Origin of the sequence: Aeromonas sp. CD (assembly GCF_033349375.1) — a bacterium.
Taxonomy (GTDB): domain Bacteria; phylum Pseudomonadota; class Gammaproteobacteria; order Enterobacterales; family Aeromonadaceae; genus Aeromonas; species Aeromonas hydrophila.
Window position 1 is genome coordinate 1,731,923 of the sequence record NZ_CP137631.1, and the last position, 55,545, is coordinate 1,787,467.

Consider the following 55,545-nt stretch of genomic DNA (forward strand, 5'->3'; position numbering starts at 1 on the left):
CTCGGTGGCGGTCACGCCGCAGATGACGCCATAGGCATGTTCGCCCAGCTGGCCCGGCAGCGGGCCGAGGGCGCTGAAATCGCGCCATTGGCCGCCGAAGTCGGCGTGGGCGAAGGCATGGTGACGACGCAGGCCGCCAAACAGCATGGGGCGGCCGGTTTCAAAACGGATGGGGTCTGTCATGACACCTCCTGTGCAGGATGGGGTGGCAGCGCTGCGCGCTCAGCACTCCTTGCCTTCGTTGAGCTTGCGCTGATAGTCCGCGGAGACGATGGCCAGCGCCGCCAGGGCGAGGGCCGGCTCAATCCGGTTGGTCTCCAGCAGTTCGATGAGATCCACCGCGAGCTGGACCTCGGGCGGGGCAGTTTCCAATGACATGACAGACTCCATAACGGGGAAAACGCCATTATACAGGGCCGCGCCCGGATGGGGACCTGTCTGGTGTTGCGGGCGACCCGGCTAGAGGTGCTGGCGCATCTCCTGCTCGATCTGCTCGCGCAGGGCCATCAATTTGAGGGCGTACTGCTGCAACTGCCGATCGTTCTCGTTTTGCGGTTGCCACTGGGGCACTTGGGTCGGTTTGCCGCTCTCGTCCATGGCCACGAAGATGATGATGCAGTGGGTGGTCTTGTGGCGCTCCCGGCTGGCCGGATGGCGGCTGTAGACATCCACCGCCAGGTGCATGCTGGTGGTGCCGGTGTGGATCACCTGGGCGTGCACCTCCACCAGCTGGCCTATCTGGATGGGGCGCAGAAAGCGGATCCCCCCCACATAGACGGTCACCGCGTAGCCGCCGCACCAGCCGGCAGCGCAGGCGTAGCCCGCCTGATCGATCCACTTCATCACCATGCCGCCGTGTACCTTGCCGCCGAAGTTGACGTCGGCGGGCTCGGCCAGAAACTGCAGGGTCAGCTCGCGGGGTGGGGTCATGGGTGCTCCTTGATTGAGGGTCATTGCCGGTAGCTCTTGCGATAGGCGTCAGCCTGCTGGCAGGGGGGCAGGTTGTTGAGATCGGGCCGCTTGTTGCCCTCGCGCTGACCGAAGCTGGCAAACTCCTGCTGGCATTTGGCAGCCTTGCCGCCCGCCTTGATGCAGGCGTCGATCCGCTGCTGCTTGCCCTGCTCGACCAGCTGCTGCTGGGCCTGCTGGCAGGCGGCATCCAGCTTGGCCTGTCTGGCATCCCTGTCTTCTACCGCGGCCAGCAGGCTGGCCGAGAGGCTGCAACCGAGCAGCAGTATGGCAATTTTCATGGCTTTTCTCCTGAAGGGGGGCGTCCCGCGATGACCAGGGCTATCCCCCCCAGAATGCCCAGTGATGACAATAACAACCGCAGCGACCAGGACTCATCCAACCAGACGAGCCCGGCCAGGGCGGCGAGCAGAGGCACCAGCAACTGCACGCTGGCGGCCAGGGTGCGACCAAGGTGGGGCAGCACCAGATACCAGAGCGCATAGCCAAGGCCGGAGGCCAGTGCACCGGAGGTCAGGGCATAGCCGATGGCGGTGGGGCTGGTCTGCAACTGCCCGAGCAGCAGATAGAGCAGGGAGGCTGGCAGGCTGGCCCGCAGAAAGTGGCCGGCGTTGGCGGCGATTGGATCGGCAAAGCGCGAGGCCCGCAGGGTATAGCTGGCCCAGGAGATGCCGGCCAGGATCATCAGGGCCGCCCCCAGCGGATCCGGTGCGCTGAGGCCGGGCAGCAGCAGCACCAGCAGACCCGTCATGGCGAGCAGCAGGCCGAGCCACTGGCGGCGGGGCAGGGACTCCCCGCGCAGCAAGGGCGGTGCCAGCATGCTGAGCTGGACGGCGGCAAACAACAGCAGGGCGCCGGTGCCCGCCGTCAGGGTGAGGTAGGAGAACGAAAAGGCGGCGCCATAGGTGACCAGGGCCAGGGCGCCTCCCCAGTCTCCCTGACGGGGCGACTGCTTGCGCGCGCCGCACAGCAGCACCAGTACCAGGGCACCGCTGGTCAGACGCAGCAGGGTGAAAAGGGCGGGATCCATCCGTTCTTCGAACAGGGCTAGCCGGCAGAGCACCGAGTTGGCGGCAAACGCCATCAGGGTCAGCAGGGTCAGCAGCAACAGGCGTGGCAGTGGCATCCATTCACCTTGAGTTCAGTGGGCGCAGCCCAGCATGGAAAATCATGCAAAAGAGGAGGTCTTATGAAACAAATGCTGGAGCAATTGATGGGCGCTGGCAAGGGCTGGCTCAACGAAGGCGGCGACAGCCGCAAGGCGCAGATGAAGGGGATGGCGCAAGGAGGCCTCGCGGCCGGTGCCATGGCCCTGCTGCTTGGCAACAAGAAGATGCGCAAATATGGCGGCAAGGTGGCGGCGGTGGGCGGCGCGGCGGCGCTCGGCGGGCTGGCCTACAAGCTCTATCAGGATTGGCAGGCCCAGCAGTCAAGCCCGGCCCAGCCGACCCAGCCCCTCGATACCCTGCAAGGCAACGCGCTGGATACTCGTGCCGCCCTGCTGGTGCGCGCCATGGTGGCGGCAGCCCGGGCCGACGGTCATATCGACGGCGACGAGCGCCAGAAGATCCAGGACTACCTGACCGAGCAGGGGCAACCCGATGCGGCCCGCTGGATCGACGCCGAGCTGGCCCGCCCGCTCGACCCCCACGCCCTGGCACGGGAGGTGACCGACATGGAGCTGGCGACCGAGGTCTATCTCGCCTCCCTGCTCGCCATCGACGTGGATCACTTCATGGAACGCGGCTATCTGGACGAGCTGGCGCGCGCCCTCAAGCTCGATGAGAACCTCAAAGGCAGCATTGAGCGCCAGGTGGCCCAGCTGGATGCCCCCGCCTGACCCCCGCTCAGCACATGGATTGTCGATAAGGCCCCGTGACGGGGCCTTGTTGTTTCCAGATGCCTGCCAAAGGCTGTTGCGCCCCTTCATGTCTGGCCGGGCAGCCACTATGATGGAGCCCAGGCCAAAGGGAGCAGATGAGACCGTCTCATCGCCAGGACACATCATCGCCAGGGCACAGAGGCAAGGAGCATTCATTGGAAATACGCAAGGCACGTGAGCAAGACATAGACGCCATCCTCGAGCTGAACCGGCAGATAGGGGAGATCCACTTCGCGCAGGCGCCGCAGGTGTTCTGCCCGCCATCCCCCGAGGAGCGGGCCTTCTTGCTGGCGGCCATCGCCGCCGAGGGGCGGCTGTTCTGCGTGGCGGTGGCGGCGGGTGAGGTGGTGGGTTTTCTGACCGCCCGCATCGACATCAACGAGACCATCCCGTTTCTGAGCAAAGAGCCCATCTGCCGTATTGGCACCGTGGTGGTCGATGAGGGGCATAGATCCCAAGGCATCGGCAAGGCGCTGATCGCCCATTGCGATGAGTGGGGCAAGGCGCAGGGCGCCAGCCAGCTGCGGCTGGAGGTAATGTCGTTCAACGAGCGGGCCAAGGCGCTCTATGAGACGTTGGGGTTCAAGATGCTGTCACAGACCATGGCCAGATAAGCCCGTTTCAACCAGATAATTTCGCAAGGAAAAGGCCCCGTCATGGGGCCTTTTGGTCTTTAGCGGGAGCTGAGTCCAGCTGTTGGTGAATGAGCTCGGCCAACCGGGTGAGGGCCGCTTCCAGCTGCGGGCTCCAGGGATGGGAGCTGTTGAGGCGCAGACAGTGGTTGTGTTTACCCTGGCTGGAGAAGAGAGCCCCGGGAGCCAGCGAGAAGCCGCTGGCCAGCGCTCGGGCGTTCAGGGCCCGGCTGTCGAGACGGGCATCGAGTTCGAGCCAGAGAAAGTAGCCGCCATCGGGGGAGGAGATGCTCACTTCCCCCGGCAGCAGGCGCAGCAGGGCGGCCCGCATCTGCTGCTGGCGCTGGGCCAGGGTGTGGCGCAGCCGGCGAAAGTGGGCATCCACCCCGCCCTGACGCAGCATCTCGGCCAGCGCCAGCTGGCTTGGCACATTGGTGGAGAGGGTCGACATCAGCTGCAGCCGCTGCACCCGCTCGGCGTGGCGGCCGGCCACTACCCAGCCGACCCGAAAGCCGGGCGCCAGGCACTTGGAAAAGGAGCTGCACAGCAGGCTCTCGCCCCGCGTATCCCAGTACTTGATGGGTCTTGGCCGCTCACGGCCGAAATAGACCTCGGCATAGACATCGTCCTCCACCAGTGCCACCTCATGCCGATTGAGCAGCCCCATCAGCGCCTGCTTGTGCTCGTCCGGCATGGTGTGGCCGAGCGGGTGCTGGACATTGCCCATCAGCCAGCACGCCTTGATGGGGCGCTGATCGAGGACTTCGGCCAGCAGCGCCAGATCGATGCCCACCCCGGGGATCACCGGGATCTCTACCGCCTTGAGCTTGAGCCGCTCGATGGCCTGCAGGGCGCCATAGAAGGTGGGGGACTCCACCACCACCCAGTCACCGGGCTCGGTCAGCACCTGCAGGCTGAGGGAGAGCGCCTCCATGGCGCCGGTGGTGATGATGATCTGCTGGGGGTCGACCGCCAGCCCCTCGCTGGCGTAACGCTGGGCGATGGCCCGGCGCAGCGCCTCGTTGCCGGGGGGCAGGTCGGCCACCGTGCTGAAGGGGTCGAGCTTGCGCATGCAGCTGGCCAGCGCCCGCCCGAGCTGGGGGTGGGGGAACAGGGTGGGATCGGCCACCGACATGCCCAGCGGCACCAGTTCCCGCGACTTGCTCGCCTGCAACACCTCGAACACCAGATCGTTGATGTCCACCGAGCCGCTGTAGTGGGCCTGCTGGGGCTGGCTGGCGACAGGGCGGGAGGGGGCGGCCTTGACGTAGTAGCCGGACTGGGGCCGCGCCAGGATGAGGCCGCGGCTCTCCAGCAGTTGGTAGGCCTGCAGCACCGTCATGGGGCTGAGGCCATGGGTCTTGCAGCTCTGGCGGATGGAGGGGATGCGCTCCCCCGGCTGCCAGAGGCCGCTCGTTATCTGCTGTTGCAGCTGATCTGCCAGCTGGCCGTATAGGGACATGGTGGGCTTAAACTGTTATAGGTGTATTTCACTATAACTGCATCTGTTATAGGTGTCATGGACCGTGATGTACTTAACGGGCGAAAACCTGTCTGTTAAATGCAACATAGAGAGTCATGCATGATAAGCCTGGATGATGTGGTCAGCCTCTCCCGAATGCAGTTCGGGGCGACGGCGATGTTCCACTTTCTGTTTGTGCCCCTCACCCTGGGGCTGTCCTGGATCCTGGTGATCGCCGAGTCGGCCTACGTGATGACCGGCAAGGTGATCTACAAAGACATCACCCGTTTCTGGGGCAAGCTGTTTGGCATCAACTTCGTGATGGGGGTGACCACCGGCATTACCCTGGAGTTCCAGTTCGGTACCAACTGGGCCTACTACTCCCACTATGTCGGCGACATCTTCGGCACGCCGCTGGCGGTGGAGGGGCTGATGGCCTTCTTCCTCGAGTCCACCCTGGTGGGTCTATTCTTCTTCGGCTGGGACAAGCTCTCCCGCGGTCAGCACCTGCTGGTGACCATGCTGGTGGCGCTCGGCTCCAACCTCTCCGCGCTCTGGATCCTCATCGCCAACGGCTGGATGCAGAACCCGGTCGGCGCCGAGTTCAACCCCATGACCATGCGCATGGAGCTGGTGGACGTGGCCGCGGTGATCTTCAACCCGGTAGCCCAGGTCAAGTTCGTGCACACGGTGGCGGCGGGTTATGTGGCGGCTTCCCTGTTCGTGATGGGGGTGAGCAGCTGGTATCTGCTGCGCCGCATGGAGGTGCGCTTCGCCCTGCGCTCCTTTGCCATCGCCTCGGGCTTTGGTCTGGCAGCCATCCTCTCGGTCATCGTGCTGGGCGACGAGTCGGGCTATCGCACCGGCGAGGTGCAGCAGGTGAAGCTGGCCGCCATCGAGGCGGAGTGGCACACCGAGCCGGCGCCGGCCTCCTTCACCCTGTTCGGCTTTCCGGATCAGGCCGCCGAGACCACCCACGCCGCGGTGAAGATCCCCTATCTGATGGGCATCATCGCCACCCGTTCCCTCGATGAGCAGGTGACGGGCCTCAAAGATCTCAAGGCGCGGCACGAGGAGCGCATTCGCAGCGGCATGCTGGCCCACGAGGCGCTGGAGACGATACGGGCCGATGGCAGCAACCAGGCGGCGCGAGCCACCTTCGAGCATCATCGCCAGGATCTGGGCTATGGCCTCTTGCTCACCCCCTATGCCAAGGAGATTGGCAAGGCGGACGAGGCGGCCATCGCCAAGGCGGTGGCGGACTCCATCCCCCAGGTGGCGCCGCTGTTCTGGAGCTTTAGGCTGATGGTGGGCATCGGCGTGGTGCTGCTGGCGCTGTTTGCCGCCGCCTTCCTGCAGCTGTGCCGGGGCAAGCTGGTGCAATCCCCGCGTCTGCTCAAGGCCCTGTTCTGGTCTATTCCGCTGCCCTGGATTGCCATCGAGGCGGGTTGGTTTGTGGCCGAGTTTGGTCGCCAGCCGTGGACCATCAGCGACGTGCTGCCGGTCTCGGCGTCCGTCTCCTTGCTGACCCCGGGCCAGCTCTGGTTCAGCCTGATCTCCATCTGTCTCATCTACACCAGCCTGCTGGTGGTGGAGTTGTTCTTGTTGCGTCATGTGATCCGCAAAGGGCCCGCCAGCCTGCAGACGGGTCGCTATCAAGGTGAAGTGTTGCAAAACGGGAGTCCTGCCTGATGGATTACGAAACCCTGAAATTGATCTGGTGGGGGCTGGTGCTGTTCATGCTGGTCGGCTTCGTGGTGATGGATGGCTTCGATCTCGGCGTGGCCATGCTGCTGCCGGTGGTGGCCAAGAACGACGAGGAGCGGCGGGTGCTGCTCAACAGCGTGGGGCCGGTGTGGGAGGGCAACCAGGTGTGGCTCATCGCCGGGGCCGGTGCCCTGTTCGCCGCCTGGCCGCTGGTCTATGCCGCCGCCTTCTCGGCGCTCTACGTGCCCTTCATGTTCCTGCTGTTCGGCCTCTTCCTGCGGCCGGTGGGCTTTGACTATCGCAGCAAGCTGGCGGACCCGGTCTGGCGCCGCTGGTGGGATCGCGCCCTGGTGGTGGGCGGCCTGCTGCCGACCCTGGTGTTTGGCGCTACCTTGGGCTTTTTGCTGCAGGGGCTGCCGTTTCGTTTCGATGCGGCCCTTCGCATCCACTACGGCGCCTTTGACTTCCACTGGCCGCTGCTGTTGACCTGCATGGGGACGGCGTTGGCGCTGTTGTTGCTGCACGGCGCCAGCTTCCTGCAGTGCAAGACCCAGGGAGAGATCGCCCGGCGCTGCGCCCGCCAGAGCCTCTGGCTCGGCCCGCTGGCGAGCGGCCTGTTTGCCCTGGGCGGCGTCTGGCTCAGCCAGATGGCCGGTTATCGAGTGCTGGAGATTGGTGATATCAACGGGGCGCTCACCCCGCTGATGAAGGAGGTGGGGGTGGTCCAGCAGGGCTGGCTTGCCAACTTCGTCGCCCATCCCTGGCTCTGGTGCGTGCCGGCCCTCGGCCTGGTGCTGCCCATGGTGAGCAGCCTGGCCAGCGCCCGCGAGCTGCCGCGCACGGCCCTGCTCGCCAGTGGCGGCGCCTGCGCCAGCATGATGCTGACCGTCGCCATCGCCCTGTTCCCGTTCGTGCTGCCCTCGTCGCTGGATCCGTCCAGCAGCCTGACCCTGTGGGACAGCACCTCCAGCGAGCGCACCCTCTTCATCATGCTGGGGATTGTCGGGGTGCTGATGCCAATCAACATCGGTTATACCCTCTGGGTCTACCGGGTGGTGCGCGGCAAGATGAGCGCCCAGCAGATCCGCCAGCACGGCCACAGCCTCTACTAACCCTCTTCAACCAAAGGATCATGCGATATGTGGTATTTCACCTGGATTCTGGGATTGGGCTTCGCCCTGTTGTGCGGGCTGGTCAATCTGCTCTGGCTGGAGGCGCGCTGGGCCGCCGATGAGGATCTCAAGGAGTCTTGAGACGCAGCCATGAAAAGGCCGACACAGGTGTCGGCCTTTTTGCATCTTGCTGGAGGGGTCGCTTAGGCGGGGAGGGCAACCCGGGCGGCCTGCCGCTCGCTGACATGGGTGAGGCCGTAGGCCAGCAGCACGATCAGCGCCCCGATCCAGGGGGTGTGCATCAGACCCAGGTGCTCCACCACCAGGCCACCGACGACGGAGCCCAGCGCAATGCCGACGTTGAAGGCGGCGATGTTGAGGCCCGATGCCACGTCCACCGCCCTGGGGGTGTGCTGCTCGGCCTGTTTCACTACCAGCACCTGCAGACCCGGCACGTTGCCAAAGGCAAAGGCGCCCCACACCAGCACGGTCAGCACCGCCAGCACCGGGTGCGGCGCGGTGAAGGTGAGCACCAGCAGCACCAATGCGAGACCGGCAAACAGCAGCTTCAGCGCAGGCAGCGGGCCCATCTTGTCGGCCAGCTTGCCACCCCAGATATTGCCGACGGCGACCGATACCCCGTACACCAGCAGAATGAGGCTCACCGCGCCGGCGCTAAAGCCGCTCACCTGCTGCAGGATGGGGGCGAGGAAGGTGAACGCCGTGAAGGCGCCACCGTAACCGAGCGCGGTCTTGGCGTAGACCAGCAGCAAGGGTTTTTTGGTCAGCACCGAGAGCTGCTCGCGAAGGGTCGAGGCCGCCCCCTTGGGCAGGTTGCTCGGGATCAGCAGCAGGCTGCCCACCATGGCGACGAGGCCCAAGAGGCTCACCACCAGAAAGGTTTCGCGCCAGCCGAAGACCTGACCAATCCAGGTGCCAAGCGGCACGCCGGTCACCAGCGCGATGGTGAGGCCGCTGAACATGATGGCGATGGCGCTGGCCGCTTTTTCCTTGGCCACCAAGCCGGTGGCGATGGTGCTGCCCACCGAGAAGAAGACCCCGTGGGCCAGCCCGGTCAGGATGCGGGCCACGATCAGGCTCTCGTAACCGGGGGCCTGCCAGGCCATCAGGTTGCCGGCGGTGAAGAGTGCCATCAGCCCTACCAGCAGCCACTTGCGCGGCACCTTGCCGGTGAGCGCCGTCAGCACGGGGGCGCCGATGGCCACGCCAAGGGCATAGAGGCTGACCAACAGGCCTGCCGAGGGGAGCGAGACATTCAGCTGTTCGGCGATGGTGGGGATAAGCCCCACGATCACGAATTCGGTGGTGCCGATCGCAAAGGCACTCAGGGTGAGGGCAAATAACGCCAGTGGCATAACAACTCCTTGGTTAGGGACTCCCGACGGGAGAATGGCGCCAGTATGCCGAGGGTGTTTATTGGCAAAAATGACGGTGACATCAAATTACTTTTGCCAAATCAGCAGCAATAGTGTCGTGGAAGGAGGAGTGGCTGAGGCAACGCGGCTAAAACAGGCCGTAGCGCACGAGGTGGGTGCAGAGACAACGTGCACGGCAGCAATCAATACATAGCGAGCCGGGACAAAGAGGAAAGAGGTAAAGGGTTGAGGGAAGGCTCTGGGGGGGGGGGCACAGGCGGCTGTGCCGTGGTGTTGGAGACAAAAGAGCGGGAGGCATGATGCCTCCCGCTGGTGCTGAAGAATGTCATTGAGCGTTAATTGCTCCCTTCTCCCCTTGCGGGAGAAGGGATAGCTCGTGGCTGCAATAGGCTCGTGAGAGTTGCCGGTACCCGCCGCTGAAGCGAGAGGGGCCATGCATCCCCCCGTTTAATCCCAATCTGGCGCAAAATCCGGGTTGGCACAGCGCTCCCCCCGCTCCAGGGTGGCGATAGCGGCCATCTCGTCGGCAGTGAGCGTGACCTTCAGCGCGGCAAGGTTGGCGGCCAGATTCTCCCGCTTGGTGGAACTTGGGATCACCGTCATGCCCTGGGCCAGCAGCCAGGCCAGCGACACCTGGGCCGCCGAGACGCCGTGGCGCTGGCCGATCTCCATCAGCAGCGGCTCGGTGAGCACCTTGCCATAGGCGAGCGGCATATAGGCGGTGATGGCGATGCCGTGGGCCTGACAGAATTCCACCACCTTGCGGTTTTGCAGCAGCGGGTGGATCTCCACCTGCTGATGGGCGATGACGCCCGGCCCCAGAATCTCGATAGCTTTTTTAAGCTGGGCCACGGTGAAGTTGGAGACCCCGATCTCGCGGGTCAGGCCCTGGGCTTTGGCCTCGACCAGCTGCTCCAGATAGACCGCCATTGGCACCTCATCCTTGGGGGAGGGCCAGTGGATCAGTGCCAGATCCAGATAGTCGGTGCCCAGTTTTGCCAGACTCACCTCCAGGCTCGGGATCAGCTTGCCTGGGCCGAACTCGCTGGTCCACACCTTGGTGGTCAGATAGATATCCTGGCGGGACACGCCGCTCTCGCTCATCAGCTGGCCCACTTCGGCCTCGTTGGCGTAGATCTGGGCGGTGTCGATGTGGCGGTAGCCAAGCTCGAGCCCTTGCAGCAGGGAGTCACGCAGGGGTTGGCCGGTCAGGCGAAAGGTACCAAGACCCAGGTTGGGCATCTTCATCATGTTGTTCCTCAAATAGATTGCAAAAGGGCGCTCAGCGGCGCGGAAAATCAGGCGTCCAGCGGCTGATAGCGGCGAATGGTGCTGCCGGCAAACCAGGGCTCGGCCTTGGCGACAAATTCGGTAAAGTGGGGCTGGCCCTGATGGGCTCTGAGGGCGGCCTCGCTCTCCCATACCTCGTAGAGCATCCAGCTGTGGGGATTGTCCAAATCCTGATGCAGCTGGTAGCGCAGGCAGCCAGCCTCCTGCAAGGTGGCCGCGATCAGTGGGCCTAAGGCTGCGCGAAACTGGGTGGCAAATTCGGGTTTGGCTTCAAGCTGGGCAATCACAATCACGGGGGATGACATCTGAACCTCCTTGCTTAATGGAGATTCAGTATGAATGTGAGGCAGGCAGGGAAAAAGAGTCACTATTGCAATAGTGAATTGAGAGGTGAGCAGCAATGTCTTCTATCATAAAAATAAAAGCAACAAGGCATCATAACATAATGCCTTGCTTATTAAGTTATATTCACACGTTCATTTCTGGTACTTTTACTTCATTAACCGGCTCAAATCCTTTTGTTTTTTTGAAGTTTACGTTGTGAATGAAGTTATTCATGGCATCAGATGGGTCGATATACTCCATGTTCAATCTTGAGACTCCATCACGCGTAATGTAAACAGAAAGAAGAGACTGTGGTTCCAAGTGACCAGTACTTTTATTTAATAAGTAATCCTCTGCGTTGATTATTAATTTGTCATCAGGCAATATAGAAAATATCTCATTCGCCACTCTCAATACGACACTGCAAACATAATCCTGATAAATCTCATTAAATCGACTGACCGGCATGGATTTTATAGAGAGCTTTCCGCTTTTCAAAAGAGTCTTTTGTTCTTTAGGGATAATATTGGCGCTATGGACATTTATAGTGACTATCAACAATCCATTATCTTGAATGGTAAAGTTCACTCCAGAGCCAAGATGGTCTATTTCTGAAAATGGATTAAGATCTTTGATAATATCTGTTTTCGCACTTACATCGCCATTTAATAATCTTCTTGCAAGAGAGACTCTTTCTTTCCATTCCTCTACATCAATGTTCCATTGAGAAAGGTTAGTGCTATTTATTTGCGTATCTTTAACTTTTGCTATAGAAACTTCTTTTTCTAATTTTTGTCTTTTGGATGTTACCTTTCCGAATAGTTTATCTATAAAACTTGGTGAGAAACTATTTAGCCTTGCGATAGCTTGGTGTTCATTATCACGTATAATAAGCGGCTTTGCTGGTTCTTGGGATGTTGATATCTTTAACCAGTCTACACTATCGCCACAATCCTTATGTATTGATTGAATGACATCGATGTAGTTTTCAAATACGTCTACTTCGTATGCGGCTTTTTCTAATTCCTGCATCTTTTCGTAGGCTATTTGACTTTTCAATAGTTCTTTTTGCCTACGTTTAGCATGTCTATCAGCTCTTTTTGCTGCGGCATTTATTGAGCGTAACGTCCCCTTCCAACCCACAGTATCTCTCCTGCTTAGTTAAATGTTAATGAGTTAACATAATATTGCCATGCATCTAACATGCTGATATCATAAATTATTTTCTTTGCCTACACAGTTATTCCACTTTCAGTTTCAAGGCTTGGCGAAAAAGAAATATGATATTTTATTTTTTGTCTGTTCTTCTCTCTATGCCCAGTATTAAATTTGCAACGAGATATAAATTATGTACTTATTTGGCTTCCTTTTGTGTGGTTAGTTTTCCGGCCTGTGGTTATCAGGCGCTGGCCGGCTCGGACCAGACCGCAAATTCATTGCCGCTGGGCTCGACAAAGTGAAAACGGCGGCCACCGGGAAAATCGAACAGGGGGCGAACTATGGCGCCTCCGGCGCCGGCTACCTTGCTCTGGGTCGCTTCAATATCGGCGCTGTAGAACACCAGCAGGGCGCCGCCTTGCGCGCTCTGGCTGCAGAGATCGGCGCGATAGAAGCCGCCATCCAGCCCTTCCCCCTCGAAGGCGCAATAATCGGGGCCATAATCGGCAAATTGCCAGCCGAAAGCGACCTGAAAGAAGGCCTTGGTGGCGGCAAGATCCCTGGCCGCAAACTCCACATAGTTCAGTTTTTCATGGGCCCTGGTCATGAGGATCTCCTTGTCGGTGATTATTTCGGTTGCCAGCGTTTTTGCGTGCGGATCGTGGAGTGGGGCAAAGCGTCCCAAGGAGTCAGTTTGAGCTGCTTGCGCCGGAACCAGAGCCAGGTCGCCATCAGCAGACCGAACCCTATGCCAAACAGCAGGCTCTGGCGCAGGGCGAATGCTGGCGTTACCTCATGTTGCCAGCCGAAGAACCACATCAACACCCCCCAGATAGCGCCAGTGGGGATCCCCAGAGCAAGGACATTGACCAGAAAGCGTTCGTAGTGGGGCGGTCTGATGGTGAACCCCGCCTTTCGCAGCAGCCAGGCGATCGGCGGGTTGTAGTTGAGCGTCTGCACACCCTTCTCTGCCAGCTCCCGATGGGCGGCGGCCAGCCTGCGTTCGAACTCCATGATGTTTTTCCTTGAGATGTTTGGTGTCATACGATGCCATCTTGCCGCATTCTACTGGCAAACCATCAACGCGATGTGGGCTCGTGGTCACGTTATTTATCTATACGCTTTCCAATCACTCCAGGGCCGCCATGATGGCTGGATGAAATCTTCTTGCGACCACCATACCAAGGATAATGGAAGCGAATAGAGGAAGAAGGTCACGGCTGCGTTGATAGCTGCGCCAGTTGCCATTGTGGTGGCGGAAAAGCCGGTAGGTGAGAACCAACAAGCCAATGGCCATTGGAATGACGCAGTGAACTGAAAAACTGATCATGAATTTAACGAAATCGGGCAAGGTGGGGGTCCGTGTCTATAGCTTGTATTACATCTGGTGCCAATTTACGGCGGGGTTTCAGCCTTTTCCTGCCGCGTTTTCACGGATGGGTTGGCGTGCTAGCTGTTCCCATGGGGTCAAATCAAGCTGCCTGCGCTTCAGCCAGAGCCTGATCAAGGTAACGAGGCCAAACAGGCCAGCGAATAGAGCGCTGCTGAACAAGGATGATACGAAAGATCTTCCCTCTGGGTGCCAAACGAACGTCCACATAATCAGACCCCAGATCGGCGCGATACTGAGGCTGGCACAAAGAAAATTGACCAGCCAGCCCGCGTAATAAGGGGGCTTGACGGTGCAGCCGAGTTTGCGCAGCAGCTTGAACATCCATGGGTTGTAGTCGCATTCCTTGATGCCTTGGTCAGCCAGAGTCTGATGGGCGATGGTTAGTCGTTCTTCAAATGTCATTGCTTTGTCTTATATCGCAGCGGCGTCATATGGTGCTTTTTTGCGGCATTCTACGGATTAGGCAGGCTGAGGGATAGCAGCCATCTCAGATTATTTCTCTGCTAAATACCAGCACAGCTGCCAAAGCATCCTTGCCAATCCAGGGCCACCGTGTCTATAAAGGCCCATTACTCTTGTCTGGATTGCAGCAATGAAGACCCATTCTGATGAACTGACCCTGTTTGTGGCGGTGGTGGAGGCGGGCAGTTTTCGCCAGGCGGCGGAAAACCTCGGCATGGACAATTCGGTGGTGAGCCGCGGCATCAAGCGGCTGGAAGAGAAGCTCTCGACCGTGCTGCTCAACCGCACCACGAGGCGGGTCAGCCTGACCGAGGAGGGGAGCTGGTTCTATCAGCGGGCGGTGAAGATCCTGACCGAGATGAGCGAGGCGGAGGGGCTGCTGCTGATGCGCCGCGAGCAGCCAGAGGGGGTATTGCGGGTGGATGCCGCCACCCCCTTTATCCTGCACCGGCTGGTGCCCATCATCGGCGAGTTTCGCCGCCGCTACCCCGCCATCGAGTTGCAACTGCACAGCTCCGAGGGCTTTATCAACCTGATGGAGCGGCGGGTGGACATGGCCATTCGTATCGGCGAGCTGACCGACTCCTCCCTGCGGGCGCTGCCGCTGGGCCGCTCGCGGCTGCGGCTGCTGGCATCCCCCGACTATTTGCGCGAGCGAGGCACCCCGCGCCAGCCGGCGGATCTGCTGAGCGGGCACGAGCTGCTCGGTTTTTTGCACCCCGATCACCTCAACCACTGGCCGCTCTTGAGCCAGGAGCAGGGGGACCGCTTTCCCATCACCCCGACCCTGCGCGCCAGCAGCGGTGAGACCTTGCGCCAGCTGGCGCTGCGGGGGCAGGGGATCGTCTGTCTGTCGGATTTCATGACCGGGCAGGATCGGATGAGCGGCGCCCTGATGGAGGTGCTGGCCCGCAGCAACAGCGGTGCCTCGCGCCCCATCAATGCGGTGTTCTACTCCGATGCCCAGCGCGACATCCGGCTGCGGGTCTGGCTCGATTTCCTCAAAGAGCAGCTCGGCAGCGAGATGCTTTAGCATTCGCTCCCTGACAGGGTCGCCCGCCAGAAAGGGCCTGCCGTGCTTGGGGTCTGCCTAGGGACGATAGGGGTCATCATCGGGGCGGCGCTAAAAAAGAGAGGCCGACATTGCTGTCGGCCTCTCATGTTTTTCAGCTCAGAGCTGTGTCGGTTGCCCGATCACTCCTCTTCTGCCCAGCGGCGTGAACGTTCCACCGCCTTCTTCCAGCCGTTGTAACGCTTGGCGCGATCGTCGCGGTCCATCTGCGGGATGAACTCGCGGTCCACGCTGAACTTGTCTTCCAGCTCTTCCGAGCTTTTCCAGAAGCCGACGGCGAGGCCGGCCAGGAAGGCGGCGCCCATGGCGGTGGTCTCGATACGGGTCGGACGCACTACCGGGGTGTGCATCATGTCGGCCTGGAACTGCATCAGGAAGTCGTTGGCTACGGCGCCACCGTCTACCTTGAGGGCCGCCAGCTTGATGCCGGAGTCCTGCTGCATCGCATCCAGCACATCGCGGCTTTGATAGGCGATGGATTCCAGCGCGGCACGGATGATGTGGTTGCGGTTGGCGCCGCGGGTCAGGCCGACCATGGTGCCGCGAGCATACGGATCCCAGTAGGGAGCGCCCAGGCCGACGAAGGCCGGTACCAGGTAGACGCCATTGGTGTCGCCAACCTTGGAGGCGAAGTAGTCGGTGTCGCGGGCATCGTGAATGATCTTGAGCTCGTCACGCAGCCACTGGATGGTGGCGCCGCCCATAAACACCGCACCTTCCAGCGCGTAATTCACTTCCCCTTTCGGGCCGATGGCGACCGTGGTCAGCAGGCCGTTGCTGGAGCGAACCGGCTCGGTGCCGGTGTTCATCAGCATGAAGCAGCCGGTGCCGTAGGTGTTCTTGGCCATCCCTTTCTCGAAGCAGAGCTGGCCGAAGAGGGCAGACTGCTGGTCACCGGCGATACCGGCGATGGGAATGCGGGAGCCGCCGCCACGGGTGGTGTAGCCATAGACCTCGGAGGAGGGCTTCACTTCCGGCAGCATGGACATGGGGATGCCCAGCTCGTCCAGCATCTTCTGATCCCACTTCAGGTCGCGGATGTTGTAGAGCATGGTGCGGGAGGCGTTGGTCGGGTCGGTGACGTGCACTTCGCCGTTGGTCATCTTCCACACCAGCCAGGTGTCGATGGTGCCGAACAGCAGCTCGCCGTTCATCGCCTTCTCGCGGGCCCCTTCGACGTTGTCGAGGATCCACTTCACCTTGGTGCCGGAGAAATAGGCGTCCAGCACCAGACCGGTGTTTTCACGCACGTACTCTTCCAGGCCGCGCGCTTTCAGTTCTTCACAGATGGCCGCGGTGCGGCGGCACTGCCAGACGATGGCGTTGTAGATGGGCTTGCCGGTGGCCTTTTCCCATACCACTGTGGTTTCACGCTGGTTGGTGATGCCGATGGCGGCGATCTCTTCGCTGCGAAGGCCAGTCTTGGCCAGCACTTCGGTGAAGACGGAGGACTGGGTCGCCCAGATCTCCATCGGGTCGTGCTCTACCCAACCCGCTTTTGGGTAGTGCTGGGTGAATTCGCGCTGGGAGGTACCGACTATGTTGGCGTCCTGGTCAAACACGATGGCACGGGAAGAGGTAGTACCCTGGTCCAGAGCGACGACATATTTCTTTTCAGCAGACATGATGTTCTCCACGTTTTTATTTTCCACGTTTTTACACGTTGGGGAGGGCCGCTCTTAGGCGGCGGCCTCTTCTTTGTTAGACAGCTTGGCGGCTTCTTCGGTGGCGACGCGGTTGCCCGGCACACAGGGAGCCAACACTTTTACATAAAGGGCAGTACCGATCTGGGCACCGACGATGGGGCCGAGGATGGGAACCCAGAAGTAGGGGTTGTCACGACCACCGGTCATGGCCACGTCACCCCAGCCGGCCAGGAAGGCGAACAGTTTGGGGCCGAAATCACGGGCCGGGTTCATGGCGAAACCGGTTAACGGGCCAAGGGAGGCACCGATCACCGCGATCAGGATACCGATCAGCAGGGCGGCGGCGAAGCCTTTGGGGGCACCGTTGTTGTTGTCACCCAGTGCCATGATGCCCAGCATCAGCACGGCGGTGATCACCATCTCGACCGCAAAGGCCTGCATATTGGAGAGCAGGGCATTGGGGTAGGTAGAGAAGATGCCGGCGCTGCCGAGGCTCTCGACGCTGCCGCGCACCACGTTGTGGGTCACTTCCCACTGGGTGAAAAGGTTACCATAGAGGAAGTAGACCAGCGCCGCGAAGCAGAAGGCGCCGGCAACCTGGGCGATGATGTAGGGCACCACTTTGCGCTTGTCAAACCCGCAGAAGGTCATCAGCGCCAGGGTCACGGCCGGGTTGAGGTGGGCACCGGAGATACCGCCGGTGACATAGATGGCGATGGCGACGCCCAGACCCCAGGTAATGGAAATTTCCCATTGCCCGAAGTTGGCTCCCGCCAGCACCAGTGCGGCCACGCAGCCGACGCCGAAAAATATCAGCAGGCCGGTTCCGATAAACTCGGCAATGCATTCGCCAAGCAGGGTATTGGGTCTTTGTATGCTCATACCGTTATTCCTTATATCCACCCAGAGTAGGTTTGATGTTCCGTTTTGTTGTTTTTCATTCCCATTATTGCGTCCGAAAACGTTTCTTCTTGTTTTTTGAGCTGACGCAAACGTTATGCTCGTTTGCGCTCGTTCTCGGACGAGAGAGAAAATAAACCTAAATCGCCTATTCACCACTCCCTCCCCGCAGGAAATGTGGACAAGATCCCACTCATTGCTAAGAAAATGTGACGGAAAGCAAGTTGATACAGTGGTTATACCACTTAGTGGGTAGCCAAAAGCCTTGCTACACAAGGGATTGCGGCTGATGAGTGATTGCTCATTTGACACTTTCTTTTGTAATAAAACTGCAATATTTCAGCCTCCATCACAGATTAAATGTTCACATATGAGCACAATAGGCTCGCTTTCGAATCAGGACTCATCTGATTGGTCAGCATGGACAGGGCACCCTCAACCGCCCACAACAACAATAAGGAAGCAGAACATGCTTAGTATCTTCAGGCCTGCACCACACATAGACAGGCTCCCGGCCGACAAGGTCGACCCCTTCTACAAACGCATGCGTTGGCAGGTGTTTTTCGGGATCTTCTTCGGTTATGCCGGTTACTACCTGGTACGGAAAAACTTCAGTCTGGCGATGCCCTATCTGATCGAGCAGGGCTTCTCCCGCGGCGATCTGGGTCTGGCGCTGTCCGGCGTCTCCATCGCCTACGGTCTCTCCAAGTTCCTGATGGGGAACGTGTCGGACCGCTCCAACGCCCGCTACTTCCTCTCCGCCGGTCTGCTGCTGTCGGCCGGCATCATGTTCATGATGGGGACCATGCACTGGGCCACCTCCAGCATCGCCATCATGTTCGTGCTGTTGTTCCTGAACGGCTGGGCACAGGGCATGGGCTGGCCGCCCTGCGGTCGCACCATGGTGCACTGGTGGTCACAGAAAGAGCGCGGCGAAGTGGTCGCGGTCTGGAACGTGGCCCACAACGTGGGTGGCGGCATGATAGGTCCGCTGTTCATTCTGGGGATGGGCTGGTTCAACGACTGGCGCAGTGCCTTCTATGTGCCGGCTGCTGCCGCCGCCGCCATCGCGGTGATCGCCTTCTTCGTGATGCGTGACACCCCGCAATCGGTCGGTCTGCCCCCCATCGAAGAGCACAAGAACGACTATCCGAAGGACTACAACGAAAGCCACGAGCAGGAGTTTTCCGCCAAGGAGATCTTCGTCAAGTACGTGCTGCACAACAAGCTGCTGTGGTACATAGCCATTGCCAACGCCTTCGTTTACCTCATCCGTTACGGTGTGCTGGACTGGGCGCCGACCTACCTGAAAGAGGCTAAAGACTTCAGCGTCGACAACTCCTCCTGGGCGTACTTCCTGTACGAGTGGGCGGGTATTCCGGGCACCCTGCTGTGCGGCTGGATCTCTGACAAGATGTTCCAGGGCCGCCGTGCGCCGGCCGGTATCCTGTTCATGGTGCTGGTGACCGTGGCCGTGCTGGTCTACTGGTTCAACCCGGCCGGCAACCCGACCGTTGACATGATGGCGCTGGTGGCTATCGGCTTCCTCATCTACGGCCCCGTCATGCTGATCGGCCTCTATGCCCTGGAGCTGGCGCCGAAGAAGGCCGCCGGTACTGCGGCAGGCTTCACCGGTCTGTTCGGTTATCTGGGTGGCGCGGTCGCGGCCAACGCCATGCTGGGCTACACCGTTGACCACTTCGGCTGGGATGGCGGCTTCATGGTGCTGACCGCTTCCTGCGTGCTCTCCATCATCCTGCTGGCGATGACCCTCAAGCACGAGAACCAGTCGATTGCCGCCAAAGCGGCTGCCCATAAGGCATAAAACGTGATCCTGCCCTTATCGATTGGAAAAGGGATCAGGTAAACTCCCCAAGGCCCCGCATCTGCTGGGGCCTTTTTTCGTCTCATCATCGGAGTTCAAGCGTGAAGCAAACCCAACGACATCTGGAGATCCTGGACGTCCTGACGCGGCAGGGCTTTGTCTCGACCGAGGATCTGGTGACCCACTTTGACGTCAGCCCCCAGACCATTCGCCGGGATCTCAACGATCTCGCCGAGCAGAACAAGATCCGGCGCCACCATGGCGGGGCCTCCCTGCATTCGAGTACCGTCAACACCGCCTACAGCGCCCGCAAGGTGATGCAGCTCAAGGAGAAAGAGCGTATCGCCCGTGAAGTGGCCGCCAATATTCCCGACGGCTCGTCGCTCTTTATCGACATCGGCACCACCACCGAAGCCATCGCTCGCGCCCTGCTCGATCACCGCGAGCTGCGCATCGTCACCAACAACCTCAACGTGGCCAGCATCCTCACCGCCAAGGATGACTTCACCGTCATCATCGCCGGCGGCGAAATTCGCAACCGGGACGGCGGCATCGTGGGGGAGGCGACCCGCGACTTCATCGGCCAGTTTCGCATGGACTACGGCGTCATCGGCATCTCGGGCATCGACAGCGACGGCTCATTGCTCGATTTCGACTACCACGAGGTGAAGATTGCCCAGGCCATCATCGCCCACTCCCGCCAGGTGTTCCTGGCCGCCGACCACACCAAGTTTGGTCGCAACGCCATGGTCAACCTCGGCAACCTCAGCCAGATCCACGCCCTGTTCACCGATCAGGAGCCGCCGGAGAAGCTGATGCGGCTGATGTCCCAGCACCAGATCGAGTGCCACATCTGCTGAGTTGCCGTTAACCCGTTCCAGCACCAGGCCGCCATCGGGCGGCCGCTTCGTTTTCAGCCTCCCCGCACTTCTGCTCGACTTCATTCCACCGCCAATGTCGTGCTGATGTCCCCAAAAGCGCGATCTCGCTCACAGCCTTGCCCCCGTTTTCCCCAGGTTGCGCCGCTTTATCACCGACCGGCAGCATTTTTAGCATTGCCAAAACAATCGCGATCACATTTTCTCCATAAAATGTTCGTTTATCATTTTTTCATGCTCTAATATGAGCGAAATCAAACATTGCGACGGTTTCGCAAGGTCAAAATAAGAAAGTAGGTGAACATGAGCGAACATTATGATCTGGTCGTCGTCGGCGGCGGCATCAACGGGGTAGGCATTGCGGCTGATGCAGCGGGGCGGGGTCTGAAGGTTGCCCTGTTCGAGGCGCGCGATCTCGCCTCTGCCACCTCTTCCAACTCCAGCAAGCTGATCCACGGCGGCCTGCGCTACCTCGAACACTACGAATTCCGGCTGGTGAAAGAGGCGCTGGCGGAGCGGGAGGTGCTGCTCGGCATGGCCCCCCATATCGCCCGTCCCATGCGTTTTCGGCTGCCCCATCGCCCGCACCTGCGCCCGGCCTGGATGATCCGCGCCGGCCTGTTCCTCTATGACAACCTGGCCAAGCGCGACAAGCTCAAGGGCAGCTGCGGCGTGCGCTTCCTGCCGCAGGACGGCCTCACCGCCGGCATCAGCAAGGGGTTCGAGTATTCGGACGCCTGGGTCGACGACGCCCGGCTGGTGGTGCTCAACGCGATGATGGCGCGCGACAAGGGCGCCGACGTGCAGACCCGCACCCGCTGCGTCAAGGCGGTGCGCGGCTCCAAACACTGGACCCTGACTCTGGAGCGGGAAGGGGGCGAGCAGTTCAACGTCACCTGCCGCGGTCTGGTCAATGCGGCCGGCCCCTGGGTCAAGACCTTCTATGACGAGAGCTTGCACGAGAAATCCCCGCGCGGCATTCGCCTCATCAAGGGCAGCCACATGATAGTGCCGCGCATCCATGAGCGCGAAGAGGCCTATATCCTGCAAAACGAGGACAACCGCATCGTCTTCGTCATCCCTTATCAACAGGACTACTCGCTGATCGGCACTACGGACGTGGAGCACAAGGGCAGCCCGCGTGAAGCGAAGATCAGCGACGCCGAGATCAACTACCTGTGCAAAGTGGTCAACGCCCACTTCACCCGTCAGATCGCCCCTAAAGATGTGATCTGGACCTACGCCGGGGTGCGCCCGCTGTGCGATGACGAGTCCGACTCGCCGCAGGCGGTGACCCGCGACTACACCCTCGAACTGTCCGGTGAATCCGACGGTGCGCCGCTGTTGTCGGTATTTGGCGGCAAGCTCACCACCTACCGCAAGCTGGCGCAGGCCGCCTGCAACAAGCTCAAGCCCTGGTTCAGCCAGATGGGGGATGACTGGACCGCCAACAGCCGGCTGCCCGGTGGCGAGTTCGACTGCTCGGTTCGCGAGCTGGCGCGCGCCTTTGCGCTGGAATTCGACTGGCTCGATGATCGCAGTGCCCTGCGCATTGCCGAGGCCTATGGCGCCCATGCCCGCCTCTGGCTGCACCAGGATCGTGGTCAGCACTTTGGTGCCGGACTATACGAATCTGAGGTGCGCTACCTTATCGAGCGGGAGTGGGCCTGCAGCCTGGAAGACATTCTGTGGCGCCGCAGCAAGCTGGGGCTGCGTCTGTCCGAAGCCGAGCAGCAGCAACTGGCTGCCTGGCTCAGCGAACACCACCACGCCCTGCCCGAAGCCTGCTGATCACCCCCTGCGGGCGGCCCTGGCCGCCCGCCGTAAAAATGCAATAAACCTCTGTTATAACAATAACCTACATCCCATAAACAATAACAAAGAGCACCGCGCATGAAAAAACACACTCTCTCCCTGCTTGCCCTTGGTCTGGGGGCCGCCCTGGCATTGCCCGCACTGGCAGCCGATGAAGGCAAGATAGTGATCGCTCACCGGGGGGCCTCCGGCTACCTGCCCGAGCACACCCTGGAGTCCAAGGCATTGGCCTATGGCATGGGGGCCGACTATCTGGAGCAGGATCTGGTGATGACCAAGGATGACCAGCTGGTGGTGATGCACGATCACTTCCTCGATGGCATCACCGATGTGGCTGAGCGCTTCCCCGGCCGGGCCCGCCCGGATGGTCGCTACTATGTGGTGGATTTCACCCTGGACGAGGTGCGCTCCCTGCGCATGACCGAGCCGTTCCAGCTGGTGGACGGCAAGCAGGTGCCGGTCTACCCGGCCCGCTTCCCGCTGTGGAAGTCGAGCTTCAAGATCCATACCTTCCAGGAAGAGATCGAGATGATCCAGGGGCTCAACAAGAGCACCGGCAAGAACATCGGTATCTACCCGGAGATAAAGGCCCCCTGGCTGTTCCGCCACGAGGGCAAGGACATCTCCAAGGCGGTACTCAAGGTACTGAAGGAGTACGGCTACACCAGCAAGAACGACAAGGTCTATCTGCAGTGTTTCGATACCAACGAGCTCAAGCGCATCAACAGTGAACTGATGCCTGCCATGGGCATGGACTTGAAACTGGTGCAGCTGATGGCCGAGACCGACTGGAACGAGACCATGGTCTATGACGCCAAGGGCAAGGCGACCCCCTACAGCTATGACTGGATGTTCAAGCCGGGCGCCATGAAGGAGATCGCCGGCTATGCCGAGGGGATCGGCCCCTGGAAGCCGATGATAGTGCCGGAGCCGGGTACCTTGGGCAAACCGACCTTCACCGGCATGGTGAAAGAGGCCCATGCGGCCGGCCTCAAGGTGCATCCTTATACCTTCCGTCAGGATGAGGGCCAGATCCCGGCCTATGCGAAAGACTTCACCGACCTGCTCAACATCTTCCTCTATCAGGCCGATGTGGACGGGGTATTCAGCGACTTCCCCGACAAGGCGGTCGAGGTGATCAAGGCTCACGGCAAATAATAAAAGAAGAGCAACACGGGAATGCAAGCGGGGCCAGGTGCCCCGCTTTTTTATGCCTGTTGGCAAGAGAAAATAGAAGGGGTGTAATTATATGTTTACGATTTTGGTGTGTGGAGCATGTGCGGATCGCTACTTTCTGGCCGAAAGGGTCCCTTTTGTGGTCATTTATCCATCTGTCAGCGAATAAATCCACTGGTTTCACTTGATTGTTTGTTTTTAATTGGTAAGGTGAGGGCGGTTGCGTAACAAAGTGCTGACTTGTGTAAATAAAAGTGAACGGTCGGCGCAATTGGCTTGAAACAGTAGAGAGAATGAGAAGATGCAAAGAGATCCCCTGAACAACATCCATATCCAGTCCGAACAAGTGATGATCACGCCTGCCCAGCTCAAGGAGAAACTGCCCATCTCCGATCGCGCGCTGGCATTCGTGCAAGGGGCCCGCAATACCATCGCCGACATCATCCACCGTCGCGATCACCGCCTGCTGGTGATCTGTGGACCCTGTTCCATCCACGACATGGACGCCGCCAAAGAGTACGCAACCAGACTCAAAGCGCTGCATGACGCCTATCAGGACTCTCTCTACATTGTCATGCGGGTCTACTTTGAGAAGCCGCGCACCACGGTCGGCTGGAAGGGCTTTATCAACGATCCGAACCTGGATGGCACCTTCGACGTGGAACTGGGGCTGCACCGCGCCCGCGAGCTGCTCTGCTGGCTGGCCGAGCTGGAGTTGCCGCTGGCCACCGAGGCGCTCGACCCCATCAGCCCGCAATACCTGGCGGAGCTCTTCTCCTGGTCGGCCATCGGTGCCCGCACCACTGAATCCCAGACCCACAGGGAGATGGCCTCCGGCCTCTCCATGCCGGTTGGCTTCAAGAACGGCACCGACGGCAACCTGGGTACCGCCATCAATGCGCTGCAGGCGGCCTCCAGCCCCCACGCCTTCATGGGGATCAACCAGCAGGGCCAGGTCGCGTTGCTGCAGACCCAGGGCAACCCGGATGGTCACGTGATCCTGCGCGGCGGCAAGCACCCGAACTACGACTCGGTCAATGTGTCGTTGGCAGAAGAGGCGCTGGAGAAGGCGGGCCTGCTGCCCAGTTTGGTGGTGGATTGCAGCCACGGTAACTCCAGCAAGGATCACCGCTTGCAGCCCAAGGTGGCTGACAACGTGATCCACCAGATCCAGGAGGGTAACCGCTCCATCATCGGGGTGATGCTCGAATCCAACCTGTTCGAAGGCAATCAGTCCAGCGAGCAGCCCAAGTGTGAGATGCGCTACGGCGTCTCCATCACCGATGCCTGCATCGACTGGGAGACCACGGATGCGCTGCTGGCCCGCTGCCACAGCCAGCTGGCGGCACCACTTTTGGCCAGAACCAAGGCATAAGCCGTGGTATCTTGTCAGCACTGATTGAACAATCGAGGTGTCACCGGCCGAGGCGGTGACACCTCGTTGCCTCTTGAATCACAGGGCGTCGCTGCGGGCGGCGCCGCAGGGACCGGATATGGCTGAAGAGTTGAATGCCCTCAGGGACAAAATCGATGCGGTGGACAAGCAGCTGATTGATCTGCTGGCTGCCCGTCTCGCTCTGGTGGGGGAAGTGGGGGAAGTGAAGAGCCGGCACGGCCTGCCCATCTATGCACCGGATCGGGAGGCGAGCATGCTGGCCCGCCGCCGCGCCGAGGCCGAGGCACTGGGAGTGCCGGGGGACCTTATCGAGGATGTGCTGCGCCGGGTGATGCGCGAATCCTATATTCTGGAGTCCGCCAGCGACAAGGAGCACCACTTCAAGTGCATGAAGCCTGAACTCGGCAAGGTGGTGATCATCGGTGGTGAGGGGCAGCTTGGCCGCCTGTTCGGCAACCTGTTCAGCCTCTCGGGCTACCGGGTCGAAACTCTGGGTCAGGCCGACTGGCCGCGCGCCGACGAGATCCTGCACGGTGCCGGACTGGTGATGGTGGCGGTGCCCATCGACGTCACCTGCGAGGTGATCGATCGGCTCGGCAATCTGCCGGCGGACTGCCTGCTGGTGGACGTGACCAGCGTCAAGAGTGAACCGCTTGCCCATATGCTGGCGGTACACCAGGGGCCGGTGCTGGGGCTGCACCCCATGTTCGGGCCGGATGTGGCGAGCCTCGCCAAGCAGGTGATCGTCTGCTGTCAGGGGCGCGACGGCGCCGCCAGCCAGTGGCTGCTGGAGCAGATGACCATCTGGGGGGCGCGTTTGCAGCAGGTGGAGGCCAAGGCCCACGACGAGGCGATGACCTTTATCCAGGCGCTGCGCCACTTTGCCACTTTCGCCTACGGCTGGCACCTCTCCCGCGAGCAGGCCAACATCGATCGCCTGCTGGCGTTGAGCTCCCCCATCTACCGGCTGGAGCTGGCCATGGTGGGACGGCTGTTCGCCCAGGATCCCCACCTCTACGCCGACATCATACTGTCGTCGCCGCAAAATCTGGCGATGATCCGCCGCTACTACCAGAACTTCGGCGAGGCGCTGGGCCTGTTGGAGCGGGGGGACCGGGAGGGCTTCATCGAGGCCTTCAGCCAGGTCTCCGGCTTCTTCGGCGAGCGGGCGGACGAGTTCCTGCGCGAAAGCCGCACCCTGCTGGCGCAGGCCAACGATCGCCGCCATCACGGCTGACGATAACGAAAAGCAAAAGGGGCCTGTCGGCCCCTTTTGCTTTTGCACTCCCGCTTGTGCGCTGCGGCGTTTTTATTCTGGCTGCGGCAAGCGCAGATCGGCGCCATCCCAGCCCAGCGGCAGGGTCAGTAACTGATCGATCAGCTCCCGCCGATCGGATTTTTCCAGATAGGCAAGGTAGAGCGGACGGCTCAAGGCCTGGGCGCCTTCCACCAGATGCAGGCGCTCCTGCTCTAGGAAGGGGCTCACCATGCGCCTTGGCAGGTAGGCGGCACCACCGTTGGCCAGCACGAACTGCAGCGCCATGTTGGCAGAGCTCGAGTGCAGCACCGGGGTCTTTTGCAGGCTCTGCAGCCGGCTGGGTTGTGGCTCGAAGCTGGTGCCCCAATCCAGATGAATGTGCGGCATCTGCATCAGGCTGTCGGCGTTGGCGGCGGCATCCCGGCTCACCAGCTCGAACACCAGCTCGCCGATGGGGTGCAGGGCAATCTCGTCGATCTTGGTCGGCTCGGAGAGCAGGGCGAGATCGAGGGAACGCTCCAGCAACTGGCGGCACAGGTGCTCGCGGGAGGCGGTTTCGAGCCGCACCGCGAGGCCAGGGGCCAGCGCATAGACATGGTTGAGCCAGTCGTTGAAGTCGAGCTCCCAGAACACCGCAGGGGCGCCGATGGCGAGCTGCTGGCTGAAACCGGGGGAGAGGGCCACATCCTGCTTGGCGCGGCCCAGGGTATGCAAGATGGCGTCTGCATAGGGCAGCAGACGCTCACCGGAGGCGGTCAGGCGGATGTTGTTGCGATGGCGGGCAAACAGACTGACCCCGAGTTGCTGTTCGAGCTGGCGGATCCGAAAGCTTACCGCCGACTGGGTCAGGTAGAGATTTTCAGCTGCCCGGCCGAAGTGCCGGGTCTTGCTGACCTCGATAAACGTCCGAAGCAGTTCGGTATCCATTAATCGATGGACTCGTCGCTGCCACCACCGCTGCCACCTTCAAAGCCGCCACCGCCGGTCTCCTCGTTGGCACCGCCGGCGACGGTGCACAGCCGGTGCACGCGCTTGGGACCGATCACCTTCAGATACTTGAACCACACCTTGGCGTGTGGGTTGCTGCCGGCGGCGCCGGATTTGACCTGTTCGATAAAGGCGCTTTCTACGTCATCGCGCGGGGCCAGGTTGCCCTGATAGAGCGCGAGCATGGCGGTACCGTATTTTTCCAGACTGTCCGCTTCGGCCACAGTGAATTCGCCACTGCGACGCAGGCCACGGGGAAAATGTTTGAAGTCGTTGAAACGCTTGTCTGATTCGAAGCTCATAGTGCTCTTTTTCTGGTTAGTTTGACCTTTGCGGGCAAGTATCATCAGGCCGTCGCAGAGTGCAAAATCAATTTTTTCACTATATGGATAAATATCTCTAATCGAAAGCGGTTTAGCCATGATCCAGTGGGTCTGAGCCGGGGGGAAGGGCAAAAAAGTGAGAAAAAAAGCGGAGTTATGTCAGGTTCTGTAAAGGTTGGAGCCTCTGGTCGGACGACATTTGGCTAAAAATAAAGCGCCATTCGGCGCTCTATTTTGTTGTATTCATGAACCAAAGCGGGAGGTTTGGTCTCGATGGAGACTTACTCTATCATGGCTGGCTGAGCCAGGGTGTCGGCACGCCACAGACGGTAGCGCACTTCATACTCCTGCGGTACGTAGAGCACGAACGGCAGCTTGGAGTTGTAGTTCACGAAGAAGCCCTGACCGTAGATCTGGACGAAGGTCTCTTTCTTCTGGCCATCCGGGCAGGCCATCAGGGTGCTGATGGGATCGGACACCTTGCCGAGCATCAGGTAGTTGTAGCCCCAGCCTTTGACGCTGTGCTGTTCCAGGTTGCCGGCAAAGCGCGGCACATTGCAATCGACCATCATTTTCTTGCCGACCTGCAGCTCGACCATCATGTCGGCTTCGTTCTCGACTTCCGGCAGGCGGATCACCACACGTTCCTGGTTCACTTCGGCGGCCGGGAACATGCTGATATCAAATTTTTTCGGTTCGGCGGCGAAGGCATGGCCGCCCAGCAACAAGGCGCCCAGCAGGCTAAAACGCAATACGGTTTTCATCTGTACCTCATGGGGTTGGTTCAACGCCGCTAGACTAACCGCTCTGCCCGTTTCATGCCAGCGATCTGCTACGTAAAAACTGCGTAAAATGACGCAGATCCGGCACACAATGACGTGTTCTGGCTATTTTCTGACAGGACGGACGTTAGGCTGAACAACAGGCCGGGTGCCAAACATGGGTGGCCAGCCGGGATCCTGTGCTCATCGGGATCCCTTGGCCACCCGGCTTCATCAGCGCACCAGCAACACCTGCTTGGCCCAGGCGCCGGGCGCTCGCATGCCGACGGCGCCGCTGGTGATATCCAGATAGGCGACCCCCTTGCTGGCCGGTACCGGGGTCGAGGACCAGAGATAGACGTAACCGTCGTTCACCTCTTTTCCTTCGCCGGCCATGGCGCGGGGGAAGATGGTTTCGTTGAGCGCTGGCTTGTAGCAGGCGGACTCCAGCACGCTGGCCAGCTCCTTGATGGTGGGCAGGCGCCAGCCGCCGTGGCCGCCGAAGTTGTAGAGGGCATGGCTCGGCTCGGTGCGGATCCGCTCGGCGGTCAGTAGGGCCTGCTGCCAGTAAAGCCGGGTCGGTTCGCCTTGACAGCTCTGGTTGCGCCAGGTCTGGCCGAGCTGGCAGCGCATCCAGGTCAGGCCGGTGGAGCGATCCGTGACGGTGCCGTTGCCGTGGTCGATGAAGCGGGCGGTGGGGCTGGTTCTGGGCATGTTGTCATCACAGATGGCGGTGGCCAGGGCGAGGGGGCTGCCAAGGGTCAGCAGCAGGGTCAACATCAAGCGGTTCATCGGGTTACCTCCGCCACCAGTCGCAATTGCAGACCGTTGGCATCATCGCTGTTTTGAACTGTGGTGGCGTAGTCGGTGCCGGCATCATCGCCAAGGAAGATGTGGGCGATGGCGCTGATGGGGGCGCTCTCCAGCCGGCGCGAGGGGGTCAGGGTCTGGCTCCAGTAGTAGCCGCTGAAATCCTTGCTGGTGGTGCCGACATCGGGGAAGTAGCGTACATCCATGCTCACCGGCTGGCCGTCCTGGCGGGCGAGGGAGCCGTAGTGCTGCAGGCTCATCAGCTCGCGCGAGTGGGGCATGCGCCAGCTGGTGATGCCGCACAGCTGTTGGGCGTTGAGCCACTGGCGGTACTGCTCCGTGGTGCAGATGGCCTCGCCCTCGGGGCAGGCGTAGTCACGTTCCTGCTGGGTGGGGTGATAGTCGCCAAGCTCCCAGGCGAAGGTGCGGTGCAGATCGCGCGGGCTGACGGGATCATCGAGCTTCTTCTCCCAGACCAGGCCGGTGTTGAGATCTTCCACGCACTGCCAGGCGGGGGCGTCATCGGCCAGCGGCCGACCCTGGCCGTCGAGCTTGCGATAGCGCAGCGGCGCCTTGTTGAGGCTGGCTTCCTGCCCCGGGTGATCGGCGGGCTCCTGGGTGAGCAGGTAATCGACCCCGTCCGTGTAGGTGGTGACGCCACTGCCGGTGATCAGTGGATGGGAGTGCTGTTGCAGCAGCCGGGCGCTGACGCGCTCCTGCTGGCTGGCCAGCTCGCCGTGCAGGGCAAAGTGGCTGGCCAGCTCGGGCAGCAGGCTGCCGATGGCCGGCCACACCAGCACATGCAGGGTGGCGGTCGAGAAGCCCTCCTGCGCCTGTAGATCGGTCTCGACGAGCGCCTGCAGCAGCTGGCTCAGCGCCAGGTTGAAGTCGCTCAGCTGCGACAGGGCGGCCAGATCCTGGCCGGGTTGCAGCGGCGCCAGCGCACTCAGCAGCTGGTCGAGGGCTTGCCTCGGGGGCTGCCCCTCGGCGATGCGGTATTGCAGCAGGGTGCTGAGCGGGCTGGGGGTCAGATGCTGGTCATCGAGCCGGGCGGCGGGATGCAGCAGCACGGGGGCGGCCGGGTTGCTTGGCAAGAACAGCAAGGTACTGGTCAACAGCGCCGGGGCGCTGCCGCTCAACCGGTGAGTACCGGCCGCGCCGCTGACACTGGGCTCCCCCGCATCACAAGATGCATTCTGGTTGAGGTTGACGCAGAGGGTGCCGGCTTCGGGCAGGGTCACGGTCAGGCTGTAGTCGGGGACCGCCAGCGGCGCCTCGTCCGAGCCGCCACCGCCACAGGCGGTGAGCAGGGGGGCCAGCAGGCAGGCCAGGCGGGAGTAATGTGGTGTCATCTCTTGTCCTTGGGCAAGGGGGCCTTGGCCCCCTCTTCTTATATATGGGATGGGGTGGATTCAGGTGCGCTGGCGCAGGCGGCGCCAGAGTGCCAGCGGCAGCAACCAGAGCAGGTTGGCTGCCCCGCCGCCGCTGCCGTCGTCCACCTGGAAGTGGATGATGCCGTCATCGGGCGGAGTGATCGGCTTGCTGCACTGGGCGCCGGTGCGCTGGCTGATGCTCCAGCCGTTGATGCGGCCCCGATTGCCGGGCTTGCTGTCCACTATCTCCAGGGTCCAGCGGCCAGCCAGCGGCTCCCCTTCCAGCGCGCTGAAGGGCTGCAGGGGCAGCAGCTCGGTAGGGAACACCCCCTTGAGGCGCGGCAACGGGCTGTAGCCCTTGTTCCAGATCTGGATGCGGGTGCCGGAGGGGGAGTTGAGCCAGATCTCCAGCTCATCGAGCGCCGGGTGTTGCAGATCCAGGTTCAGCTGCAGCCGATCGCTCACCCTGGCCTCGCTGCTCTCTATCAGCAGGCTGGTTTCACTGAGGCCACGCACCTCGTCGCTCATGGCATCGCTCAAGGTCAGCGGCTGGCCGCTGGCACGGCTGACGATGGGGGCGCCGATGGGCAGGGTCAGCGACTGCTGCCACTGGCGCTCGGTCGGACTGGTGCCGCTCATGGCGAGGCTCACCGGCAGTGCCACCTCGTCGCCACAGGCGAGCGGGCTCTGGGCCAGCAGGCGCAGGGTGGTGGTCATGCTGGCACCCGCCGCGAGGGTCGCCGGTTGCCAGCTGTAAGGATCGGCCTGCAACCCGGTTGGCAGGGTGAGGGCCAGCTCATTGAGGGTCACCGGCGTCTTGCCCTGGTTGGTGAGGGTCAGCTGCACCGACTGGCGCTGCCCCAGCTCGATGACGCTGCCATCACTGAGGCCCACATTGACCGGTGCCTGCAACAGGCCGTGCTGGCGAAACGCCTGTTCCAGCAATCTGGCATAGGGGCGCGCCGGGTAGAGCCGGGCGGCGGTATCCACCGTGATGCGGGCCAGCTGCGGCATGCGGATGGCCGGGCCGAGACCGAAGTGGGACTCGATGATCAGGCGATCAAACTCGTCCCGCGCCCCTTCGCCCTGCTCGGCGACCGCGGCCAGCAGCGCCTGGAACAGCGGGGTGCCCCACAGCTGATCGCCATTGCTGCCGTTGATGGTGCGGTGGGCCGGGTAGTTGTAATCCGGGTGGTAGCGGGCACGCAGATCGTCCAGCTGACGCGGGGTGCGGTCGGTGAAGCGGGCATCCCAGTTGAACACCATGGCGGGTTCGAACTGCCGACCGGCTTCGCTGCGCTGGCGGTGGCTGGCGGCCAGGTAGTCGCTGAAGCCTTCGCCGATGGCGCCCCAGTCCGCCTCGTCCCCGAGATCCGGCACTATGTGGTGTTGCACCGCGTGGCCGAACTCGTGCCAGATCACCATGGGATCCTCGGCATCGGGCACGCCGCTGCGACCCAGTTCCAGCCTGCGTTCGAACGGATCGTAGAGGGAGTTGTCCTGATAGCCGGCCTCGGTGTCGATGTCGAGCGCCCCCGGGATGAGGTCACTAAAGCCGAGGCGCTTGAGGTGGCGCTGGGCCAGATCCAGGTGGTAGTAGGCGTTGATGTCGGCAAAGCCACGATCATCGCGAGTGAGGCGAAACGCCTGCGGGCTGTCGGCGCTGAAGGGGGCGGTGTTCGGTTCCATGGCATCCACCACCCGGGCGTGGGGGCCGCTCAGCAGATAGCGTCCGCCCGCCAGGGTGACCGGCAACGGCACCTTGTCTTGATAGGCGGCGTCCGCCAGTTGCAGGGCTTCGTGCCAGACCAGGCTGGCGTCGCGCAACTGGGTACGGGGATCCGGATCGAATACCCGAGCCTCCAGCTGGGTGTCGCCGGCGTCGGCGACGCGGCTGGCCTGGGTGGTGGCGGCATCCATCCAGCGGCCGAGCTCGCGGCTGCCGTCACAGCTGGCGAAGAGCTGCACATAGCTGGCCTTGGCGTTGCCCGCCTGATGCTCGCGCACCCGTTGGCGCAGGGCCGGCACCAGGGTGTCGCCGTCGCGCCAGTACCAGGCTTCGACCGGACCAAGGGTGTCGATGTCGCTGCCGCCATCGCGCAGCTGCTCCAGCAGGGGATCCAGATTGCCGGCGGCGTCGCAGCCGGGTTCGCTGCTCTGCAGCGGCCGGCTGTTGTGATAGATGCGCCAGGGCTTGCCTGTTTGATCGACGCTGACGGCGGCCTGGATGGTGGCCACCGGCAGGCCGTTGACCAGCTGGCGGAAGCTGTAGTGATGGCCGAGTAGACTGGCCCGCTCGTAGTCGGGGGCCAGGCTCACGCCAAGGCGCTGTTCGAGCCAGAGCTTTGGCGTAGTGGTCAGCGGTTGTTCATCGACAAACTGCAGCTCGGCCGCCAGCAGCGGCTGGGAGAGCAGGGTTGCCGCCAGCCAGAGGGCCAGGGAAGAGGGTTTCATGGTTTACTCCAACACAAAAATGAGAAAAGGGATCACCGGCGGGCGCCCGCCAGGGTGAGCAGGAAGGCGTACTCGCGGGCCGCCTGCTGGCGCGCGTTGCCCGGGCTGGTGCGGTGGCCGCCGTCGAGGGCTGTGCTCAGCAGATAGGGGCCCGCTCCCGTGCTGTGTTCCCGCAGGCGGGCCACCCACTTGAGCGGCTCCCAGTAGGGCACCTGACTGTCGTGCAGCCCGGCCGTCACATAGACGGGGGGATAGGGGGCCGCGTGCAGGTTGTCGTAAGGGCTCAAACGGCGCATGGCGGCGTAATCGGCGGCAATGGCCGGGTTGCCCCACTCGGCGTACTCCTGACGGGTGAGCGGCAGTTCGGGATCGCTCATGGTGCCGATGAGATCGACGAAGGGCACCTGCAGCACGGCCCCGGCGAAGCGGGTCGGCGCCTGGTTGAGGGCCGCCGCCACCAGCAGGCCGCCAGCGCTGCCGCCCATGGCAAATAGCCGGGTGGGGTCGATGGCGGGATCCCGGGCCAGCGCAGCGGCCACGGTCAGGAAGTCGTCCACGCTGTGCTGCTTGTGGCGGCCGCGTCCCGCCAGATACCACTCATCCCCCAGCATGCCGCCGCCGCGCACGTGGGCGATGGCGTAGACGAAGCCGCGATCCAGCAGGCTCAGCACCTGCGGCTGGTAGTAGGGGCGCATGGGGGTGCCATAGGCGCCATAGCCGTAGAGCAGCAGTGCCTTGGGCTTGATGATGTCCTTGCGCCACACCAGGGAGACCGGCACCTTGACGCCATCCTGGCCCACCACCCAGCGGCGCTCGCTCCGGTAGGGGGAGGGGAGGGCGGTCCGGGAATCCGGCAGCCAGCGGCCGCTGGCGAGATCGAGCAGGCGCTGGTGCGGCGGCTCGGCCATGCCCTGGCGGCGGATCAGGATCTGCCCGCTGGCGGGGTCGTGGGCGCCCTGGATCCAGGCCGTGCCGGCCCCCTCGGTCAGCAGCAGGCGATGGCTGAGCCGGCCGCGGCCATCCAGCACGTCGAGCCAGTCATCCCCGTGATGGCGATACTGCAGCACCGTGTAGTCGGCAAACAGGCGCCACTTCTCGAGGCTCCTCTGCTCGCCAGACCAGAGCAGTTGCCACTCTCCCTTGGCCACCAGGCTAAGGTTGGCTACCTGATAGAGGCCGAGGGCACCGTCCCGGTTGCTCTTGAGCAGCACCCGCTCCCCCTGGGTATCTAGGTAATACTCGAGGCCGGCCTGACGGGCCTTGAGCAGAGCCGGTGTGCCCGCGTCCAGCAGGTACTGCTCCGAGCTGTCGTGGTTGTTGCTCTGCAGCAGCAGGTGGCGTCGATCCGTGGTGCGATAGAGGCTCAGCAGCCAGGCGGGATCCGCCTCCTGGTGGATTTGCTGCTCCTTGCCACCCTGCCAGGCCCACAGCTGCCAGGGGCGCAAGGTGCGGGGTTCGTTGGCGATGGTGTAGAGGGTCTTGCCATCCAGGCTCCAGAGCAGATCGCTGGCCCGGTGGGTCAGGATGGCCAGGGGCTTGCCGTCGACCAGATCGAGCAGGGTGGTGCGGTAATCCCGATCGCCCTGCAGATCTTCGGCCAGGGCCAGCCAGCGCCCGTTTGGGTGCAGGGCCCAGCTGGCGAGCTCGTAGTAGCCGCTGGCCGGTTGGCGGGCTGCCAGCCGTTGGCGGGGCTCAGCCTGCTCGCCGTCTCGCTGCCACAGGCTGCCGTCGGCTTCCATCCGCCACTGGCTGCCCGCCTCGCTCAGCCACTCTTGCGGCATGGGTTCACCGCGGGCTTGCGCCTGCCACTCGGCCTGCAGAGCCTGCTCCAGCGGCCGCTGCGCGGCGAGCTGCTGCTCGGTCCAGCGGTTCTGCTCGCCCAGCAGGGCCAGCAGGGCGGGATCCTGGCGGCTGTCGTCGCGCCAGCCGCCATAGGGATCGAGCCGGGCCCGCTCCCCCGGCATAGGCAGCGGGCGGTGAGGGATAAGCGGGGCCACGAGCGGCGCCGAGGTGGCGACGGCCTGGCTCTGGGTATCGGCAGGTGCAAGGGCGACAGGCTGGGCGGGCGCCGGATTGGCCAGCAGGCTGGCCAGCATCAGGAGTGCGTGCATCAGAGCCCCACGAAGGTGTAGCGCAGGCTGGCGCTCAGGGAGCGGCCCGTCTGGGTGTAGAGGCCCGCATCCGAGCCCGCTTCCAGCCCGGCCACATCCTGATAGCGGGTGTAACGGGTGTCGAGCAGGTTGTCGAGCTTGAGGTTGGCCTTGAGGGCGTCGGTGATCTGCCAGTCGGCGGTCAGGGCGAAGCTGAGCCAGCCTGCGGTTTTCAGGCACTCGCCCTGTTGCTGGGTCAGGCTGTTGCCACAGGTAGGCACCCGGCTCATGGCGGCGGCGTAGTCTGCCTGCAGCCCCAGGCTCCAGTCGTTGGCCTGATAGCTGAGGCGGGTGTTGCCCTCGAGCGGCGTGAGGTTGCGCGGCGATTCGCCCTGGCTGGTCTTGCCGTCGACCCAGCCCAGCTTGGTGGCCAGCTCCCACTGCTGGGTCAGCCAGTAGCTGGCGGCGATCTCGGCGCCCCAGGTTTCAGACTTGGCGACGTTGCGGTATTGACGGAGCATGACCCCGTCGCTGAGGCGAAAGCCCACCTGACGCCAGTCGACGAAGTTGTAGTAGCGGTTGTAAAAGAGGGCCGGCTTGATGCTCCACTCATCCCCTTCGCCGCTCACCCCCCACTCGAAGCTGTGGCTGGTCTCCTCCTTGAGGTTAGGGTTGGCGATGATCTCGAACGGCGGCAGGGCAAAGTAGTGGGGGATGTTGCCGTACACCTTGTCGTAGGAGGGGGCGCTGAAGCCGTTGGCGTAGCTCAGCCAGCTGCGCCACTGCTCGTTGAAGCGGTAGCTGGTGGCCAGGCTCGGCGAGATATGCCAGCTGTGGTTGCTCTCGCCCCGGCCATCCTGCGGGCTCAGCCACTGCTGATCCATGCGCAGGGTCGGGGTGAACTGCCACTGGCCCAGGGTTGCCACGTCTCCCAGCCAGATGCCGGCCCGATCGGTGCGGGCGCTGCTGAAGGGGGCGGACTGGGTGGGCTGGGGAATGCCGGCTTCCAGCATCAGCTTCTCCACCGGTCGCTCGTGCCGGGTGCGCGCCAGCTCGATGCCGTAGCTCAGCTTGTGCGCGATGGGGCCGGTGACCAGATCGCGGCGGATATCCAGCTCGCTGCCGATCAGCTGTTCGGTAAAGGTGGCCAGCTCCCGCTCGCTGCGATAGCGGGGGTAGCCGCTCAGCTCGTCATTTTGCAGCAGGCTGCGCTTGTTGGCGGTGTTCTTGGCGTAGTTGCCGTGCAGGTTCCAGGTAAAACGGTCGGCCAGCGGGTGGCCGAGATCCTGCGCCTCCCAGCTCAGCTTGCCGCCCTGGGAGCGCTGGGTGCCGTTCTCGCGATACTGGCGCACCTGCCACTTGCCGTCGGGCTGGGGTATTTCGCGCGGCCCCTGATCCCGCTTGGCGTTGTCTTCGAAGTAGTCGAGCTCGAGGCGCAGCAGATGCTGTTCGTTGAGGGTCAGGCTGGAGCTGGAGGAGGCGCTGAGGCCATCGAGATCCGCCGGGATGCGGCTCTGGTCGTAGTTGGCGGTCTCGTGTCCCTGCCAGCCGGAGAGGCGCAGCAGGTGGGCGCTCTCGCCCCAGCGGGCGGCGCCGGTGGCGCTCAGTTTCTGCTTGTCGCTGCTGCCGTCGTGCAGCACCTTGCTGCTGAGGTAGGCATCCTGCCCCTGCAGGTAATCTTCCGGCTGCTTGGTGGTGATGACCACGGTGCCGCCGATGGCGTCCGAGCCGTGCAGGGCGGAGCCGGCCCCCTTGGCCACTTCGATCTGCTTGACGTCATCGAGATCGAAGCTGAAACGGCCCACCTTGTCGTTGAGATCGTCGGCGCCGAAGCCGTCGCTGACCCGGACCCCGTCCTTGATGATCAGCACCCGGTTGCCACCGATGCCGCGGATGCTGATGTTTTGCGGCCGACCCGCCGAGCCGGTCACCGAGACGCCGGGTTCGTTCTTGAACACGTCGGTGAGCTCGGTGGCTATCTGGCGCTCCAGATCCTCTTCGGTGATGACGGTGATGGAGCCCGAGATGTCGGACAGTTTCTGTTCGACCCGCTGACCCTTGACGACAATGGTCTCGCGTGCCTTGGGCGGGGTGGTGCCGGAGGTGTCTATGCCGGCGGGATCGCCGGCGGCCAGCGCTGTACCGGACAGCAGCATGGGCCAGTAGTGAAGCAGTGTTTTCATGTTGAGAATAATTATTATTTGAGCCTGGAGGCCGCGGATTATTGCAGAGAGGTCCAGTCAGATCAACGATTGATAATCATTATCATTTTGTTTTTATGATCCTGATCAGACTGCATTTTTTGATGAAGGCATCAGTAGCAACGCGGGCCAACGTTTGCGCCCGCAGGGCACTGGGCGGGCAGACAGAGGATGAAACGGGGGAAGGTGGCAAGGTGTTGGCTGCTCATGCCAAGGTGCAGGCGGCAATAAAAAAACCCGCTGCAGGAGCGGGTTTTCAAGGGGCAGGAGGCGGCTATCAGGGGGCGCGATAGAAGCGGTTCAGCTCGTTCATCACCTGGATCATGACGCCCATGTCGGGGGTGCCATGCTTGATGGGACGGTAGCTGTTTCGCTCCAGCAGCTCGAAGTCACCCTGCTTGTTGAAGTGGGTGATGGTGTTGCCCTGATAGATGGCAAAGTCGCGCTGATCCCCCGCCAGCAGCCAGTTGCGCGGGCTGGTGTCGAACAGGTTGCGGCCGATGCTGTAGTCCCGTGGCGCATTGCGTACCCCCAGCATGCTCTGCATCAGGGTCGGTACCAGATCCAGGTGGCTGCTCACCGGGCTCGTCGGCAGGGTATCGTTGCCCGGCCAGGCCAGCACGAACGGCACCTGCACCTGATAGGGCGAGTAGTTGGTGCCATAGCCCCAGCTGTTGTTCTGGGTCTCGTTGAACTCCTGACCATGGTTGGCGGTGACCACGACGATGGTCTGCTCGCCAAGCCCCTGCTGTTGCAGCTGGGCCAGCATCTGTTCCAGCAACTGGTCGGTATAGAAGACCGCATTCTTGTAGCGGTTCTCCAGCTTCACCAGGTTCTCGGCCTGATAGGCGGTGGCCGGGTTGAACTTGGTGAGCTCCGGCTGGAAGGGCCCCTTCACGTTGGCCGGCAGCTGGTAGTCACCCGGGCTCGACAGATAGACCAGCGAGAACCAGGGCCTGTCTGGCGAGCGCTTGGCGAGCCACTGCTGCCAGTCGCCGATGAGCTGGGTGTCGTCGGTCTGCTCGGAGACGAACACCTGCTTGCGCAGGCCGGAGAGAATGCTCTGACGGTACTTCTGGGCATCCTCCAGCGCGCCGAACAGGCCGAACTGGTAGTCCTGGCGAAGCATCTCGTCGAACAGCACCGGCGGCGTCTTGTCGTTGCGAATGTCGTCGTAGTAGTGACCCGGCAGGCCGTAGAACAGGCTGAACATCCCCATCACATCGTCGTTGCCACCGCTCATGTGGTTGGCAAAGTTGAGGTGCTGATCCGCATAGCGCTGCAGATTGGGCATGTTGATGTTGTTGAGCATGTCGGCCCGCAGGGAGTCGACCACCACGATCAGCAGGTTCTTGTGGGTGAGCGGGGCGTTGACGCTGAGCGGGCGCAGCGGGTAGCGCAAGCGGCTCGCATTGTCACCATCCTGTGATTCGGCCTTCTTCTCGTACTGATCCAGATCCAGCCAGCCATGCTTGGCGAGGAAGCTCTTGGCGGTCATCGGGTAGGAGAGCGGGAAGTTGGCACGCTGCATGGTGATGGGCTGATACAGGGTGGCATCGGCCCAGCTGTTGACCACGTGGGTCAGGATGAAGCAGACCAGCAGGGCCAGTCCCACCTGATTGCCGTACTGACGGCGCTTGCGCTTGTTGATCTTGCGCCAGACATAGGCAGACAGCAGCAGCTGCACCAGGAAGATGGTGGGTACCGCCACGAAGATGATGCTCCAGATCGAGCCCTCCTCGGTCTGGGCCTGATCCAGCAGCAATTGCCACACCTGGCCGTTGAGGTGGAACTTGAACAGCTGGAACACCTGGGTGTCGATGAGCAGCAGCACCAGCGCCAGGGTGGCGATGATGGCCGAGATGAAGCGCAGCGGCTTCTCTTTGGGCAGCACGAAACTCAGGGGGAAGATCGTCAACAGATAGGTGACAAAGCTCAGAAACGAGAAGTGACCGATCCAGCTGATGATGAGATAGGTCACGCCGAGCGTGGTCGACGGCCAGCTGATCGCCCCCAGATAGCGGGTGGCAATCAGCATGGCCAGAATGATGTTGAAGAAGGAGAACCAATGCCCCCAGGTGATCAGGCGAGAAACATTATCACGATAGGGGTTGCCGGTTTCGACCATAGTGATCCATCTGCTTGAAAAACATCAAAGAATGCGAAGAGACTCAGTGAGCATCGTGGCGATGATCCACCGAGGCGGTGAGCGCCTGGATGTATTTTTCGGTGATCGCCTGACGCTGGGCCGGGGCCATGCCATTGATGATATTGGTGGTCAGGTTGCCGAGCACCATCAGACTCAGATCCACCGGCGCCTTGTGCTTCTCCAGGGCGGTGATCAGGTCGTTCATCAGGGCGTCAAACTGCTCGTTATTGTACTTTGATACGATGGGCATAATCTTGGGTTCATCTCGGTTCAAAGCGCCTTATAATACTTCACCCTTTCGGCTAACACTATGGCTTTGTGACATGAGTCTCGATATCGACAAGATCATTCTTCACTCCCTGCGCCAGGGCGGCGATGGTCAACCTCACGCCGACACCCGCAGCCAGCTTCTGCCTGCCGATGAGGCGGTACAGGGGCTGATGGCGGAGCTGCATCGCATTTACAACGGCAAGGGAGGCAAGGGCTTCGGCTTCTTTGCCGACCCCGAGGCCGCCGTCGCCGAGCTGGCGGAGGGTGAGAGCGCCCCCAAACAGCCTTCTCCGCTCTTTCGCATCGCCCTCGAACGGCTGCTCGGCGAACAGACCGACTTTGTCCCCTTCTCGGTCGAGATGACCCAGCTGCTGGTCAAGCAGCTGGTGGAGCACGCCCTCGACGAGCAGGGGGTGCTGCTGTTTGCCAAATACAACTACGTGGGGGTGGATTATCTGATGATCGCCCTGCTGGAGGGCAAGGAGAGCGTCACCGTCAGCGAGGCGCTGGAGCTGCGTCACATCCAGTATCTGGATATCGGCAAATTGAATCTGGTGGCCCGCATCGATCTGACCGAATGGAAAACCCAGCCGGATTCACGCCGTTATATCACCTTCAGCAAGGGTCGGGTCGGTCGCAAGCTGGGTGACTTTTTCATGGATCTGCTGGGTGCCCGCGAGGGGATGGATGCCAAGATCCAGAATAAGGGGCTGTTGCAGGCGGTGGACGATTATTGCGACAGCCGCCAGCTAGAGCCGGCCGAGCGCAACGACTACAAGAAACAGGTCTTCAAATATTGCACCGAGCAGGCCAGCGCCGGTGAAGAGATCGAGATCAAGGAGCTGTCGGCGGAATTGCCGGGCGATGGCGATCTCGATTTTTACAGCTTCATCGGTCAGGAGTACGAGCTGGAAGATCGCTTCCCGGCCGACCGTTCGACCCTGCGCGGCCTGACCAAGTTTGTCGGCTCTGGTGGCGGGCTGACTTTGAGCTTCGAGCAGAAGCTGCTCAACAGCCGGGTGTTCTACGATCCCCAGACCGATACCCTGACCATCAAGGGGGTCCCGCCCAACCTCAAGGATCAGCTGCTGCGCCAGTCGTAATGTGATCTGCTTTCCAGTTTTGGCAAAAAGACACCGCACTTTGCTGCGGTGTCTTTTTATTTAACGGGGTAGGCAGCAGCGAAACCAACTCGGTGCTTTGTTAACAAATTAAACAGAATAATCCCCGTGAAAGGGTTTTCAGTGAGGTGAAAACCCTTTCATTCATGTTTTTTTATTTCTCTTTGGTAATTTAATTTCTTGATTTGGCGATAAATATGCCAATAAATGGCGATAACCCCCTGAAATAAGAAAATGTTTTCAGAACTTTCTGGAAGAAAATACGTAATTGCGTTTCAAAAATGCGAGTTGCGTCATGTGAGGCGGTAACGGCTTGGGATAATATTCATCTCGCACACAATGCTCTTACAGCGCGGAACTAATACAAGGAAAGGCTCATGAAAAAGAAATTGCTGTCATCCCTGATCGGTCTGGCTACTCTGGGCGTGGCTTGCTCTGCCACTGCCGCCATTGACGAAGGTCAACTGACCATCTGGATTAACGGTGACAAGGGATACAATGGTCTGGCCGAAGTAGGTAAGAAGTTTGAAGCCGAAACCGGCATCAAGGTGACGGTTGCGCACCCTGATCAGGTGGAAGTGAAATTCCAGCAAGCCGCTGCCACCGGCAACGGTCCGGACATCTTCTTCTGGGCTCACGACCGTTACGGTGAGTGGGTCAAGGCCGGTCTGCTGGTCCCCGTGACCCCGAATGCAGCCACCAAAGCCAAGTTTGAACAGTTCGCCTGGGATGCCATGACCGTCGATGGCAAGACCTACGGCTACCCGGTTGCCGTGGAAGCGGTCAGCCTGATTTACAACAAGGATCTGCTGCCGGAGCCGCCGAAGACCTTCGAAGAGATCGCCAAGATTGACGAGACCCTGAAGAAGAACGGCAAGCGCGCCATCATGTGGGCCTATGACACCCCCTATTTCAGCTACCCGCTGGTGGCTGCCAACGGTGGTTATGCCTTCAAGAAAACCGCTACCGGTTATGACGTGAAAGACACCGGCGTGGCCAACGCGGGTGCCAAGGCCGGTGTCGGCTACATCTCCGAGATGATCAAGTCCGGTCACCTGGAAAAAGGCATCGACTACGGTGTGATGGACGCCAAGTTCAACAAGGGCGAAGTGGCCATGATGATCAACGGTCCCTGGGCCTGGAGCAACCTGGACAAGAGCGGCATCAAGTACGGCGTAGCGCCGCTGCCGACCCTGAAGGGTAAACCGGCCAAGGCCTTCGTCGGCGTGCTGGGTGCCACCATCAACGCCGCCAGCCCGAACAAGGATCTGGCCATCGAGTTCCTGGAAAACTACCTGCTGACCGACGCCGGTCTGGCACCGGTCAACGCCGACAAGCCGCTGGGCGCCGTGGCGCTGAAGTCCTTCCAGAAGACCCTGGAATCCGATCCGCACATCAAGGCAACCATGCAAAACGCCCAGAATGGCGAGCCGATGCCGTCCGTGCCTGAGATGAGCCGTTTCTGGTCCTCCTTCGAAACTGCCCTCAAGAACGTAACCTCCGGCCGTCAGAGCGTTGACGAAGCCCTGGATACCGCTGCCAAGCGTATCGTTCAGTAAGCACGCACTACCCGGGAGGCCGCAACGGCCTCCCACTCTCTCAAATCTCTCTTGGCGTTATAAAGGTTAATTGGCATGGAAGTAGTACCTTCTATTGAATCCTATGCCGGTCCGAAGGATAAGCACACTTGGCTTAAGTGGACCATTGCTGCTCTGGTAGCCATCCTCAACGGTTATGCAGCCGTGATGATGTACGCCAGCGGTGAGTGGGTATTCGCTCTGCTGGATCTGGTGGTGGTCTCCGTCGGTCTGTATGTCTTCATGAACAAGAAGACCTATGCCCACCGCTATATCTTCCCCGGTGTGGCCGGCATGGTTGTTTTTATCATCTTCCCTCTTGCCTACACGATCGGCATCGCCTTCACCAACTATTCGGGATCCAACCTGCTCTCCATCGAGCAGGCGCGGGATTACCATCTGAAAAAAACCTACAAGGTGGCGGGCGGTGAATTCGATTTCACCCTCTTGGGTGGTGAGAACAATCAGTTTCAGCTGCTGCTGAAACAGGACGACCAATCCTTTATCAGTCAACCCGTTACCCTGATGAGCAACAAGGCCCGTGAACTGGCTGTCCGCGAGGGTAGAGTCCATGAACCGGTGCAGGTTGTTCAGCTGCAACCCCTGGCAGGGGAGGCCGTGGACAAGGTGGCACCCATCCGGGCCATCGTCGACCATCGCACCCACCTGAGCGCACTCGATCTGGTGCTGCCGGATGGCGGAACCCACCTGACCCTGAGCAGCCTGCGCAAGTTCGCCGCCCAGAAGCAGCAGTACACCCGTCTGCTGGACGGTGCCGTGCTCAAGTCCGGGGTGGTGATCAAAGACAGCAACCTGCTGCGTGACAACCAGAGCGGCGAGCTGATGCTGCCCAACGGCGACACCGGCTTCTATCAATACATCGACGAGCAGGGCCAGTTTGTCGGCAAGAGCGTGGCGCCGGGCTTCGTGGTGAGCGTGGGCTGGAAGAACTTCGCCCGCATCGTCACCGATCCGGGTATCCAGGCACCGTTCCTGCAGATCTTCATCTGGACCGTGATCTTCTCCGCCTGTTCGGTGGGCTTCACCCTGGCCATCGGCATGGTGCTGGCCTGTCTGGTGCAGTGGGAGTCCCTCAAGGGGCGCGGCTTCTACCGGGTCATGCTGATCCTGCCCTATGCCATCCCGGCGTTCATCTCCATCCTGGTGTTCAAGGGCTTGTTCAACCAGAACTTCGGTGAGATCAACCTGTTCCTGGAAGCGGCGTTCGGCATCAAGCCGGACTGGTATACCAACCCCTTCCTGGCCAAGGTGATGATCCTCATCGTCAATACCTGGCTTGGCTACCCCTACATGATGATCCTCTGCATGGGCCTGCTCAAAGCCATTCCGGAAGATCTCTATGAAGCGTCCGCCATGGACGGTGCCGGTCCGGTGCAGAACTTCTTCAAGATCACAGTGCCGCTCTTGATGAAGCCGCTGACGCCGCTGTTGATTGCCTCGTTCGCGTTCAACTTCAACAACTTCGTGCTCATCCAGTTGTTGACCAACGGCGCGCCGGACATCATAGGCGCCAGCACCCCGGCCGGTACCACCGACCTGCTGGTGAGCTACACCTACCGGATCGCGTTCCAGGGCTCGGGTGGTCAGGACTACGGTCTGGCCAGTGCCATCGCCACCGCCATCTTCCTCATCGTGGGTGCGCTGGCCTTGCTCAACCTGAAATTGTCCAAAGCCGACAAGCAACTGTAAGGAGGCTTCAACATGGCAATCGTACAACCCAAATCAGTCAAATACCGGGTGTGGGCAACCCACCTGGTGATGTGGGGCTTCCTGGCACTGATCATCTTCCCGCTGATCATGGTCATCGCCATCTCGTTTAGAAACGGCAACTTCGCGGTAGGGGAGATCATCCCCTCCAACCCGACCCTGGATCACTGGAAGCTGGCGCTGGGCATGTCCATCACCAACGCCGACGGCAGCATCACGCCGCCGCCGTTCCCGGTGCTGACCTGGTTGTGGAACTCCATCAAGATCGCGGGCATCACCGCCCTGATGATCGTGGTGCTCTCCACCACCTGTGCCTACGCCTTCGCCCGCCTGCGTTTTCGTGGCAAGTCCACCATCCTGCAGGGCATGCTGATTTTCCAGATGTTCCCGGCGGTGCTGGCACTGGTGGCCATCTATGCGCTCTTCAACAAGATTGGTGACTACATCCCCTGGCTGGGTCTCAACACCCACGGTGGCCTGATCCTGGCCTACATGGGTGGCATCGCCCTGCACGTCTGGACCATCAAGGGTTACTTCGAGACCATCGACTCCTCCCTGGAGGAGGCGGCGGCCATCGACGGTGCCACCCCGTGGCAGGCATTCCGCCTGATCCTGTTGCCCCTGTCGGTGCCCATCCTGGCGGTGGTGTTCATCCTGGCCTTCATCGGTTCCATTACCGAGGTGCCCATGGCCTCCATCCTGCTGCAGGATGTGAACAATCTGACCCTGGCGGTCGGGGCTCAGCAGTACCTCTATCCGCAGAACTACCTGTGGGGCGACTTTGCCGCGGCGGCCGTGCTGTCCGGCTTCCCCATCACAGTGGTGTTCCTGCTCGCCCAGCGCTGGTTGGTAGGTGGTCTCACTGCCGGCGGCGTGAAAGGTTAAGGTTCATGGCCGGGGGAGCCGACTCCCCCCGCCATCACGATTTGCAAAGATTCAAGAGCGGAGCTCGACATGGCTGAAGTAGTACTCAACAACGTTCGCAAAAATTACGACCCGGCTGTTCACAAGGACACCCTGCGCAATATCAACCTGGCCATCAAGGAAGGGGAGTTCATCGTCTTCGTCGGTCCGTCCGGTTGCGGCAAGTCCACCCTGCTACGGATGATCGCGGGTCTGGAAGACATCACCAGCGGCGAGCTGACCATCGGTGGTCGTTACATGAATGACGTGCCGCCGGTAGAGCGCAACGTGGGCATGGTGTTCCAGTCCTACGCCCTCTACCCGCACATGAACATCTACGAGAACATGGCCTTTGGTCTGAAGCTCAAGAAGATGGACAAGGAGAACATCCACAAGCGGGTGATGCGCGCCGCCGAGATCCTGGGTCTCGAGCCGCTGCTGGACCGCAAGCCCAAGGCACTCTCCGGCGGTCAGCGCCAGCGGGTCGCCATCGGTCGCTCCATCGTCCAGCAGCCGCAGGTGTTCCTGTTTGACGAGCCGCTGTCGAACCTCGACGCCGCCTTGCGGGTCAAGATGCGCATCGAGATCGCCAAGCTGCACAAGGAGCTCAACTCCACCATCATCTACGTGACCCACGACCAGGTGGAGGCCATGACCCTGGCCGACCGCATCGTGGTGCTGAGCCCGCTCAAGGCGGACGCGACCACCAACCTGGAACAGTTCGGCACCCCGCTCGAGCTCTACCACAACCCGGACAACAAGTTCGTGGCGGGCTTCATCGGCTCCCCCAAGATGAACTTCCTGGCCGGCGAGCTGGTGGAAATTGGCGAGCAGGAGTGCCTGGTCAAGCTGACCACAGGCGACAGCGTGCGGGTGCGGGTCGATGCGCGCCGCGGCGCGGTTGGCGACAAGGTGGAGCTGGGCATTCGCCCCGAGCACCTGGTGCCGCTCGATCACGCCCATGCCGACAGCCGCGTGAGTGGGGTGGTGCAGGTGGCCGAACACCTGGGGGCCGAATCCTTCGTCTACATGGACGTGGCGGGCCACGACTTCACCGTCAAGGCGAGCTCCGACGTGGACGTGGCCACCGGCCAGCAGTACAGTGTCGGCATTCCGGCCGAGGCCTGCTACCTGTTCGATGCCAAGGAGCAAGCCTTCCCGCGCACGGCCAAATACATCCGCACCTGACAAGGGGCGGCTGCCGAGGTTTCCTTTTCTTTATATTCAATGCCTTTTTGCCGGTCGCAAGACCGGCTTTTTATTGCCTGCCGTTTGGTGAGCACGGCAGGCGAGGTAGCAGAGATCAGGCCTCGAGCGCGGCTGTGATGTCCGGCACGAAGTGCTGGCTGGTGAGCGGCGGGCGCTCGTAACCTTCGGTGTTGATGGGGGGCAGGGTGATGGGCTCGTAGTGGATCGCCTCGTAGGGCACCTTGCCTAGCAGGTGTGAGATGCAGTTGAGGCGGGCGCGGCGCTTGTCGTCCGCCTCCACCACGAACCAGGGGCAGTCCTCGGTGTCGGTGTAGGTGAACATGTCGTCCTTGGCGCGTGAGTACTCCACCCAGCGCGAGCGGGACTGCAGATCCATCGGGCTGAACTTCCAGCGCTTGATGGGGGTGTTGATCCGCTCCTTGAAGCGCTTCTCCTGCTCCTCGTCGCTGACCGAGAACCAGTACTTGATGAGGGTTATCCCTGAGCGAGTCAGCATCCGCTCGAACTCGGGGCAGGCGCGCAGGAACTCGCGATACTCGTTGTCGCTGCAAAAGCCCATCACCCGCTCGACCCCGGCCCGGTTGTACCAGGAGCGGTCGAACAGCACCATCTCGCCGGCGGCGGGCAGGTGGGTCACGTAGCGCTGAAAGTACCACTGGGAGCGCTCCCGGTCAGAGGGTGCTGGCAGGGCGGTGACCCGGCAGACCCGGGGGTTGAGGGGCTCGGTGATCGCCTTGATGACGCCCCCCTTGCCGGCGGCGTCGCGCCCCTCGAACAGCACCACCACCTTCAGCCCCTCCTGCTTGACCCACTCCTGCAGTTTGACCAGCTCCTCCTGCAGATGGGCCAGGTGGTGCTCGTAGGTCTTCTTGTCCAGGCGCGGGCGCTTCTTGCTCTTGTCCTTCGGCATGATTGTCTCCTTATTGAGTCCTTTCCAGATTGCACCAGGCGGGCGTCACTGCCAAGGGGGTCGTGTTACACTGCCGCCTCACGAGCCGCCGGCGGGCAATAAAAAACATGACGCCAGTGATGGCGATTTGCACTGCCGTCTCATCACCGGCTGTTGGCAACAGGAGAAAACATGAAGCAAGTTATGGAGATAGCGGGCCGCCAGATGGCCTATCTGGACGAGGGGCAGGGCCCGGTCGTGCTGTTTGGTCACAGCTACTTGTGGGACAGAGCCATGTGGGCGCCGCAAATCGAGGCCCTCAAGGGACAGTATCGCTGCATCGTGCCCGAGCTGTGGGGCCACGGCGATTCCGACGCGCTGCCCGAGGGGGCCTGCACCCTGGCAACCCTGGCGCGCGATCATCTGGCGCTGCTCGATGCGCTCGGCATCGATGAGTTCGTGCTGGTGGGTCTCTCCATCGGCGGCATGTGGGGCGTCGAACTGGCACGCATGGCACCCGCGCGTCTCAAAGGCCTGGTGCTGATGGACAGCTTCGTCGGCCTCGAGCCGCAGATCACCTGCGAGCGCTACCTCGGCATGCTGGCGATGATCGAGCAGCTTGGCACCATCCCGGCCCCCATCGTCGAGCAGGTGGCGCCGCTGTTTTTTGCCGACCAGCCGGATGCCGACCTGATGAGCGGTTTCAAGGCGCGCCTCGCCGCCTGGCCGGCCGACAAGGTGGCCGCCATGGTGGCGGTGGGCCGCAGCTTCGTGACCCGCGAGGATCGCATCGAGTGGCTTGAAGAGATGGCCGTGCCTGCGCTGGTGATGACCGGCAGTCAGGACAAGGCGCGGCCGGTGCTGGAAGGCTATCTGATGGCCGAGGTGCTGGGTTGCCCGTTCAGGGAGATCCCAGCGGCTGGCCATATCGCCTCGCTGGAAAATCCGGCCTTCGTCAATCAGCAGCTGACCAAGTTTCTGGCTGCGCTCTAAGGCGTGCGCCGCAGATGAAAAAGGGAGCCGATGGCTCCCTTTTTGTTGTGCGAGTGTGTGGCCTAATCGTTGCCTGTGGTGCCGGCTACCAGATCTCGTCGATCCCCATGCGGGCAGCATAGTGAGATGACAATGGTACTACTTGGTGGCGGCGGGCAGCTCTTCGCGCTTGGGCCAGGCGTTGAGCACCGCCTTGACCAGGGTGGCGAGGGGAATGGCGAAGAAGACCCCCCAGAATCCCCACAGGCCGCCGAACACCAGCACGGCGATGATGATGGCCACCGGATGGAGGTTGAGCGCCTCGGAGAAGAGGATGGGCTCCAGCACGTTGCCGGTGAGCACCTGAATAACGGTGTAGACCACCATCAGCCAGGTGAACTCCGGGGTCAGTCCCCACTGGAACAGGGCCACCATGGCCACCGGTACCGTCACCGCCGCGGCGCCTATGTAGGGGATCAGCACCGAGAAGCCGACTGCCACCGCCAGCAGCACCGAGTAGCGCAGCCCCAGCATGGCGAAGGCCACATAGCTGATCACCCCGACGATCAGGATCTCGATGACCTTGCCGCGGATGTAGTTGAGGATCTGCTCGTTCATCTCCACCCAGACCCGGTTGACCAGGGTGCGGTTGCGCGGCAGGAAGCGGCGCAGCCCGCCCATCAATATCTGCTTGTCCTTGAGCATGAAGAACACCATCAGCGGCACCAGGATGGCGTAGATGAGGATGGCCACCACGTTGATGAGGGAGCTGAGGGAGGCGCTCACCAGCTGCTCGCCCCCGGTCAGGATGCGCTGGCGGATGTTGTCGATGATGGTCTCCACCAGGGTGACGTTGATGAGCTCGGGGTACTGCTCCGGCAGGGTGCGCACATAGTCCTGGGCATGGGAGAGCATGGCCGGCGACTCCTTGGCCAGGTTCAGCCCCTGGCTCGCCAGGGTCGGGATGAGCCCGAGGAACGCCATGGCGGTGAGGGCGATGAACAACAGCAGGATGAGACTGGTGGCCAGGGTACGGGAAAGCCCGGCCCGCTGCAGCCGGCTCACCGGCCACTCCAGCAGGTAGGCCATCACCAGCGCCACCAGCAGCGGCGCCAAGAGATCACCGAACAGCCAGAGCACGGCGAAACAGGCCACCAGCAGCAGGAACAGGGTGACGGCATCGGGATCGGAGAAACGGGTCTGATACCAGCGCTTGATGACTTCTAACATGGCGACATCCTTAGGTTACTGGGGCTTGCCGTGGTGCTTGGCCCCGACCACCAACTGCAAAGAGAGGGTATTGTCTGGCGCCTCCTGCAACGTGAAGGCATGACCCTGGCGTTGCAGATAGGCGGGAATGTCCTGCCGGGAGCCGGCATCGGCCAGCCGGATGGACAGGGATTGACCGGCGTTGGCCTGACGCAGCCAGAGCTTGAGCCGGATCAGCGGCTCGGGGCAGCGCCAGGGGGTCAGGTCGAGGTATTCCATGGAGGCTCCATCGCGCGTGAGGCGGCTATTATGGCCGTGATGAGAGCGCGAAACAACGCTTGTAGCCCTTGATGGGCAAGGGTATTCTGCCGGTGTCCCGGTAGGGTCTGATTGGAGATAGAGATAACGTGGCACGCTTTTCCCCCCTGATGGCATCGCTCCCCCTGCTGGCTTCCCTGATGGGTGCCACTTTCCATGCCCAGGCCAACAACCAGCTTCCCGACATCGGCACCGCCGGGGTGGCCGCCCTGCCTATCGAGCAGGAGGTGCGCTACGGCAATGCCTTCATGCGCTTTGCCCGGGCCGGCTTGCCGATCATCGATGATCCCGTCTTGAGCCAGTACATCGACGATCTGGGCCAGCGGCTGCTCTCCAACGCCGACGGCGTGCGTTTCCCGTTCACCTTCTTCCTGATCAACGACCCCAGCATCAACGCGGCCGCCTTCCTCGGCGGGCGGGTCAAGGTGCACACCGGCCTGTTTCTCTATGCCGACAGCGAGAGCGAACTCGCCTCGGTACTGGCGCACGAAATCACCCACGTGACCCAGCGCCACATCGCCCGCTACATGGAAGCGCAGGCGAGCAGCTCCGCCATGACCCTGGCCGGGCTGGTGGGCTCCATCGCGCTGGCGGTGATCAACCCCACCGCGGGCATCGCCGCGCTGCAGACCACGCTCGGTCTCTCCATGCAGTCGGCCATCAACTACACCCGCGACAACGAATACGAAGCGGACCGGATCGGCATGAAGACCCTCTACGACGCCGGCTTCGATCCCATGGGCATGGCCAACTTCTTCCAGAAGCTGGCGGCCGAATATCGCTACGCCAGCAAGCCGCCTGAGATGCTGCTGACGCACCCGCTGCCGGAGACCCGGATCAGCGAGGCGCGTGCCCGGGCGGGCAGCTATGGCCGCCGGGATCTGCCGCCGAGCCTCGACTTCTGGCTGGCCAAGGTGCGCATCCAGGTGCGTTTCGGCACCGAGAGCCCGCAGGCCCTGCTCACCTATTTTGACAACCGCCTGCAGAAGGGGGACTACCCGCTCAAGGATGCGGCCACCTACGGCAAGGCGCTGGCGCTGCTGCAGCTCAAGCGCACCGACGAGGCCGACGCCCTGATGCAGGAGTTGGCGACCCGTCATCCCGAAGATCTGTTCGTGGTGGATGCCCTCACCGACATCGACTTGGCCAAGGGGCGCAGCGCCCAGGCCATCGCCCGGCTCGAGAAGTTCCGCACCCGCATGCCGGACAACGAGGTGGTGGTGGTGAACCTCGGCAACGCCTATCTGGAAGGGGGCAACTACAAGAAGTCCATCGCCATTCTGGATCCCTATGCCCGCGAGCACGAAGAGAACAACCTGGCCTGGAGCCTGCTCTCCGATGCCTATCGCAAGGCGGGCAGGATGACCGATCTGCACATGGCTCGAGCCGAGATGCTCTCCCTGCGCGGCGACTATCAGGCGGCCATCGACGAGCTGATCGTGGCGCGCGGTACCACCAACGACAAGTTGACCCTGGCAAGGCTGGAGGCGCGCATCACCGAGCTGGAGCGGGCCAAGAAGGATCTCGACAGCCTCAAGGGCTGACGGGCCAGCGGCTCTCACTCACAACAAGGGCGCACCTCGGTGCGCCCTTGTTGTTTTATGATGACGAAGAGAATGGCGGGAACGCCAGCCGGCTGGCTTTTTCGCAAGGGTTTGGGCGCTCAGTGGCCAACCGGTTTGACGGATGCCCTGAGGGCCTCGACCCGCGATGGGTTGAGCTCGCCCACCAGGGTCTGCCGGAGCTTGCCCTCGCCATCGAGCAGATAGCTGGTGGGCAGCCCGGCGGGGCGGGGGAAGGGGAGGCTCGCCTCCTGCCGGGCGATGAGCAGCGGCACCTTGATACGGTACTGCCCGGCCAGTTTGGCGAGCTCGGCCGGCGTGGCCGGGTCATAGTTGACCATCACCACGGTGATCTGCCCCTCATGAGCCAGTGCCTCCAGCAGCGGTATCTCCCGCAGGCAGGGGGCACACCAGGGGGCGAAGTAGTTGACCAACAGCGGCTTGCCAGCAAAGTTGGCCAGGGCCACCGGCTGGTTCTGGCTGTCGGTGAACTGGGGGGGCGGGCTGCAGGCCGTCAGCAGGCCGGCCACAATCAGCCAACAAATTCGTTTCAATTCCTGCACTCTCGCGCTTACCCTGACCATCAGTTTCCCCTACAATAGCGCCGTTTCTTGTCCCATCTTGCGATTAATCAGGGAGTTATCATGAGCGAGACCCAAATCTACCACAATCCGCGCTGCTCCAAGAGCCGTGAAACCCTGGCCTTGCTGGAACAACACGGGATCGCCCCGGATGTGGTGCTCTATCTGGAGCAGGCCCCGAGCGAGGCAGAGATCCGCACCCTGCTGAGCCAGCTGGGGTTCAGCGATCCGCGTCAGCTGATGCGCACCAAGGAAGATCTCTACAAGGAGCTGGGGCTGGGCGAGGTGAGCGGCGACGCCCTCATTCGCGCCATGCACCAGTATCCCAAGCTCATCGAGCGGCCCATCGTGATCAAGAACGGTCAGGCCCGCATCGGCCGTCCGCCCGAGCAGGTGCTGGAGATCCTCAAGTGAGCACCCGCTTCGCCCGCCTGCTGACCCTGGTCGGCTTCTTTGGCCTGCTGGGCTGGGTCATCCTCTGGCATCTGTGGCTCTCGCCCCACCCGGACCTCAACCCCTGGCTGCTGCCGGTGATCTGGACGGTGCCGCTGCTGTTCCCGTTCAAGGGGATCGTGCAGGGCAACCCCTACACTCACGCCTGGGGCAACTTCGTGCTGATGCCCTACTTCCTGCATGCCCTGACCCTGATCACCACGGATGAGGGGGAGCGTTGGCTGGCGGTGGTGGAGCTGGTGTTCACCGTGCTCGCCTTCATCGGCACCATCTATTACGCCCGCCTGCGCGGCCGCGAGCTGGGCCTGAGCATTCGCAAGAAGAAGGGTGAGCCTTCGGCGCAAGACCACTGAGGCCCGCGTCAGCGCACCTGCTCTGTGCAAACCGGACCTGGAGTCCGGTTTTTTATGGATGCGTTGCTTCGACATGACACGACCGGGGTTGACGTGGCAGCGGGCGGGCTAAAATCTTGCTGGCAACGCAGATGTCCGCTGTATCTCGCTGATCTTGCAGCAACTATGTCGACATGATCACATCTTGGCCGCCGCGAGGTGGGAGGGGGGCGGGCGGCTGACTATCCTCATTAAGCTCCCATACAGCGGCAGCCGTTAGCCTGTCCTTTTCACCAGCCTGAGTGATACACCCTATGAAACGCCAATCCAGCTCCCTGTTCCAGAAAACCCTGTTGGCCTTGACCATGGCCCTGTCGGTCAGCTCGCTGGCCGATGCCTGCACCCGCGCCGTTTATCAGGGCGATGGCGGTCTGGTGGTGACCGGCCGCACCATGGACTGGCGCGCCGCCATGCCGACCAACCTCTGGGCCTTGCCGCGTGGCATCGATCGGAGCGGTGCGGCCGGGCCGCACTCCATGACGTGGAACGCGCGCTATGGCTCCCTGGTCGCAGCGGGGTTTGACGCGGGTACCGCCGATGGCATGAACGAAAAGGGGCTGGTGGCCAACCTGCTCTACCTGACCGAGTCCGAGTATGTGACTCCGAGTGACAAGGATCCGCGCAAGACGCTCTCCATCTCCCTCTGGGCTCAATATGTGCTGGACAATTTTGCCACCGTCAGCGAGGCGGTCGCCGCCCTATCGAAGGACGAGTTCTATGTGGTGACCACCCTGACGCCGGATGGCAAGCCGGGCCAGCTGCACCTCTCCATTTCGGATGCCAGCGGTGACTCGGCCATTTTCCAGTACGTGGATGGCAAGTTGCAGATCCACCACGACCGCAGCTATCAGGTGATGACCAACTCCCCCGTGTTCGACAAGCAGTTGGCACTCAACGAGTACTGGGAGGAGATAGGCGGGCTCACCATGCTGCCGGGCACCAACCGGTCGGCGGATCGTTTCGCCCGGGCCTCTTTTTATATCAAGACCCTGCCCAAGACGGAGCAGGCCAATGAAGCCGTGGCCGGTGTGATGAGCGTGATGCGCAACGTCTCGGTGCCCATGGGGATCAGTACACCGGATCAACCCAACATCTCCACCACCCTTTGGCGCAGCGTGTCGGATCAACAGCATCGCCGCTACTTCTTCGAGCTGACCCATCTGCCCAACACCTTCTGGGTGAGCATGGACCAGCTGGACTTGAGTGTGGGCGCCCCGGTCAAGAAACTCCCGCTGACCGAGCGTCAGCTCTATGCGGGGGAAACGGCGGACAAGTTTGTGTCGGCCAAGGCGTTCACCTTCCTGCCGGCCACGCCAGGGGCCTGATGAAGCGTTGGTAGAAGGCCCCTCGCGGGGCCTTTTTTATGGCCGCAAGCCGGCGTGGCCGCCAGTCTCGCGATAGTGGGCCAGCTGCTGCACGCTGTGGCTCATCAGCTGGGGGTAGAAGCGCAGAAAGCCCGCCTCGCACCCTTGCCATTGCGCCTCCTTGAGGGTGAGCAGCGCATCGCCGAGCGGCAGGGGGCGGCGCAGCCGGCGGCCGATGCCGTTGAGGGCCTGCGCCAGCCCCTCTTTGTGCTGATAGGAGGCGATCCAGTCCTGCTCCGCCATCCGTCTGAGGGGCAGCGGCAGTCCATCCGGCAGGCGGTCCGCATCCACCAGCAGGTGCCGGTAACTCTGCTGCAGGAAACGGGGCAGGGCTTCGTCATGAAACTGCGGCCAGTGCAGGCTGAGCCAATGGTCGTAGAGCATGTCCACCAGGATGCCGCCAAAGCGGCGCCAGGGGGCCTCGAAGCAGGCCACTGCCGCCCTGTGTTCGGGGTGACTGTCGGTGAAGGCATCTATTTTGCGGTGCAGCCAGATCCCCTCGTCGAGTTCGGTGCCGAGCGCGCTCGGCAGGGCGCCCTTGACGAAATCCCCCAGCAGGTTGCCGGTGAGGGAGCTGTGGGTATGGGCTGCCAGATGCAGGTGAGCGAGATAGTTCATGAAGGATGAAATCAGCCAGGGGGATTGTCGCTGAGCCTAGCGGATCCGGCGGCCCTTGCCTACGGGAACGGGCGCTCAGCCGTGAGGAAGTGCTTCCCACCATGACCGCCGGCTGGGTAGAGTACAACATGGCTGGCGCTTTGTGGCGCACATCATCTTCATGAGGAGCATGCACATGTTGACCCTGATCGAGGGCGCCGAACTCTACGGCCCGACTGCGCTGGGCCGCCAGGATCTGCTGGTGGCCGATGGCCGCATCGCCTGGCTCGGCCGGGGCTTGTCACTCCCCGCCGACTGGCCGCTGACGCGGGTGGACGGCCGCGGCCGCTATCTGGTGCCCGGGCTGGTGGATCCGCTGGCCCACATCACCGGCGGTGGTGGCGAGGGGGGCTTTGGTTTTCGCACGCCGGAGCTGGCGGCAAGGGAGGCGCTGAGCGCAGGGGTCACTACCCTGGTGGCGGCGCTCGGTACCGACAGCCTGACCCGCAGCCCGGCCCAGGTGCTCGGCAAGGTGCGCGAGTTTCGCGCCGCCGGGGTGAGCGCCTTCATGTATACCGGCTCCTACCATCTGCCGGTCAAGACCCTCACCGGCACGGTGGAGTCCGACATCATGCTGATTCCCGAGGTACTGGGGGTGGGGGAGGTGGCCATCAGCGATCACAGGTCCAGCGCACCGACCCACGACGAGCTGGCCCGCCTGGTGAGCGAGGCGCGGGTGGCCGGGCTGCTCGCGGGCAAGAGCGGGGTCAGCTTCTTTCATCTGGGGGACGGGCGCGGGGCGCTGGCACCGCTGCGGGCTCTGCGTGATGGTACCGACATCCCGCTGCGTCAGCTCTATCCCACCCACTGCAACCGCAACCCCTGGCTGTTTGCCGAGGCCATCGAGTGGAGCCGGGCCGGCGGCTGGGTCGATCTCACCACCTCGAGCTTCCCGGATCTGCTGGACGATGGTGAGTTGCTGGCGGCCGACGCCCTGGTGGCGCTGCTGGCGGCCGGGGTACCCGCCGATCGTATCAGCTTCAGCTCGGACGCCAACGCCAGCTTGCCGCGCTTCGATGGCGAGGGGCGTCTCATCGAGCTGCGCTGCGGCCAGATAGGCAGTCTGTGGCAGGAGGTGGTGGCGGCCTGCAGCAAGGGGGTTGCACTGGAGGTGGTGCTGGCGGTGGTGACGGCCAATCCGGCCAGGGCGCTGGGGCTGGCGACCAAGGGCACGCTGGCGGTGGGGCAGGATGCGGATCTGCTGCTGATCGACCCCGATACGCTTACCATCGAGCGGGTGATGAGCGGCGGCCGCTGGCGCACCTGAAGGCCGTTAGTTGAAGGTGGGGCTGTCACGTCCGCTCCCCTCTTTTAAACGACAAGCCCGGCAGCAGTGCCGGGCTTGTCGTTGTTGACGGTGGGTGGTTCAGGGGCAATCAGATGGCCAGGAAGCCCAGGATCAGGATGGGGCCGAGCAGGCTCAGGATAAAGCCGGAGA

General features: G+C 61.9%; 56 protein-coding genes (2 of these 56 only partly in view). 23 read left to right on the forward strand and 33 right to left on the reverse strand.

Annotated features, from left to right (window positions below; all coding sequences use genetic code 11):
* The 5 genes from R2E40_RS08085 to R2E40_RS08105 all read right to left on the reverse strand — a co-directional run.
* Positions 1-183, reverse strand: the start of a protein-coding gene (locus R2E40_RS08085; protein ID WP_318165180.1) for a GyrI-like domain-containing protein. 285 nt of this gene lie to the left of the window's left edge; 183 of the gene's 468 nt are visible here — the first part of the coding sequence; its start codon is at positions 181-183; the stop codon falls past the left edge of the window.
* Between the two features lie 39 nt (positions 184-222).
* Entirely contained in the window at positions 223-378 is a 156-nt protein-coding gene (gene rsmS / locus R2E40_RS08090; protein WP_005299504.1) for a pleiotropic regulatory protein RsmS, read from the reverse strand.
* 81 nt (positions 379-459) lie between these two features.
* Positions 460-930, reverse strand: coding sequence for an acyl-CoA thioesterase (locus R2E40_RS08095; protein ID WP_318165181.1), 471 nt, complete (start codon positions 928-930; stop codon positions 460-462).
* 20 nt (positions 931-950) lie between these two features.
* Positions 951-1,250, reverse strand: coding sequence for a hypothetical protein (locus R2E40_RS08100; RefSeq protein ID WP_318165182.1), 300 nt, complete (start codon positions 1,248-1,250; stop codon positions 951-953).
* Positions 1,247-2,095 (reverse strand): DMT family transporter, encoded by an 849-nt coding sequence (locus R2E40_RS08105; protein WP_318165183.1) that lies wholly within the window; start codon positions 2,093-2,095, stop codon positions 1,247-1,249. Before R2E40_RS08105 ends, R2E40_RS08100 begins: the two co-directional genes overlap by 4 nt.
* Positions 2,096-2,158: 63 nt before the next feature.
* Between R2E40_RS08105 and R2E40_RS08110 the strand changes: the two genes are divergently transcribed.
* Together R2E40_RS08110 and R2E40_RS08115 are read left to right on the forward strand one after the other, a co-directional pair.
* A complete protein-coding gene (locus R2E40_RS08110; protein WP_318165184.1) occupies positions 2,159-2,809 on the forward strand; it encodes a tellurite resistance TerB family protein in 651 nt (216 codons plus the stop codon).
* Positions 2,810-2,946: 137 nt separating this feature from the next.
* Positions 2,947-3,465: a GNAT family N-acetyltransferase gene (locus R2E40_RS08115; protein WP_318165185.1), complete on the forward strand. Its 519-nt coding sequence runs from the start codon at positions 2,947-2,949 to the stop codon at positions 3,463-3,465.
* A 40-nt stretch (positions 3,466-3,505) separates the two neighbouring features.
* Here R2E40_RS08115 and R2E40_RS08120 read toward each other — a convergent pair whose 3' ends face one another.
* Entirely contained in the window at positions 3,506-4,945 is a 1,440-nt protein-coding gene (locus R2E40_RS08120; protein WP_318165186.1) for a PLP-dependent aminotransferase family protein, read from the reverse strand.
* A gap of 120 nt (positions 4,946-5,065) precedes the next feature.
* Here R2E40_RS08120 and R2E40_RS08125 point away from each other — a divergent pair, with 120 nt between their 5' ends.
* From R2E40_RS08125 to cydX, 3 genes are read left to right on the forward strand one after another with little or no spacing between them, the layout of a single operon-like run.
* Positions 5,066-6,637 carry a cytochrome ubiquinol oxidase subunit I gene (locus R2E40_RS08125; protein ID WP_318165187.1) on the forward strand — a complete coding sequence of 524 codons (1,572 nt, stop codon included), beginning with the start codon at positions 5,066-5,068 and terminating at the stop codon, positions 6,635-6,637.
* Entirely contained in the window at positions 6,637-7,764 is a 1,128-nt protein-coding gene (gene cydB / locus R2E40_RS08130) for a cytochrome d ubiquinol oxidase subunit II (protein ID WP_318165188.1), read from the forward strand. The genes R2E40_RS08125 and cydB overlap by 1 nt, the downstream gene beginning before the upstream one ends.
* Positions 7,765-7,791: 27 nt before the next feature.
* Positions 7,792-7,905 (forward strand): cytochrome bd-I oxidase subunit CydX, encoded by a 114-nt coding sequence (gene cydX, locus R2E40_RS08135; RefSeq protein ID WP_005310033.1) that lies wholly within the window; start codon positions 7,792-7,794, stop codon positions 7,903-7,905.
* A 62-nt stretch (positions 7,906-7,967) separates the two neighbouring features.
* Here the strand turns inward: cydX and R2E40_RS08140 are convergent, their stop codons facing one another.
* From R2E40_RS08140 to R2E40_RS08175, 8 genes are all read right to left on the reverse strand, one after another.
* Complete coding sequence (locus R2E40_RS08140) at positions 7,968-9,140, reverse strand: MFS transporter (RefSeq protein WP_318165189.1); 1,173 nt, start codon at positions 9,138-9,140, stop codon at positions 7,968-7,970.
* Positions 9,141-9,608: 468 nt separating this feature from the next.
* A complete protein-coding gene (dkgB, locus tag R2E40_RS08145; protein ID WP_318165190.1) occupies positions 9,609-10,412 on the reverse strand; it encodes a 2,5-didehydrogluconate reductase DkgB in 804 nt (267 codons plus the stop codon).
* 47 nt (positions 10,413-10,459) lie between these two features.
* A complete protein-coding gene (locus tag R2E40_RS08150) occupies positions 10,460-10,756 on the reverse strand; it encodes a putative quinol monooxygenase (RefSeq protein WP_318165191.1) in 297 nt (98 codons plus the stop codon).
* A gap of 163 nt (positions 10,757-10,919) precedes the next feature.
* Positions 10,920-11,918, reverse strand: a complete 999-nt coding sequence (locus R2E40_RS08155; RefSeq protein ID WP_318165192.1) for a hypothetical protein — start codon at positions 11,916-11,918, stop codon at positions 10,920-10,922.
* Between the two features lie 256 nt (positions 11,919-12,174).
* A complete protein-coding gene (locus R2E40_RS08160; RefSeq protein ID WP_318165193.1) occupies positions 12,175-12,540 on the reverse strand; it encodes a VOC family protein in 366 nt (121 codons plus the stop codon).
* A 20-nt stretch (positions 12,541-12,560) separates the two neighbouring features.
* Positions 12,561-12,947 carry a DUF6404 family protein gene (locus tag R2E40_RS08165; RefSeq protein ID WP_318165194.1) on the reverse strand — a complete coding sequence of 129 codons (387 nt, stop codon included), beginning with the start codon at positions 12,945-12,947 and terminating at the stop codon, positions 12,561-12,563.
* A 115-nt stretch (positions 12,948-13,062) separates the two neighbouring features.
* The gene (locus tag R2E40_RS08170) at positions 13,063-13,284 is read right to left on the reverse strand and encodes a hypothetical protein (protein ID WP_318165195.1); all 222 of its coding nucleotides are present in this window, start codon (positions 13,282-13,284) and stop codon (positions 13,063-13,065) included.
* A gap of 57 nt (positions 13,285-13,341) precedes the next feature.
* A complete protein-coding gene (locus tag R2E40_RS08175) occupies positions 13,342-13,728 on the reverse strand; it encodes a DUF6404 family protein (protein ID WP_318165196.1) in 387 nt (128 codons plus the stop codon).
* Between the two features lie 190 nt (positions 13,729-13,918).
* Between R2E40_RS08175 and R2E40_RS08180 the strand changes: the two genes are divergently transcribed.
* Positions 13,919-14,821 carry a LysR substrate-binding domain-containing protein gene (locus R2E40_RS08180; protein ID WP_318165197.1) on the forward strand — a complete coding sequence of 301 codons (903 nt, stop codon included), beginning with the start codon at positions 13,919-13,921 and terminating at the stop codon, positions 14,819-14,821.
* A 161-nt stretch (positions 14,822-14,982) separates the two neighbouring features.
* On the opposite strand, the gene glpK is transcribed toward R2E40_RS08180, so the two are convergent.
* Together glpK and R2E40_RS08190 are read right to left on the reverse strand one after the other, a co-directional pair.
* Positions 14,983-16,485, reverse strand: a complete 1,503-nt coding sequence (gene glpK / locus R2E40_RS08185; protein ID WP_043121914.1) for a glycerol kinase GlpK — start codon at positions 16,483-16,485, stop codon at positions 14,983-14,985.
* A gap of 54 nt (positions 16,486-16,539) precedes the next feature.
* The gene (locus tag R2E40_RS08190; protein ID WP_011705540.1) at positions 16,540-17,388 is read right to left on the reverse strand and encodes an MIP/aquaporin family protein; all 849 of its coding nucleotides are present in this window, start codon (positions 17,386-17,388) and stop codon (positions 16,540-16,542) included.
* A 487-nt stretch (positions 17,389-17,875) separates the two neighbouring features.
* On the opposite strand from R2E40_RS08190, the gene glpT reads away from it, so the two are divergent.
* Together glpT and R2E40_RS08200 are read left to right on the forward strand one after the other, a co-directional pair.
* Complete coding sequence (gene glpT / locus R2E40_RS08195) at positions 17,876-19,231, forward strand: glycerol-3-phosphate transporter (RefSeq protein WP_318165198.1); 1,356 nt, start codon at positions 17,876-17,878, stop codon at positions 19,229-19,231.
* Between the two features lie 101 nt (positions 19,232-19,332).
* Positions 19,333-20,091, forward strand: coding sequence for a DeoR/GlpR family transcriptional regulator (locus R2E40_RS08200; protein ID WP_011705542.1), 759 nt, complete (start codon positions 19,333-19,335; stop codon positions 20,089-20,091).
* A 7-nt stretch (positions 20,092-20,098) separates the two neighbouring features.
* Here the strand turns inward: R2E40_RS08200 and R2E40_RS08205 are convergent, their stop codons facing one another.
* Positions 20,099-20,308, reverse strand: coding sequence for a hypothetical protein (locus R2E40_RS08205; RefSeq protein WP_318165199.1), 210 nt, complete (start codon positions 20,306-20,308; stop codon positions 20,099-20,101).
* A 104-nt stretch (positions 20,309-20,412) separates the two neighbouring features.
* Here R2E40_RS08205 and glpD point away from each other — a divergent pair, with 104 nt between their 5' ends.
* The 4 genes from glpD to tyrA all read left to right on the forward strand — a co-directional run bounded on the left by glpD (position 20,413) and on the right by tyrA (position 25,733).
* Positions 20,413-21,900 carry a glycerol-3-phosphate dehydrogenase gene (gene glpD / locus R2E40_RS08210; protein WP_060389015.1) on the forward strand — a complete coding sequence of 496 codons (1,488 nt, stop codon included), beginning with the start codon at positions 20,413-20,415 and terminating at the stop codon, positions 21,898-21,900.
* Between the two features lie 102 nt (positions 21,901-22,002).
* Positions 22,003-23,082, forward strand: a complete 1,080-nt coding sequence (gene glpQ / locus R2E40_RS08215; RefSeq protein ID WP_017409921.1) for a glycerophosphodiester phosphodiesterase — start codon at positions 22,003-22,005, stop codon at positions 23,080-23,082.
* Positions 23,083-23,401: 319 nt separating this feature from the next.
* Complete coding sequence (locus R2E40_RS08220) at positions 23,402-24,475, forward strand: 3-deoxy-7-phosphoheptulonate synthase (RefSeq protein ID WP_259231163.1); 1,074 nt, start codon at positions 23,402-23,404, stop codon at positions 24,473-24,475.
* A gap of 118 nt (positions 24,476-24,593) precedes the next feature.
* Entirely contained in the window at positions 24,594-25,733 is a 1,140-nt protein-coding gene (tyrA, locus tag R2E40_RS08225) for a bifunctional chorismate mutase/prephenate dehydrogenase (protein ID WP_045790170.1), read from the forward strand.
* A gap of 72 nt (positions 25,734-25,805) precedes the next feature.
* On the opposite strand, the gene hdfR is transcribed toward tyrA, so the two are convergent.
* The 10 genes from hdfR to R2E40_RS08275 form a co-directional block, all read right to left on the reverse strand.
* Positions 25,806-26,681, reverse strand: coding sequence for an HTH-type transcriptional regulator HdfR (gene hdfR, locus R2E40_RS08230; protein ID WP_318165200.1), 876 nt, complete (start codon positions 26,679-26,681; stop codon positions 25,806-25,808).
* On the reverse strand, positions 26,681-27,043 hold the full coding sequence (gene maoP, locus R2E40_RS08235; RefSeq protein WP_016350309.1) for a DUF413 domain-containing protein: 363 nt from the start codon (positions 27,041-27,043) through the stop codon (positions 26,681-26,683). Before maoP ends, hdfR begins: the two co-directional genes overlap by 1 nt.
* A 302-nt stretch (positions 27,044-27,345) precedes the next feature.
* Positions 27,346-27,828, reverse strand: coding sequence for a serine protease inhibitor ecotin (gene eco / locus R2E40_RS08240; RefSeq protein WP_005299572.1), 483 nt, complete (start codon positions 27,826-27,828; stop codon positions 27,346-27,348).
* 231 nt (positions 27,829-28,059) lie between these two features.
* Entirely contained in the window at positions 28,060-28,617 is a 558-nt protein-coding gene (locus R2E40_RS08245) for a DUF1566 domain-containing protein (RefSeq protein ID WP_215783101.1), read from the reverse strand.
* Positions 28,614-29,987 (reverse strand): DUF1566 domain-containing protein, encoded by a 1,374-nt coding sequence (locus tag R2E40_RS08250; protein WP_318165201.1) that lies wholly within the window; start codon positions 29,985-29,987, stop codon positions 28,614-28,616. The genes R2E40_RS08245 and R2E40_RS08250 overlap by 4 nt, the downstream gene beginning before the upstream one ends.
* Positions 29,988-30,047: 60 nt before the next feature.
* On the reverse strand, positions 30,048-32,462 hold the full coding sequence (locus R2E40_RS08255) for a proprotein convertase P-domain-containing protein (RefSeq protein ID WP_318165202.1): 2,415 nt from the start codon (positions 32,460-32,462) through the stop codon (positions 30,048-30,050).
* 32 nt (positions 32,463-32,494) lie between these two features.
* Complete coding sequence (locus R2E40_RS08260) at positions 32,495-34,573, reverse strand: prolyl oligopeptidase family serine peptidase (RefSeq protein WP_318165203.1); 2,079 nt, start codon at positions 34,571-34,573, stop codon at positions 32,495-32,497.
* Positions 34,573-36,735: a TonB-dependent hemoglobin/transferrin/lactoferrin family receptor gene (locus tag R2E40_RS08265; RefSeq protein WP_318165204.1), complete on the reverse strand. Its 2,163-nt coding sequence runs from the start codon at positions 36,733-36,735 to the stop codon at positions 34,573-34,575. The genes R2E40_RS08260 and R2E40_RS08265 overlap by 1 nt, the downstream gene beginning before the upstream one ends.
* A 295-nt stretch (positions 36,736-37,030) precedes the next feature.
* Positions 37,031-38,881, reverse strand: coding sequence for a DUF3413 domain-containing protein (locus tag R2E40_RS08270; RefSeq protein WP_016350314.1), 1,851 nt, complete (start codon positions 38,879-38,881; stop codon positions 37,031-37,033).
* 43 nt (positions 38,882-38,924) lie between these two features.
* A complete protein-coding gene (locus R2E40_RS08275; protein ID WP_011705556.1) occupies positions 38,925-39,152 on the reverse strand; it encodes a DUF1414 domain-containing protein in 228 nt (75 codons plus the stop codon).
* A 73-nt stretch (positions 39,153-39,225) separates the two neighbouring features.
* On the opposite strand from R2E40_RS08275, the gene yejK reads away from it, so the two are divergent.
* The 5 genes from yejK to R2E40_RS08300 all read left to right on the forward strand — a co-directional run bounded on the left by yejK (position 39,226) and on the right by R2E40_RS08300 (position 45,689).
* Complete coding sequence (yejK, locus tag R2E40_RS08280) at positions 39,226-40,275, forward strand: nucleoid-associated protein YejK (RefSeq protein WP_016350315.1); 1,050 nt, start codon at positions 39,226-39,228, stop codon at positions 40,273-40,275.
* A 395-nt stretch (positions 40,276-40,670) separates the two neighbouring features.
* Positions 40,671-41,852: a maltose/maltodextrin ABC transporter substrate-binding protein MalE gene (gene malE, locus R2E40_RS08285; RefSeq protein ID WP_011705558.1), complete on the forward strand. Its 1,182-nt coding sequence runs from the start codon at positions 40,671-40,673 to the stop codon at positions 41,850-41,852.
* Between the two features lie 75 nt (positions 41,853-41,927).
* A complete protein-coding gene (gene malF, locus R2E40_RS08290; protein WP_017409931.1) occupies positions 41,928-43,580 on the forward strand; it encodes a maltose ABC transporter permease MalF in 1,653 nt (550 codons plus the stop codon).
* 12 nt (positions 43,581-43,592) lie between these two features.
* Positions 43,593-44,483, forward strand: a complete 891-nt coding sequence (malG, locus tag R2E40_RS08295) for a maltose ABC transporter permease MalG (protein WP_005299600.1) — start codon at positions 43,593-43,595, stop codon at positions 44,481-44,483.
* Between the two features lie 69 nt (positions 44,484-44,552).
* Positions 44,553-45,689 carry a sn-glycerol-3-phosphate ABC transporter ATP-binding protein UgpC gene (locus R2E40_RS08300; RefSeq protein ID WP_318165205.1) on the forward strand — a complete coding sequence of 379 codons (1,137 nt, stop codon included), beginning with the start codon at positions 44,553-44,555 and terminating at the stop codon, positions 45,687-45,689.
* A 115-nt stretch (positions 45,690-45,804) separates the two neighbouring features.
* Here the strand turns inward: R2E40_RS08300 and ppk2 are convergent, their stop codons facing one another.
* Entirely contained in the window at positions 45,805-46,620 is an 816-nt protein-coding gene (ppk2, locus tag R2E40_RS08305) for a polyphosphate kinase 2 (protein ID WP_005299604.1), read from the reverse strand.
* Positions 46,621-46,791: 171 nt separating this feature from the next.
* Here ppk2 and R2E40_RS08310 point away from each other — a divergent pair, with 171 nt between their 5' ends.
* On the forward strand, positions 46,792-47,592 hold the full coding sequence (locus R2E40_RS08310) for an alpha/beta fold hydrolase (protein WP_318165206.1): 801 nt from the start codon (positions 46,792-46,794) through the stop codon (positions 47,590-47,592).
* 138 nt (positions 47,593-47,730) lie between these two features.
* Here R2E40_RS08310 and R2E40_RS08315 read toward each other — a convergent pair whose 3' ends face one another.
* Both R2E40_RS08315 and R2E40_RS08320 read right to left on the reverse strand, forming a co-directional pair.
* On the reverse strand, positions 47,731-48,801 hold the full coding sequence (locus R2E40_RS08315) for an AI-2E family transporter (protein WP_029301299.1): 1,071 nt from the start codon (positions 48,799-48,801) through the stop codon (positions 47,731-47,733).
* A 15-nt stretch (positions 48,802-48,816) separates the two neighbouring features.
* Entirely contained in the window at positions 48,817-49,059 is a 243-nt protein-coding gene (locus R2E40_RS08320; protein ID WP_017409936.1) for a sulfurtransferase TusA family protein, read from the reverse strand.
* Between the two features lie 128 nt (positions 49,060-49,187).
* Here R2E40_RS08320 and R2E40_RS08325 point away from each other — a divergent pair, with 128 nt between their 5' ends.
* A complete protein-coding gene (locus R2E40_RS08325; protein WP_348981351.1) occupies positions 49,188-50,642 on the forward strand; it encodes a M48 family metalloprotease in 1,455 nt (484 codons plus the stop codon).
* A gap of 119 nt (positions 50,643-50,761) precedes the next feature.
* On the opposite strand, the gene R2E40_RS08330 is transcribed toward R2E40_RS08325, so the two are convergent.
* Positions 50,762-51,244: a TlpA disulfide reductase family protein gene (locus R2E40_RS08330; RefSeq protein ID WP_318165207.1), complete on the reverse strand. Its 483-nt coding sequence runs from the start codon at positions 51,242-51,244 to the stop codon at positions 50,762-50,764.
* A 60-nt stretch (positions 51,245-51,304) separates the two neighbouring features.
* Here R2E40_RS08330 and arsC point away from each other — a divergent pair, with 60 nt between their 5' ends.
* From arsC to R2E40_RS08345, 3 genes are all read left to right on the forward strand, one after another.
* On the forward strand, positions 51,305-51,655 hold the full coding sequence (gene arsC, locus R2E40_RS08335; RefSeq protein WP_318165208.1) for an arsenate reductase (glutaredoxin): 351 nt from the start codon (positions 51,305-51,307) through the stop codon (positions 51,653-51,655).
* Positions 51,652-52,047, forward strand: a complete 396-nt coding sequence (locus tag R2E40_RS08340; protein WP_318165209.1) for a DUF2069 domain-containing protein — start codon at positions 51,652-51,654, stop codon at positions 52,045-52,047. Before arsC ends, R2E40_RS08340 begins: the two co-directional genes overlap by 4 nt.
* Before the next feature lie 293 nt (positions 52,048-52,340).
* The gene (locus R2E40_RS08345) at positions 52,341-53,411 is read left to right on the forward strand and encodes a linear amide C-N hydrolase (RefSeq protein ID WP_318165210.1); all 1,071 of its coding nucleotides are present in this window, start codon (positions 52,341-52,343) and stop codon (positions 53,409-53,411) included.
* 36 nt (positions 53,412-53,447) lie between these two features.
* Here R2E40_RS08345 and R2E40_RS08350 read toward each other — a convergent pair whose 3' ends face one another.
* Positions 53,448-54,068: an ACP phosphodiesterase gene (locus tag R2E40_RS08350; protein ID WP_318165211.1), complete on the reverse strand. Its 621-nt coding sequence runs from the start codon at positions 54,066-54,068 to the stop codon at positions 53,448-53,450.
* A gap of 175 nt (positions 54,069-54,243) precedes the next feature.
* On the opposite strand from R2E40_RS08350, the gene iadA reads away from it, so the two are divergent.
* Positions 54,244-55,374 (forward strand): beta-aspartyl-peptidase, encoded by a 1,131-nt coding sequence (iadA, locus tag R2E40_RS08355; RefSeq protein ID WP_318165212.1) that lies wholly within the window; start codon positions 54,244-54,246, stop codon positions 55,372-55,374.
* 109 nt (positions 55,375-55,483) lie between these two features.
* Here iadA and R2E40_RS08360 read toward each other — a convergent pair whose 3' ends face one another.
* Positions 55,484-55,545, reverse strand: the end of a protein-coding gene (locus R2E40_RS08360) for a lysine exporter LysO family protein (protein ID WP_318165213.1). 841 nt of this gene lie beyond the right edge of the window; only the last 62 of its 903 coding nucleotides appear in the window; its start codon lies off the right edge, out of view; it ends in the stop codon at positions 55,484-55,486.

Excerpts from the sequence above, each read along its gene's own strand:
- ppk2 (WP_005299604.1), bottom strand. The coding sequence starts at position 46,620 with ATGCCGAAGGACAAGAGCAAGAAGCGCCCGCGCCTGGACAAGAAGACC.
- R2E40_RS08150 (WP_318165191.1), bottom strand. The coding sequence starts at position 10,756 with ATGTCATCCCCCGTGATTGTGATTGCCCAGCTTGAAGCCAAACCCGAA.
- R2E40_RS08250 (WP_318165201.1), bottom strand. The coding sequence starts at position 29,987 with ATGACACCACATTACTCCCGCCTGGCCTGCCTGCTGGCCCCCCTGCTC.
- R2E40_RS08180 (WP_318165197.1), top strand. The coding sequence starts at position 13,919 with ATGAAGACCCATTCTGATGAACTGACCCTGTTTGTGGCGGTGGTGGAG.
- R2E40_RS08095 (WP_318165181.1), bottom strand. The coding sequence starts at position 930 with ATGACCCCACCCCGCGAGCTGACCCTGCAGTTTCTGGCCGAGCCCGCC.
- R2E40_RS08100 (WP_318165182.1), bottom strand. The coding sequence starts at position 1,250 with ATGAAAATTGCCATACTGCTGCTCGGTTGCAGCCTCTCGGCCAGCCTG.
- glpT (WP_318165198.1), top strand. The coding sequence starts at position 17,876 with ATGCTTAGTATCTTCAGGCCTGCACCACACATAGACAGGCTCCCGGCC.
- rsmS (WP_005299504.1), bottom strand. The coding sequence starts at position 378 with ATGTCATTGGAAACTGCCCCGCCCGAGGTCCAGCTCGCGGTGGATCTC.
- yejK (WP_016350315.1), top strand. The coding sequence starts at position 39,226 with ATGAGTCTCGATATCGACAAGATCATTCTTCACTCCCTGCGCCAGGGC.
- R2E40_RS08320 (WP_017409936.1), bottom strand. The coding sequence starts at position 49,059 with ATGGAATACCTCGACCTGACCCCCTGGCGCTGCCCCGAGCCGCTGATC.
- malG (WP_005299600.1), top strand. The coding sequence starts at position 43,593 with ATGGCAATCGTACAACCCAAATCAGTCAAATACCGGGTGTGGGCAACC.
- glpK (WP_043121914.1), bottom strand. The coding sequence starts at position 16,485 with ATGTCTGCTGAAAAGAAATATGTCGTCGCTCTGGACCAGGGTACTACC.
- tyrA (WP_045790170.1), top strand. The coding sequence starts at position 24,594 with ATGGCTGAAGAGTTGAATGCCCTCAGGGACAAAATCGATGCGGTGGAC.
- R2E40_RS08265 (WP_318165204.1), bottom strand. The coding sequence starts at position 36,735 with ATGAAAACACTGCTTCACTACTGGCCCATGCTGCTGTCCGGTACAGCG.
- cydB (WP_318165188.1), top strand. The coding sequence starts at position 6,637 with ATGGATTACGAAACCCTGAAATTGATCTGGTGGGGGCTGGTGCTGTTC.
- R2E40_RS08125 (WP_318165187.1), top strand. The coding sequence starts at position 5,066 with ATGATAAGCCTGGATGATGTGGTCAGCCTCTCCCGAATGCAGTTCGGG.
- maoP (WP_016350309.1), bottom strand. The coding sequence starts at position 27,043 with ATGAGCTTCGAATCAGACAAGCGTTTCAACGACTTCAAACATTTTCCC.
- arsC (WP_318165208.1), top strand. The coding sequence starts at position 51,305 with ATGAGCGAGACCCAAATCTACCACAATCCGCGCTGCTCCAAGAGCCGT.
- cydX (WP_005310033.1), top strand. The coding sequence starts at position 7,792 with ATGTGGTATTTCACCTGGATTCTGGGATTGGGCTTCGCCCTGTTGTGC.
- dkgB (WP_318165190.1), bottom strand. The coding sequence starts at position 10,412 with ATGATGAAGATGCCCAACCTGGGTCTTGGTACCTTTCGCCTGACCGGC.
- R2E40_RS08190 (WP_011705540.1), bottom strand. The coding sequence starts at position 17,388 with ATGAGCATACAAAGACCCAATACCCTGCTTGGCGAATGCATTGCCGAG.
- R2E40_RS08115 (WP_318165185.1), top strand. The coding sequence starts at position 2,947 with ATGAGACCGTCTCATCGCCAGGACACATCATCGCCAGGGCACAGAGGC.
- R2E40_RS08260 (WP_318165203.1), bottom strand. The coding sequence starts at position 34,573 with ATGCACGCACTCCTGATGCTGGCCAGCCTGCTGGCCAATCCGGCGCCC.
- R2E40_RS08330 (WP_318165207.1), bottom strand. The coding sequence starts at position 51,244 with ATGGTCAGGGTAAGCGCGAGAGTGCAGGAATTGAAACGAATTTGTTGG.
- R2E40_RS08165 (WP_318165194.1), bottom strand. The coding sequence starts at position 12,947 with ATGGAGTTCGAACGCAGGCTGGCCGCCGCCCATCGGGAGCTGGCAGAG.
- R2E40_RS08140 (WP_318165189.1), bottom strand. The coding sequence starts at position 9,140 with ATGCCACTGGCGTTATTTGCCCTCACCCTGAGTGCCTTTGCGATCGGC.
- malF (WP_017409931.1), top strand. The coding sequence starts at position 41,928 with ATGGAAGTAGTACCTTCTATTGAATCCTATGCCGGTCCGAAGGATAAG.
- R2E40_RS08105 (WP_318165183.1), bottom strand. The coding sequence starts at position 2,095 with ATGCCACTGCCACGCCTGTTGCTGCTGACCCTGCTGACCCTGATGGCG.
- R2E40_RS08350 (WP_318165211.1), bottom strand. The coding sequence starts at position 54,068 with ATGAACTATCTCGCTCACCTGCATCTGGCAGCCCATACCCACAGCTCC.
- malE (WP_011705558.1), top strand. The coding sequence starts at position 40,671 with ATGAAAAAGAAATTGCTGTCATCCCTGATCGGTCTGGCTACTCTGGGC.
- hdfR (WP_318165200.1), bottom strand. The coding sequence starts at position 26,681 with ATGGATACCGAACTGCTTCGGACGTTTATCGAGGTCAGCAAGACCCGG.
- R2E40_RS08160 (WP_318165193.1), bottom strand. The coding sequence starts at position 12,540 with ATGACCAGGGCCCATGAAAAACTGAACTATGTGGAGTTTGCGGCCAGG.
- R2E40_RS08110 (WP_318165184.1), top strand. The coding sequence starts at position 2,159 with ATGAAACAAATGCTGGAGCAATTGATGGGCGCTGGCAAGGGCTGGCTC.
- glpQ (WP_017409921.1), top strand. The coding sequence starts at position 22,003 with ATGAAAAAACACACTCTCTCCCTGCTTGCCCTTGGTCTGGGGGCCGCC.
- R2E40_RS08300 (WP_318165205.1), top strand. The coding sequence starts at position 44,553 with ATGGCTGAAGTAGTACTCAACAACGTTCGCAAAAATTACGACCCGGCT.
- R2E40_RS08255 (WP_318165202.1), bottom strand. The coding sequence starts at position 32,462 with ATGAAACCCTCTTCCCTGGCCCTCTGGCTGGCGGCAACCCTGCTCTCC.
- R2E40_RS08175 (WP_318165196.1), bottom strand. The coding sequence starts at position 13,728 with ATGACATTTGAAGAACGACTAACCATCGCCCATCAGACTCTGGCTGAC.
- R2E40_RS08270 (WP_016350314.1), bottom strand. The coding sequence starts at position 38,881 with ATGGTCGAAACCGGCAACCCCTATCGTGATAATGTTTCTCGCCTGATC.
- R2E40_RS08245 (WP_215783101.1), bottom strand. The coding sequence starts at position 28,617 with ATGAACCGCTTGATGTTGACCCTGCTGCTGACCCTTGGCAGCCCCCTC.
- glpD (WP_060389015.1), top strand. The coding sequence starts at position 20,413 with ATGAGCGAACATTATGATCTGGTCGTCGTCGGCGGCGGCATCAACGGG.
- R2E40_RS08275 (WP_011705556.1), bottom strand. The coding sequence starts at position 39,152 with ATGCCCATCGTATCAAAGTACAATAACGAGCAGTTTGACGCCCTGATG.
- R2E40_RS08220 (WP_259231163.1), top strand. The coding sequence starts at position 23,402 with ATGCAAAGAGATCCCCTGAACAACATCCATATCCAGTCCGAACAAGTG.
- R2E40_RS08315 (WP_029301299.1), bottom strand. The coding sequence starts at position 48,801 with ATGTTAGAAGTCATCAAGCGCTGGTATCAGACCCGTTTCTCCGATCCC.
- iadA (WP_318165212.1), top strand. The coding sequence starts at position 54,244 with ATGTTGACCCTGATCGAGGGCGCCGAACTCTACGGCCCGACTGCGCTG.
- R2E40_RS08120 (WP_318165186.1), bottom strand. The coding sequence starts at position 4,945 with ATGTCCCTATACGGCCAGCTGGCAGATCAGCTGCAACAGCAGATAACG.
- eco (WP_005299572.1), bottom strand. The coding sequence starts at position 27,828 with ATGAAAACCGTATTGCGTTTTAGCCTGCTGGGCGCCTTGTTGCTGGGC.
- R2E40_RS08345 (WP_318165210.1), top strand. The coding sequence starts at position 52,341 with ATGAAACGCCAATCCAGCTCCCTGTTCCAGAAAACCCTGTTGGCCTTG.
- R2E40_RS08310 (WP_318165206.1), top strand. The coding sequence starts at position 46,792 with ATGAAGCAAGTTATGGAGATAGCGGGCCGCCAGATGGCCTATCTGGAC.